General features: G+C 74.1%; 50 protein-coding genes. 27 read left to right on the top strand and 23 right to left on the bottom strand.

Translation table 11 applies throughout. The features are described 5' to 3' along the window. Positions 1–63 precede the first annotated feature (63 nt). From ACSNN9_RS11750 to ACSNN9_RS11740, 3 genes are all read right to left on the bottom strand, one after another. Positions 64–786: an AIM24 family protein gene (locus ACSNN9_RS11750; RefSeq protein WP_101413386.1), complete on the bottom strand. Its 723-nt coding sequence runs from the start codon at positions 784–786 to the stop codon at positions 64–66. A gap of 186 nt (positions 787–972) precedes the next feature. Beyond that, a complete protein-coding gene (locus ACSNN9_RS11745; protein ID WP_436673066.1) occupies positions 973–1,317 on the bottom strand; it encodes a metallopeptidase family protein in 345 nt (114 codons plus the stop codon). 121 nt (positions 1,318–1,438) lie between these two features. Next, on the bottom strand, positions 1,439–1,870 hold the full coding sequence (locus tag ACSNN9_RS11740) for an OsmC family protein (protein WP_357877449.1): 432 nt from the start codon (positions 1,868–1,870) through the stop codon (positions 1,439–1,441). A gap of 112 nt (positions 1,871–1,982) precedes the next feature. Between ACSNN9_RS11740 and ACSNN9_RS11735 the strand changes: the two genes are divergently transcribed. Beyond that, positions 1,983–2,714, top strand: coding sequence for a hypothetical protein (locus ACSNN9_RS11735; RefSeq protein WP_436673061.1), 732 nt, complete (start codon positions 1,983–1,985; stop codon positions 2,712–2,714). 99 nt (positions 2,715–2,813) lie between these two features. On the opposite strand, the gene ACSNN9_RS11730 is transcribed toward ACSNN9_RS11735, so the two are convergent. After that, positions 2,814–3,335 carry a GNAT family N-acetyltransferase gene (locus ACSNN9_RS11730; protein WP_436673060.1) on the bottom strand — a complete coding sequence of 174 codons (522 nt, stop codon included), beginning with the start codon at positions 3,333–3,335 and terminating at the stop codon, positions 2,814–2,816. A 194-nt stretch (positions 3,336–3,529) separates the two neighbouring features. Here ACSNN9_RS11730 and ACSNN9_RS11725 point away from each other — a divergent pair, with 194 nt between their 5' ends. Both ACSNN9_RS11725 and ACSNN9_RS11720 read left to right on the top strand, forming a co-directional pair. Next, positions 3,530–4,351, top strand: a complete 822-nt coding sequence (locus tag ACSNN9_RS11725; RefSeq protein WP_436673059.1) for an HAD family hydrolase — start codon at positions 3,530–3,532, stop codon at positions 4,349–4,351. After that, positions 4,351–5,163, top strand: a complete 813-nt coding sequence (locus ACSNN9_RS11720) for an HAD family hydrolase (protein ID WP_436673058.1) — start codon at positions 4,351–4,353, stop codon at positions 5,161–5,163. Before ACSNN9_RS11725 ends, ACSNN9_RS11720 begins: the two co-directional genes overlap by 1 nt. 33 nt (positions 5,164–5,196) lie before the next feature. Here ACSNN9_RS11720 and ACSNN9_RS11715 read toward each other — a convergent pair whose 3' ends face one another. Then, complete coding sequence (locus ACSNN9_RS11715; protein ID WP_436673057.1) at positions 5,197–5,805, bottom strand: bacterial proteasome activator family protein; 609 nt, start codon at positions 5,803–5,805, stop codon at positions 5,197–5,199. An 83-nt stretch (positions 5,806–5,888) separates the two neighbouring features. Between ACSNN9_RS11715 and ACSNN9_RS11710 the strand changes: the two genes are divergently transcribed. Both ACSNN9_RS11710 and ACSNN9_RS11705 read left to right on the top strand, forming a co-directional pair. After that, on the top strand, positions 5,889–6,686 hold the full coding sequence (locus tag ACSNN9_RS11710) for an alpha/beta hydrolase family protein (protein WP_436673056.1): 798 nt from the start codon (positions 5,889–5,891) through the stop codon (positions 6,684–6,686). A 79-nt stretch (positions 6,687–6,765) separates the two neighbouring features. Beyond that, positions 6,766–7,962 carry an ABC transporter substrate-binding protein gene (locus ACSNN9_RS11705; protein WP_436673055.1) on the top strand — a complete coding sequence of 399 codons (1,197 nt, stop codon included), beginning with the start codon at positions 6,766–6,768 and terminating at the stop codon, positions 7,960–7,962. A 66-nt stretch (positions 7,963–8,028) separates the two neighbouring features. Here ACSNN9_RS11705 and ddaH read toward each other — a convergent pair whose 3' ends face one another. Beyond that, entirely contained in the window at positions 8,029–8,862 is an 834-nt protein-coding gene (gene ddaH, locus ACSNN9_RS11700; RefSeq protein WP_436673054.1) for a dimethylargininase, read from the bottom strand. 59 nt (positions 8,863–8,921) lie between these two features. On the opposite strand from ddaH, the gene ACSNN9_RS11695 reads away from it, so the two are divergent. Continuing rightward, positions 8,922–9,380, top strand: coding sequence for an Lrp/AsnC family transcriptional regulator (locus ACSNN9_RS11695; RefSeq protein ID WP_358082277.1), 459 nt, complete (start codon positions 8,922–8,924; stop codon positions 9,378–9,380). 85 nt (positions 9,381–9,465) lie between these two features. Then, positions 9,466–11,340: a beta-propeller domain-containing protein gene (locus ACSNN9_RS11690; RefSeq protein WP_436673053.1), complete on the top strand. Its 1,875-nt coding sequence runs from the start codon at positions 9,466–9,468 to the stop codon at positions 11,338–11,340. 73 nt (positions 11,341–11,413) lie between these two features. Here ACSNN9_RS11690 and ACSNN9_RS11685 read toward each other — a convergent pair whose 3' ends face one another. From ACSNN9_RS11685 to mobA, 3 genes are all read right to left on the bottom strand, one after another. After that, a complete protein-coding gene (locus ACSNN9_RS11685; protein ID WP_436673052.1) occupies positions 11,414–12,520 on the bottom strand; it encodes a T3SS (YopN, CesT) and YbjN peptide-binding chaperone 1 in 1,107 nt (368 codons plus the stop codon). Positions 12,521–12,600: 80 nt separating this feature from the next. After that, the gene (locus ACSNN9_RS11680) at positions 12,601–12,867 is read right to left on the bottom strand and encodes a DUF6457 domain-containing protein (RefSeq protein ID WP_436673051.1); all 267 of its coding nucleotides are present in this window, start codon (positions 12,865–12,867) and stop codon (positions 12,601–12,603) included. After that, positions 12,864–13,583, bottom strand: coding sequence for a molybdenum cofactor guanylyltransferase (gene mobA / locus ACSNN9_RS11675; protein WP_436673050.1), 720 nt, complete (start codon positions 13,581–13,583; stop codon positions 12,864–12,866). Before mobA ends, ACSNN9_RS11680 begins: the two co-directional genes overlap by 4 nt. A 50-nt stretch (positions 13,584–13,633) precedes the next feature. Between mobA and fdhD the strand changes: the two genes are divergently transcribed. Beyond that, a complete protein-coding gene (gene fdhD, locus ACSNN9_RS11670) occupies positions 13,634–14,488 on the top strand; it encodes a formate dehydrogenase accessory sulfurtransferase FdhD (protein WP_436673048.1) in 855 nt (284 codons plus the stop codon). 8 nt (positions 14,489–14,496) lie between these two features. Here fdhD and ACSNN9_RS11665 read toward each other — a convergent pair whose 3' ends face one another. The 3 genes from ACSNN9_RS11665 to ACSNN9_RS11655 all read right to left on the bottom strand — a co-directional run bounded on the left by ACSNN9_RS11665 (position 14,497) and on the right by ACSNN9_RS11655 (position 15,915). Beyond that, a complete protein-coding gene (locus ACSNN9_RS11665) occupies positions 14,497–15,192 on the bottom strand; it encodes a GAP family protein (RefSeq protein WP_436673047.1) in 696 nt (231 codons plus the stop codon). 154 nt (positions 15,193–15,346) lie between these two features. Then, positions 15,347–15,592 carry a flavin reductase gene (locus ACSNN9_RS11660; RefSeq protein WP_358082297.1) on the bottom strand — a complete coding sequence of 82 codons (246 nt, stop codon included), beginning with the start codon at positions 15,590–15,592 and terminating at the stop codon, positions 15,347–15,349. After that, entirely contained in the window at positions 15,589–15,915 is a 327-nt protein-coding gene (locus ACSNN9_RS11655) for a hypothetical protein (RefSeq protein ID WP_436673045.1), read from the bottom strand. The genes ACSNN9_RS11660 and ACSNN9_RS11655 overlap by 4 nt, the downstream gene beginning before the upstream one ends. 209 nt (positions 15,916–16,124) lie before the next feature. Between ACSNN9_RS11655 and ACSNN9_RS11650 the strand changes: the two genes are divergently transcribed. The 4 genes from ACSNN9_RS11650 to ACSNN9_RS11635 all read left to right on the top strand — a co-directional run bounded on the left by ACSNN9_RS11650 (position 16,125) and on the right by ACSNN9_RS11635 (position 18,654). Further along, a complete protein-coding gene (locus ACSNN9_RS11650) occupies positions 16,125–16,871 on the top strand; it encodes a Scr1 family TA system antitoxin-like transcriptional regulator (RefSeq protein ID WP_436673043.1) in 747 nt (248 codons plus the stop codon). Then, positions 16,859–17,053, top strand: a complete 195-nt coding sequence (locus ACSNN9_RS11645; RefSeq protein ID WP_436673041.1) for a DUF397 domain-containing protein — start codon at positions 16,859–16,861, stop codon at positions 17,051–17,053. The genes ACSNN9_RS11650 and ACSNN9_RS11645 overlap by 13 nt, the downstream gene beginning before the upstream one ends. A 259-nt stretch (positions 17,054–17,312) precedes the next feature. Then, a complete protein-coding gene (locus tag ACSNN9_RS11640) occupies positions 17,313–18,029 on the top strand; it encodes a hypothetical protein (protein ID WP_436673039.1) in 717 nt (238 codons plus the stop codon). A 178-nt stretch (positions 18,030–18,207) separates the two neighbouring features. After that, complete coding sequence (locus ACSNN9_RS11635) at positions 18,208–18,654, top strand: hypothetical protein (protein ID WP_436673038.1); 447 nt, start codon at positions 18,208–18,210, stop codon at positions 18,652–18,654. A gap of 131 nt (positions 18,655–18,785) precedes the next feature. Here ACSNN9_RS11635 and ACSNN9_RS11630 read toward each other — a convergent pair whose 3' ends face one another. After that, positions 18,786–19,430, bottom strand: coding sequence for a class I SAM-dependent methyltransferase (locus ACSNN9_RS11630; protein ID WP_436673037.1), 645 nt, complete (start codon positions 19,428–19,430; stop codon positions 18,786–18,788). A gap of 164 nt (positions 19,431–19,594) precedes the next feature. Then, the gene (locus tag ACSNN9_RS11625; RefSeq protein WP_436673036.1) at positions 19,595–19,960 is read right to left on the bottom strand and encodes a winged helix-turn-helix transcriptional regulator; all 366 of its coding nucleotides are present in this window, start codon (positions 19,958–19,960) and stop codon (positions 19,595–19,597) included. A 74-nt stretch (positions 19,961–20,034) separates the two neighbouring features. Between ACSNN9_RS11625 and ACSNN9_RS11620 the strand changes: the two genes are divergently transcribed. Then, a complete protein-coding gene (locus ACSNN9_RS11620; RefSeq protein WP_436673035.1) occupies positions 20,035–20,715 on the top strand; it encodes an NADPH-dependent F420 reductase in 681 nt (226 codons plus the stop codon). Positions 20,716–20,745: 30 nt separating this feature from the next. On the opposite strand, the gene ACSNN9_RS11615 is transcribed toward ACSNN9_RS11620, so the two are convergent. Beyond that, positions 20,746–21,360: an HD domain-containing protein gene (locus ACSNN9_RS11615; RefSeq protein WP_436673034.1), complete on the bottom strand. Its 615-nt coding sequence runs from the start codon at positions 21,358–21,360 to the stop codon at positions 20,746–20,748. A gap of 115 nt (positions 21,361–21,475) precedes the next feature. Beyond that, on the bottom strand, positions 21,476–22,516 hold the full coding sequence (locus ACSNN9_RS11610; RefSeq protein ID WP_436673033.1) for a DUF4192 domain-containing protein: 1,041 nt from the start codon (positions 22,514–22,516) through the stop codon (positions 21,476–21,478). A gap of 188 nt (positions 22,517–22,704) precedes the next feature. Here ACSNN9_RS11610 and ACSNN9_RS11605 point away from each other — a divergent pair, with 188 nt between their 5' ends. The 5 genes from ACSNN9_RS11605 (at position 22,705) to ACSNN9_RS11585 (ending at position 29,556) form a co-directional block, all read left to right on the top strand. After that, the gene (locus ACSNN9_RS11605) at positions 22,705–23,619 is read left to right on the top strand and encodes a fructosamine kinase family protein (protein ID WP_436673032.1); all 915 of its coding nucleotides are present in this window, start codon (positions 22,705–22,707) and stop codon (positions 23,617–23,619) included. Beyond that, positions 23,616–24,629, top strand: coding sequence for a GTP 3',8-cyclase MoaA (moaA, locus tag ACSNN9_RS11600; protein WP_436673031.1), 1,014 nt, complete (start codon positions 23,616–23,618; stop codon positions 24,627–24,629). Before ACSNN9_RS11605 ends, moaA begins: the two co-directional genes overlap by 4 nt. A 134-nt stretch (positions 24,630–24,763) precedes the next feature. Beyond that, entirely contained in the window at positions 24,764–25,003 is a 240-nt protein-coding gene (locus ACSNN9_RS11595; protein WP_436673065.1) for a MoaD/ThiS family protein, read from the top strand. 13 nt (positions 25,004–25,016) lie between these two features. Further along, positions 25,017–26,261, top strand: a complete 1,245-nt coding sequence (locus ACSNN9_RS11590; RefSeq protein WP_436673030.1) for a metallophosphoesterase — start codon at positions 25,017–25,019, stop codon at positions 26,259–26,261. A 100-nt stretch (positions 26,262–26,361) separates the two neighbouring features. Beyond that, positions 26,362–29,556 carry a UvrD-helicase domain-containing protein gene (locus ACSNN9_RS11585; protein WP_436673029.1) on the top strand — a complete coding sequence of 1,065 codons (3,195 nt, stop codon included), beginning with the start codon at positions 26,362–26,364 and terminating at the stop codon, positions 29,554–29,556. A 20-nt stretch (positions 29,557–29,576) separates the two neighbouring features. Here the strand turns inward: ACSNN9_RS11585 and ACSNN9_RS11580 are convergent, their stop codons facing one another. After that, on the bottom strand, positions 29,577–30,200 hold the full coding sequence (locus ACSNN9_RS11580; protein WP_436673028.1) for a prepilin peptidase: 624 nt from the start codon (positions 30,198–30,200) through the stop codon (positions 29,577–29,579). A gap of 10 nt (positions 30,201–30,210) precedes the next feature. Beyond that, complete coding sequence (locus ACSNN9_RS11575) at positions 30,211–31,239, bottom strand: EamA family transporter (protein ID WP_436673027.1); 1,029 nt, start codon at positions 31,237–31,239, stop codon at positions 30,211–30,213. Between the two features lie 80 nt (positions 31,240–31,319). On the opposite strand from ACSNN9_RS11575, the gene ACSNN9_RS11570 reads away from it, so the two are divergent. The 3 genes from ACSNN9_RS11570 (at position 31,320) to ACSNN9_RS11560 (ending at position 34,354) form a co-directional block, all read left to right on the top strand. Beyond that, positions 31,320–32,000, top strand: a complete 681-nt coding sequence (locus ACSNN9_RS11570) for an LppU/SCO3897 family protein (RefSeq protein WP_436673026.1) — start codon at positions 31,320–31,322, stop codon at positions 31,998–32,000. A gap of 530 nt (positions 32,001–32,530) precedes the next feature. Continuing rightward, complete coding sequence (locus ACSNN9_RS11565; RefSeq protein WP_357878108.1) at positions 32,531–32,971, top strand: PT domain-containing protein; 441 nt, start codon at positions 32,531–32,533, stop codon at positions 32,969–32,971. Between the two features lie 141 nt (positions 32,972–33,112). Next, on the top strand, positions 33,113–34,354 hold the full coding sequence (locus ACSNN9_RS11560; protein ID WP_436673024.1) for an AAA family ATPase: 1,242 nt from the start codon (positions 33,113–33,115) through the stop codon (positions 34,352–34,354). A 57-nt stretch (positions 34,355–34,411) separates the two neighbouring features. On the opposite strand, the gene ACSNN9_RS11555 is transcribed toward ACSNN9_RS11560, so the two are convergent. Beyond that, positions 34,412–34,966 (bottom strand): GNAT family N-acetyltransferase, encoded by a 555-nt coding sequence (locus ACSNN9_RS11555; RefSeq protein WP_436673064.1) that lies wholly within the window; start codon positions 34,964–34,966, stop codon positions 34,412–34,414. A 125-nt stretch (positions 34,967–35,091) separates the two neighbouring features. Between ACSNN9_RS11555 and ACSNN9_RS11550 the strand changes: the two genes are divergently transcribed. Together ACSNN9_RS11550 and ACSNN9_RS11545 are read left to right on the top strand one after the other, a co-directional pair. Further along, positions 35,092–35,637 carry a DoxX family protein gene (locus ACSNN9_RS11550; protein WP_357878063.1) on the top strand — a complete coding sequence of 182 codons (546 nt, stop codon included), beginning with the start codon at positions 35,092–35,094 and terminating at the stop codon, positions 35,635–35,637. Between the two features lie 215 nt (positions 35,638–35,852). After that, the gene (locus ACSNN9_RS11545) at positions 35,853–37,295 is read left to right on the top strand and encodes a glycosyltransferase 87 family protein (RefSeq protein ID WP_436673022.1); all 1,443 of its coding nucleotides are present in this window, start codon (positions 35,853–35,855) and stop codon (positions 37,293–37,295) included. A gap of 17 nt (positions 37,296–37,312) precedes the next feature. On the opposite strand, the gene ACSNN9_RS11540 is transcribed toward ACSNN9_RS11545, so the two are convergent. The 4 genes from ACSNN9_RS11540 to moaC are packed head-to-tail and all read right to left on the bottom strand — an operon-like array spanning position 37,313 to position 39,993. Then, entirely contained in the window at positions 37,313–37,741 is a 429-nt protein-coding gene (locus tag ACSNN9_RS11540; RefSeq protein WP_436673062.1) for a molybdenum cofactor biosynthesis protein MoaE, read from the bottom strand. Continuing rightward, positions 37,738–38,997, bottom strand: coding sequence for a molybdopterin molybdotransferase MoeA (locus tag ACSNN9_RS11535; protein WP_436673021.1), 1,260 nt, complete (start codon positions 38,995–38,997; stop codon positions 37,738–37,740). Before ACSNN9_RS11535 ends, ACSNN9_RS11540 begins: the two co-directional genes overlap by 4 nt. A gap of 37 nt (positions 38,998–39,034) precedes the next feature. Further along, complete coding sequence (locus ACSNN9_RS11530; protein WP_436673020.1) at positions 39,035–39,505, bottom strand: MogA/MoaB family molybdenum cofactor biosynthesis protein; 471 nt, start codon at positions 39,503–39,505, stop codon at positions 39,035–39,037. Further along, complete coding sequence (gene moaC / locus ACSNN9_RS11525) at positions 39,502–39,993, bottom strand: cyclic pyranopterin monophosphate synthase MoaC (RefSeq protein ID WP_436673019.1); 492 nt, start codon at positions 39,991–39,993, stop codon at positions 39,502–39,504. Before moaC ends, ACSNN9_RS11530 begins: the two co-directional genes overlap by 4 nt. A 921-nt stretch (positions 39,994–40,914) precedes the next feature. Between moaC and ACSNN9_RS11520 the strand changes: the two genes are divergently transcribed. From ACSNN9_RS11520 to ACSNN9_RS11505, 4 genes are all read left to right on the top strand, one after another. Then, on the top strand, positions 40,915–43,434 hold the full coding sequence (locus ACSNN9_RS11520; RefSeq protein ID WP_436673018.1) for a putative bifunctional diguanylate cyclase/phosphodiesterase: 2,520 nt from the start codon (positions 40,915–40,917) through the stop codon (positions 43,432–43,434). Positions 43,435–43,469: 35 nt separating this feature from the next. After that, on the top strand, positions 43,470–44,774 hold the full coding sequence (locus tag ACSNN9_RS11515; protein ID WP_436673017.1) for a glycosyltransferase 87 family protein: 1,305 nt from the start codon (positions 43,470–43,472) through the stop codon (positions 44,772–44,774). A 9-nt stretch (positions 44,775–44,783) separates the two neighbouring features. After that, a complete protein-coding gene (locus tag ACSNN9_RS11510) occupies positions 44,784–45,416 on the top strand; it encodes a phosphoribosyltransferase (RefSeq protein ID WP_436673016.1) in 633 nt (210 codons plus the stop codon). Positions 45,417–45,438: 22 nt separating this feature from the next. After that, positions 45,439–45,749 (top strand): zf-TFIIB domain-containing protein (locus tag ACSNN9_RS11505; protein WP_436673015.1); only part of this gene is annotated, 311 nt, incomplete at its 3' end.

Here is a 45,749-nt window from a genome sequence, read left to right as displayed (position 1 = left end):
GGATTCGGCGGGGCCGGTCGGCGCGGGGCGGGGGCGGGGCGAGGTGGCGCGGGGGACGAAGCCTCAGCTGAGCAGGCCGCCGAGGAGACCGCCCTGCTGCTCCTGGGAGCCGCTGCCCATGATGGGCGGCTCCTCGGAGGGCTGCACGACGACGAAGCCCTGACCGGCGAAGCTCATCGTGAACGACTCTCCGGTGCGGCGGCCGAGCAGCGTGCCGAGGCCGAGCTGCTCGGCGCGGTGGTAGCCGGTCTGGAGGTTGGCCGACCAGCAGACCGCCGCCTGCGGGTCGACGTAGGTGGGGGCGTCGACGCTCAGCACCACCGGGGTGCCCTTGGTGGTGATGGCGATCCGCCCGTGGCCGCTGAAGACGCAGTTGAACAGGCCGGACGACGACGCCATGCCGGCCCCGCCGACCATCCGGATGTCGTACTGGAGGGTGGAGTCGAAGGCCAGCACGCTGGAGCCGTTGATGGAGAGCGCGTCGCCGGGCTCCAGGTCGATGACGTGCACGTCCTTGGCGAAGTCGGCGAGGAAGACGTCACCCCGGCCGGAGACCTTCATCAGCGGGACGCCCTCGCCGGTCAGCTTCTGCTTGAGGAACTTCCCGAGCCCGCCGGAGCCGAGGGCCTGGAACTGCACCTGCCCCTGGTAGGCGACCATCGACCCGACCCGGGCCATCGCCTCGCCGTTCAGTTCGATCTTCAACATCTTGGAGTTCTGCAGCCGCATGCCGGGCTGCGCGGACTCCTTCTCAAGGTTCTCCGCCGAGAACAGCTCGCTGCGCATGGAAGTGCCTCCTGAGTTCGTGGTGCCTGGACCGACGGTAGGCGACCGTGGCAACCGCCAACCACCGGCCGTCCGGCCCGGGGCGACCACCGGTCGTCGCCGGTTCGGGGCGACCACCGGTCGTCGCCGGCCCGCCGTGCCCGTCCCGACCGGCGCGCGGCCCACCCTCGGCGGTGCCGCCGATCCCTAGCCCCAGCCCAGCTCGTGCAGGCGGGTGTCGTCGATGCCGAAGTGGTGGGCGATCTCGTGCACCACCGTGACCGCGACCTCGTCGACGACGTCCTCGTCGTCGTCGCAGATGCGCAGGATGGGGTTGCGGTAGATCAGGATGCGGTCCGGCAGCACGCCGGCGTAGTCCCAGCCCCGGTCGGTGAGGGCGTGGCCCTCGTAGAGGCCGAGCAGGTCCTCGCCCGGGGGCGGGTCGTCCTCGACCAGGATCACGACGTTGCTCATCAGCGCGAGGAGTTCCTCGGGCACCTCGTCGAGCGCGTCGCCGACCAGCTCCTCGAAGCGCTCGCGACTCATCTCCACCGGCACCCGGCCCATTCTGCCCGACGACCCGGCCCGCCCGCGCCGGTCGGAACTGGCGGACCGCCACGGGGAGCGAGTGCGGCTCCCCGTGGCGGTCGACGCCGACGGCGGAACGGTCAGGTCAGGAGGCGAGGCGGGCGGTCAGGCTGATCTGGGCGCCCGGGGCGAGCAGGCGGGAGATCGGGCAGTTCTCCTTGGCGGTCTCCGCGAGCTTGGTGAACTGCGCCTCGTCGATGCCCGGCACCTGGCCGACGGTGTCCAGCTCGATGCGGGTCACCGTCATCCCGGCGTCGGTCTTGTCGAGGTGGACCTTGGCGGTGGTCTCCACGGAGGTGGGCGGCGAGCCCGCCTCGGCGAGCGCCTTGGAGAACGCCATCGAGAAGCAGCCGGCGTGGGCCGCCCCGATCAGCTCCTCGGGGTTGGTGCCCTCACCCTCCTCGAACCGGGACTTGAAGGAGTAGTTCCCCTGCATCCCGCCCTTGCCGGTGCGGATCGTGCCGGACCCCTCGGTGAGGTTGCCCTGCCACTGTGCGGAAGCGGTACGGATAGGCATGCACCCGACGCTAGTCGAACAGGCACCGGCCGGCGACCGTTCACGCTCCGCGTCGCCGGGTGCGTACTGTGTCATGATTCGGGGCAGGCCCGCGAACGCGGAAGGGTGGCCGATGTCCCAGGATTCCCCCATTCCCCGGCAGGAACACCGGTCCGACGGTGCGGCCGTCCTGGAGTGGGGCACGGAGCCGGCCGGGCCGGGCCGGTTCGGCCGTACGTTCTCCGGTCTGGGCCGGGATCGTCGCCTCCCCGTGCTGCTCGCGGCGCTCGGCGCGGTGGCCGCCCTCGCCTCGATGCTCGGCGAGTGGCAGGTGATGACCATCCCCAACGCCGGCCCGCAGGGCAACACGCCGCTGCGGGTGCCGGGCGGGGTGTCCGACATCGGCGGGTTCGGGGTGGGCTACCTGGTCGGACTGTTCGCCCTGGTCTGCGCGGTGGTGCTCGCGCTGCGCGGCACCCTCGCGGTACGCCCGAACGCCCGGCTCGCCGGGCTGGCCCTGGCCGTGGCGCTGCTGGGGCTGCTGGTCGCGACCGCCGCCTCGCTCGACGAGGCCGGCCAACGGGTCTTCTTCTACTCCACCGACGACGGGTTCCGGGTCGAGTACGGCCGCGGCCTGGTGACGGCGTTCCTGGCCTGCGCCCTCCTCGCGGCGGCGTTGAAGCTGGCCCCGACCGACGCGGCCCCGCCCGCCGAGCAGGCGGACGACGGGGGCGGGGCGGAGCCGGTGGGCCAGCGCCGCCGCAGCCGCAGGGCCCGGGACGTGGCGGACGACGGGCTGCCCGCGCCGGCCGACCTCACCGTCGGGCCGGCCATCCCCTTCGCCCGCCCGGAACCCCGGGACTGACCCGGTCGGCCGCCGCACCCCGCGCTGGTGGCCGCCAACCCGCGCGGTGACCCGGCCCGCACCGCAGCCCGAACGGCCTCGCCGGTCCGCCCGCACCCCTCAGGGGGCCACCCAGCGGACCTCGCCCTCCACCCGCTCGTCGGTGGCCCGCAGGCCGAGCCGCTCGGCCACCCGGGCGGAGGCCCGGTGATCGGGGTGCACGTGCGCGACCAGCGACCCGACGCCGTGCTCCGCCAGCCAGCCGACCAGGCCGACGGCGGCCTCACCCGCGTAGCCGCGGCCCTGGTGCGGCGCCAGGACGATCCAGGCCAGCTCGGCAACCGGCCGGTCGCCGTCGAGCCGGACGGTGGCCTGGACGGTGCCGACCGCGTCGCCGGTGTCCCGGTGCCGGACGATCCAGTTGAGCCAGCCCTCCCGGCCGTCCGGGGACCGCCCGGCCACCTGCCGGCCGTAACGCTCCCGAAGTTGCTCGGGGGTGGCCGGACCGCCCCCGATGTACTCGTACAGGGCCGGGTCGTCCAGGAGGGGGGCGAGTTCCTCGGCGTGGTCGACCCGGAGGGGCTCCAGCAGCAGCCGCTCGGTGTCGATGGTCTCCGCCACCGGCCAGTCCCGCTCTCCCACCCGCCCACCGTACGGCCGCGTGGGCGGTCCCGGGCGGGAACACCGGCGGGCCGTCGACCGTTGGCCCGGCATTCGCCGGAACGCCATGGTCGGGGCCCGTTCCGCGAGGTACGTTTGCTGCCCGCCGTCACTCAGGGTCGAGGCACCGAGGACCGAGACGGCTGGCAGCGACGGCGGCGGGCGAAGGAGGAACGATGACCCGCCCGGGCCTGCCCAAGCTGATCGCCACGGATCTCGACGGGACGCTCGTCCGCAGCGACGAGACCGTCTCCGCGTACACCCATGCGGTGCTCGACCGGGTGCGGGCCGCCGGGATCCCGGTGGTCGGCGCGACCGGTCGCGGGCCCCGGCTCGCCGAACTGACCCGCAACGACATCCGCGCCGCGGACTTCCTGGTGATGGCCGGCGGCGGCCGGGTGGTCGACCAGAGCGACCCCTCCGGGCCGGTGGTGCTGCGCGACGAGCGCCTTCCCGCCGAGGTGCTGGCCACGCTGCTGGCCGACCTGGAGGCGGCCGTCGGGCCGCTGACCGTGATGGTCGAGGCGTCGGACGAGCACGACGCCCCGCTCTGGGGCGACTACCACCCGAGCTGGCCCTACCAGGACGCGTTCGAGACGCGCAGCCGCGCCGAGTGCCTCTCCTGCGACGTGATCAAGGCGTTCGTCCGGACCGCCGACCACCACGTCGACGAGTTGCTCGCGGTCGCCCGGCAGATCGTCCCGCCGGAGGTCGCCACGCTCACCCAGGCCGGGCTGGGCTTCGTCGAGATCTGCCCGCCCGGGGTGGACAAGTCCACCGGGCTGACCGTGGTGGCGCAGCGCCTCGGCGTCGACCCGGCCGAGGTGCTGGTCTTCGGCGACATGCCCAACGACCTGCCGATGTTCGAGTGGGCCGGCTGGGCGCGGGTCGCGGTCTCCAACGCCCACCCGACGGTGCGCGCCCTCGCGGACGAGGTGACCCTGCGCAACGACGACGACGGGGTGGCGGTGTACCTCGATCGGCTACTGTCCCGCTGATGGGAGAGGCACCACGGCTGATCGCCACCGACATCGACGGCACCCTGCTCCGGGACGACCGCACGCTCAGCCCGCACACCGCCGAGGTGCTGGCCCGGCTCTCCGCGCGGGACACGCCGGTCGTGCTGGTCACCGGCCGTCCGATCCGCTGGCTGAAGATGGTGTACGAGCAGCTCGCCGAGCCGCTACCGGCGATCTGCGCCAACGGCGCGGTGGTCTACGACCCGGTCACGGACGAGGTGCTACGGGCCGACCCGCTCGCCCCGCAACTGCTCGCCGAGGTGGCCCGGCGGCTGCGCGCCGAGGTGCCCGAGGTCAGCTTCGCGGTGGAGATCGTCGACAGCCGGCAGATGCGGCACGAGGCGCACTACCCGCTGCGCTGGGACGCCGACCACGACGCGATCCGGGCGGTCGAGACCCCCGAGGAGCTGCTGGCGGCGCCGGCGGTGAAGCTGCTCGCCCGGTCCGCCGAGCATGATCCCGACGCGTTCGTCGCGCTGGTGGCGGCGGCCCTGGAAGGGCTGGCGGAGGCGACGCACTCGTCGTACTCGGGGCTGGTGGAGATCTCCGCCGCCGGCGTGACCAAGGCGGCCGGGCTGGCGTGGTACTGCGCGCGGCTGGGCATCGACGCCCGGGACGTGCTCGCCTTCGGCGACATGCCCAACGACGTGCCGATGCTGACCTGGGCCGGCCGGGGGGTGGCGGTGGCGAACGCGCACCCCGCCGTCCTGGAGATCGCCGACGAGGTCACGGCGGCAAACTCGGCGGACGGCGTGGCGGCGTACCTCGAGAAGGTCTTCGGGGTGGGGTGAGCGGCCGGCCGGCGGCCCCGGCCGGCCGCAAGGTCAGAGGTACTGGCCGGTGCTGTGCCCCTCGCCGCCCTGCGGCGGCTGGCCCATCCCCGGCATGCCCGGCAGCATGCCGCCGCCCGGGCCGCTCGGCAGCGCCTGCCGGCCGGAGCGCATCTGCTCCAGCTGCACGCGGGCGGCCATCTGCTGCGCGACCAGGGCCGCCTGGATGCCGTGGAACAGTCCCTCCAGCCAGCCGACGAGCTGGGCGTGCGCGATGCGCAGCTCGCCCTCGCTGGGCGCCTTCTCCTCGGTGAAGGGCAGCGAGATGCGCTCCAGCTCCTCGCGCAGCTCGGGGGCGAGCCCATCCTTCAGCTCGACGATCGACCGCTCGTGGATCTCCCGCATCCGGTGCCGGCTGGCGTCGTCGAGCGGGGCGGCCTTGACCTCCTCCAGCAGCTGCTTGATCATGCTGCCGATCCGCATCACCTTGGCCGGCTGCTCGACCAGTCGGGTCGGGTCCTCGCCGTGTGCCTCGTCGGTCTGCACGGTGCCGACGGGCCGCCCGTCCGGGCCGACCACCACCACCGTTCCGGAGTGACCGGTGCCATCCTGGCCCGGCTCGTCGTTCTGTCCAGCGGAGTGCGCTTCGGTCATGGGAACCATCTTTACCCAGCCGCGAGCGCCCATGCGCCCGGGGACCGGTCCCCGGCCTCGGTTCCGCGCGTGATCCGCGCTACGGTCGCGCCATGCCCGCCGACCCCCGCGACGTGCTCAGCCGGCCCGCTCCGCCCCCCGACGTCACCGTCTCCTACGGCGACCACCCGGACCAGGTCGCCGACCTGCGCGTCCCCGCCGGCCCGGGCCCGGCCCGGCGGCTGGTCGTGGTGGTGCACGGCGGCTTCTGGCGGGCCGGGTACGACCGCCGGCACACCGATCCGCTGGCCGTCGGGCTGGCCGCGCTGGGCCATCCGGTGGCCCAGGTGGAGTACCGCCGGACGGGGCAGCCGGGTGGCGGCTGGCCAGGGACACTGACCGACGTGCTGACCGGCGTGACGGAGCTGCCCCGACTCGCGGCCGGGGCGCTGCCCGGGCGGGTCGCCGCCGGGCCGCCGCTCCTGGTGGGCCACTCGGCGGGGGGACACCTGGCGCTGTACGCGGCGACGACCGCCCCGGCCGCCGTCGGCGGCGTGCTGGCGCTGGCCCCGGTGTCGAACCTCGCGGAGGCGTACCGGCTGGATCTGGACGCGGGGGCGGTGGCCGCGCTGCTCGGCGGCGGCCCGGCGGACCTCCCCGAGCGGTACGCCGCCGTCGATCCGCGATCGTCGGTGCCGACACCGACACGGACAGTAGTCGTGCATGGTGCCCTGGATCAGCAGGTGCCGATCGGGATGAGCCGGGAGTACGTCGCCGCCAGCCGGGCGGCGGGCGGCGACGTACGCCTCGTTGAGCTGCCGGAATGCGAGCATTTCGGGCTCATCGATCCGGAATCCGCGGCCTGGCCGCAGATCACGGCTGCTTTCCGATCTCTCCAGGAAGATCGCTAAGCATTGACGCAGCGTCGCTGAGCCGGTAGAACGCCGAGGGGGCGTGATCCGCCCTGCAACGCTCCCCGGAAGGAACTCGGTGTCGCAGATGAACCGCAGGCGGGCCCTCCAACTGCTGGGCGCTCTCGGTACGGCCGGACTGGTCGCCGGGTGCGGCACCGACGACGCGGACGGCGGAGCGGCCGGCAGGGGCAACCCGATCAAGATCGGCCTCGTGGCGCCGACCAGCGGCGGCCTCAAGGCGATCGGCGACGAGATCACCAACGGTTTCCAGCTCTTCCTCGACCTCAACGACAAGCTGCTGGGCGGGCACCCGACCACCCTGCTCACCGCCGACGAGGGCGAGAGCGTCAAGACCGGCAAGGCCGCCGTCGAGGGGCTGCTGAAGCAGGGCGTGCTCGCCCTCACCGGCGTGGTCGACGCGAACGTCATGTCCGGCATCCGCAACACCGTCGAGGAGGCCCGGGTGCCCCTCATCGGCTCCAACGCCTCGCCGTCCAGCCTCCAGAGCGTCGTCTACATCTGGCGGACGTCGTACGTGCTGGACGAGGCGGGCCGGGCGCTGGGCCGTTACCTGCGGGAACAGCTCGAACCGTCGGCCCGGCTGGCGATCATCGCGCCGGACAGCGTCGGCAGCCAGGACGTGGTGCGGGGCTTCCGGCAGGAGTTCGGCGAGTCCGACCCCCGGATCAAGGACGCGCTGGTCTCGACGGGCGTCTTCACCAACCCGTCGAAGTCCGCGTACCGGGCCGACATCCGCACGGCGCTGAGCCGGAAGCCGTCGGCGGTGTTCTGCTTCTTCGCCGGGCCGGCGGCGGTCGAGTTCATCAAGCAGCTGCGCATCGAGGGGTTCAGCGGCAAGGTCTACGCCCCCGGCTTCCTCACCGAGGGCGCCGTGCTGAGCAACGTGAAGGCCGAGGACGCGCTGGGCATCCAGACGGCGCTCAACTACTCGTCCGACCTGAACAACACGGCCAACCGCCGGTTCGCCTCGGCGTACCGCAAGAAGCACGGCACCTCGCCCACCACCTACGCGATGGCCTCGTACGACGCCGCGCAGGTGCTCGACCAGGCGATCCGGATCGCCGGCGGGTCGCCCAACCCGCAGCAGGTCAACCTGGCCCTCGGCAAGATCGGCCAGATCGACAGCCCGCGCGGGGTGTGGCAGTTCAACCAGCCGCGCACGCCGCAGCAGAAGTGGTACCTGCGCGAGGTCCAGCTCGACGGCCAGGTGTTGTCGAACGTCCTGGTCACCGAGCTGGCCACCCTCGGCTGACCCGCGCCCCGCGTCCCGCGCCGGCGTCTGGGCCGGCGGGAGGCGGGGCGGGGGTGGGAGCGAGGATCAGTGGCGGAGTTCGGCGATGCAGCACTTCACGCTGCCGCCGCCCTTCTTCAGCTCGGCCAGCTCGACCGGGACCGGGTGGTAGCCGGCCGCCTTCAGCTTCCCGGCCAGCCGGGTCGCCTCGCTGTTGAGCACCACGTTGAGCCCGTCGCTGACCAGGTTGAGGCCGAAGGCCAGGGCGTCCTCGGCGTCGGCGACCACCGCGTCGGGGAAGAGCTGGGTGAGCACGCGCTGGCTGGCCGCGGAGAAGGCGCCCGGGTAGTAGACGACGTTCTCGTCGTCGATGGAGGCGAGCGCGACGTCCAGGTGGTAGAAGCGCGGGTCGACCAGGCGCAGCGACACCACGGGCCGGGCGAGCGCCTCCTGCGCCTCGGCGTGCGCCGGCAGTTCGGTGCGGAACCCGTGCCCGGCGAGGATCAGCCCGCCGTGCGCCTCCGGCAGGTACGCGAAGTCGCCCTCGCCCTCGTTGGTCTCGATCGGCGCGATGAACCGCCAGCCCTGCGACTCGTAGAACGCCCGGTGCGCGGCAGCCTCGGCGGCCCGCTGCTCGTGCTTGAACTGCGCGCCGTAGACCGTGCCGTCGACCACGAACGCCCCGTTGGCCGCGTAGACCATGTCGGGCAGGCCCGGCTCGGGGGTCAGCAGGTGCACCTCGTGGCCGAGACCGACCAGGGTCTCCCGCATCCGGTCCCACTGCTTGACCGCAAGCTGCGAGTCGACCGGAGTGGTCACGTCCATCCACGGGTTGATCGCGTACTCGACCGCGAAGTGCTCGGGCGAGCACATGAGATATGTCCGCTTTCGCGGGACTCGCTGCTGGTTCACGGTGACCAAGGGTAGGTACCCTCGAACTTTGGTAACAGCCGCAACCGTTGCTTCTCAGAGGCGGAACATTGCAGATAGATGCCGTAGACCAGCGGATCATTGCGTTGCTCGTCGCGGACGCCCGCGCCTCGTACGCCGACATCGGTCAGCGGGTGTCGCTCTCCGCTCCGGCGGTCAAACGACGGGTGGACCGGCTGCGGGCGGCCGGCGTGATCCGGGGATTCACCGCCGTCGTCGACCCCGCCGCCGTCGGCTGGACCACCGAGGCGTTCGTCGAGCTGTTCTGCGCCGGGCGGACCACCCCGGCGCAGATCGGGGTGGCCACCCGCCGGCACCCCGAGGTGGTCGGCGCGTACACCGTCTCGGGCGAGGCCGACGCGCTCGTACACCTGCGGGCCGCCGACATCGGGCACCTGGAGGCGGCGCTGGAGCGGCTCCGGGCCGAGCCCTTCGTGACCTCGACCCGGAGCACGATCGTGCTCTCCCGGCTCGTCGAGTCCCCCGGCGTCGGCCCCTCCCCCCGCTGAGCCTCGTCGGCCTCGCGACCCGCTGCCGGCGGAAACCGGGCGTGGGGGCCGGAACCAGGCGTCGGCCGGGCGCGTCGAACCGGCCATGACACGGGGAGCCCACATCTTCGCGGTCGGCACGCTGGCCGCACTCACCCTGCTCGGCGGCAGCGCGTTCCCGGCGGCGCGGCCCGACCCACCGGCCCCGAGGGGGCTGACGGCCGCGCCGGTGCTGGTCTCCTACGACTCCTGTGCCCAGGCGCTGGCCGGGCTCCGTGCCGCCGCCGACGCGTCCGTCGGCCCATGGGGCTTCGGCGACGGCTGGCGCACCGGGATCCCCTTCGGCGACGTCCCCAAGGCCGAGTCCGGGTCCCGGGCGTCGGCCCAGCCCGCCCAGGAGCACTCCAGCACCAACGTGCACGAGGCCGGCGCGGACGAGCCCGACCTCGTCAAGACCGACGGGCGGCGGATCGTGACCGTCACCCGGGGCGTGCTGCGGGTGGTCGACCCGGCCGCCCGGCGGGAGACCGGTCGCCTCGACCTCACGCGGGCGACGCCGGAGCTGAGCTGGGGGGAGGAGGCGACCCTGCTGCTGCACGGCGACCGCGCGCTGGTGCTGACCCAGGTGGGCCCGGAACTCCAGCGGGCGACCCGCGACGCGCGGCCCCGCACCGGGTCGCGCCTGGTCCTGGTCGACCTCGCGGGCGCGCCACGGCTGCTCGGCACCTACCGGATGGACGGCAGCGTCGTCGACGCCCGGCAGACGGGGACCACCGCGCGGGTCGTGGTCCGCAGCCGCCCCCAGCTGGTCTTTCCGTACGCCGAACGGGGCACCGACGCGACGCGGACCGCCGCCAACCGGGCGGTGATCGCCAGGGCCGGGGTGGAGGCGTGGTTGCCGGCGTACGAGTGGACGGCCGGGGCGGAACGGCACGTCGGCCGGGTCGGCTGCGACCGGCTGAGCCGGCCGCCCGCCTGGTCCGGGACGTCGATGCTGACGGTGCTGAGCTTCGACCTCACCGGCGACCGGCTCGGTGACGGCGACCCGGTCAGCGTCGCCGCCGACGCCACCACCGTCTACGGCACCGGGAGCAGCCTCTACCTGGCCGGGGAACGGCCGGTGACGGCCCGGCCCGGCTCGCCTCGCGGGGGCCGCTGGCGGCCCGGCCCGCAGGTCACCGAGATCCACCAGTTCGCCACCGGCGCCACCGGGCGTCCCCGCTACGTGGCCTCGGGCGCGGTGCCCGGATCGCTCGTCAACCAGTACGCCCTCTCGGAGTGGCAGGGGCACCTGCGGGTGGCCACGACGACCGGCGACGCCTGGGGCAGCCGTCCCACCTCGGAGTCCGCCGTGTACGTGCTGCGCCCCGACGGGGACACGCTGGCCCGGACGGGCGCGGTCACCGGCCTCGGCCCGGGCGAGCGGATCTGGTCCGTGCGCTTCCTCGGCGGCTCCGCGTACGTGGTCACGTTCCGGCTCACCGACCCGCTCTACGCGGTCGACCTGACCGACCCGGCCGCGCCCCGGGTCACCGGCGAACTGAAGATCACCGGGTATTCGGCGTACCTGCACCCGCTGCCGGAGGGCCGGCTGCTCGGGGTGGGCCAGGAGGCCGACCGGCGGGGACGGGCGCAGGGGCTCCAGGTCTCCCTGTTCGACGTCCGCGACCCGGCCCGCCCGGCCCGGCTCGACCAGTGGCACGTGCCGAGGGCGTACTCGGCGCTGGAGCACGACACGCACGCCTTCCTGCACCACCCGGAGACGGGCCTGGTCGCCCTGCCGGTCGGCGACGACGTACGGCTGCTGCGGGTGTCCGGGACCGACATCGACGAGGTCGGCACGGTCTCCCACACCGGCGCGGCGGCCCCGGTCCTGCGGTCGTTGCTGGTCGGGGACGTGCTCTGGACCGTCTCCGCCGCCGGCCTGCGGGCCACCGACCCGGCCACCGCGCGGAGCCTCGACTGGCTCCCCGTGACCTGATCCTCCCTCCCCGGCGGGTGGGGCCCGGTTTCTCGGGGTTTCCGGGCTCCACCCGCCACCGACGCGGGGGACTTCAGAGATACATGCCGGTGCGGTGTTCGCCCTGGTCCCGCTTGACCGGCTTGTCCCCCTCGCCGAAGAACCGCTTCCCGCCGAACTCGCCGTGCAGGCGGTCGTCCAGCTCGTCGGCGAGCCCGGTCATCACCTGGACCGCGAGCATGAGGTGGGTGGCCTGGAAGTTGCGGCCGAAGACGGGGATGGACGCCCACACGGTGTCGTCGGCGCAGTAGAGCCGGCCGATCGGCATCCGGTTGGTCAGCTCGGAGAGCTTGACGTAGAGCCGCTCGGTCGGCTCGACCTCGGTCAGCACCGGGGAGAAGACGTCCACCAGCGGCGGGTTGTCGCGGACCCGGACGAAGACCATCGCCGAGCCGGCGCGGATGTTGATGTCGCCGTCGGAGTCGACCTGCAACCGGTCCGGCTCCGACTTGAGCATGGTCGAGACGACGGTGCGGACCTTCTCGGCGAGCGCGGCCACGCCCTGCTCGGGCGCCTGGGCGGCGGCGGCCGCCGCGAGCGCCTCGTCCAGGTCGGCTTCCACGTCGCGGTCGGGGCCGAACTCGCTGCGCGCGGTGCCCAGCGGCTCCACCGGCAGCGGCTCGCCCTCGGCGTCGTGGATGAGATAGACGAGGAAGGCGGGGTGCGGGGCGCCGTAGACGTCGCGCAGCGTGCGGGTGAGCAGGGCCGCCAGTCGGGTCGCCTCGGCGGTGCCGCCGTCCAGCCCGAAGTGCCCGCCGGAGCCCTCCACCACGCCGGGCGGCGACCAGCCGAGCGCGATCATGTCCGCCACGGCGGCCCGGTCCAGCCGGTAGCCCTCCGGCAGGGTGGCGTTGCCGACCGCCCGGGCGGCCAGCCGACCCTCCTCGCCGACGTCGATGCTCACCGAGTAGACCGCGTCGCCGGTGCCGGAGGCGGTCGGGTCGAGGGTCAGCTCGACGTGCGTGCCCGTGGGCAGCGCCGCCAACCGCTCGGCCAGCGCCCGCGCGAACTCGTGCCAGGCCTGGGTGACCTTGGCCCGCAGGTCGGCCGTGCTGGGCTCGTCGAGCAGGATCGGCTCGTGGTGCGCCGGCAGGGTGCCGGGCGAGTCACCGCCCGGCGCCGAGGGGTGGTCTGCCGTCATGATCGCCTCCGTCCGTCACGGTCACCCTACCCACGGAACCGGGGGGACGAATCAGCCCGACCGCGATCGGACAGCGGAGGTCAGGCGGGTGTCCCGCCCGGGCGTTCGGCGCCCAGCTCGACCGGCCAGGAGGCGGCCAGCGCGCTGAGCCGGGCCGCGGCGCCGGCCGGGTCCGCGCCGCGGCCGACCGCCAACCCCAGGAGGTACGCGGTGACGGGCGCGCCCGGCCGCAGCACCTGGTGCGCCACGTCCTTGGCCAGGTCGAGCACGGCCGGCACCGGCACCTCGGCGGGATCCAGGTCGAGTTCGGCACAGGCCGCCGTCACCCAGTCGTCCATGACCGTCATCGCGTCCACTCCTCCGCCCGGCGTACGTCCTCGTCAGTGTCGCAGTCGAACCAGGGCGGCGGGCCGGCGCCGGACCACGCCACCTCGCGCACCCGCAGCCCGGCGAGCAGCGCCCTGATCGGCGCCCCCGCCAGCGACGCGACGGACCCGTGGGGATGCCCGATGGCGCGCTCGGCGGACCCGCCGGAGTGCCCGGCCGCGCGCTCGGCGGCACCGCCTTGATGCCCGGTGGCGCGCTCGGCGGACCCGCCGGAGTGCCTGGTGACGCGCTCGGCGGCGAGACGGTCCAGGGCGGCGCGCAGCGGGGCCACCCGCCACACGCCGCAGAGGGACTGCCGCCGCCCGTCGCCGTCGACGTAGCAGGCGCCGTCGTGACCGGCGTCGAGCCGGTCGAGCAGCCCGCCGACCGCCGCGCGGGTGAGCAGGGGCAGGTCGGCGGCGAGCAGGGCGACCACCGGCGTACCGGGGTCGAGCAGGGCCAGCCCGGCCGCCGCGGCGGCGACGGGGCCACCGCCCACCGGTTCCTCCCGGGTCACCCGCACCCCGGCGGGCACCGGCCCGGGCGGGCCGACCAGGATGCGCGGCGCGGCGTCGGCGACCGCGGCGAGCACCCGGTCCCGCATGGGCCGGCCGCCGACCGTCCGGGCGGGCTTGTCGACGCCCCCCATCCGGCGCGCCGCGCCCCCCGCCAGCACCACCGCCGCGTACGCGTCCACGCGGCCACCGTAGCCGCGCGGCGGACCGGGCGGGGGTGCAGGATGACGGGATGGGACGGGCGACTGACCGGCGCGGCGTGCTCCGCATCGACCTCGACAATGCGGAGACCGGCCGCACCTCGGTACGCCGGCAGGACAGCCTGGCCGTGGAGGAGCCGCTGGAGATCCGGGTCGGTTCGGCCGGCCCCGGCCGGCGACGGCCGCTCGCGGTGACCATGCGTACGCCGGGCGACGATATCGACCTGGCGATCGGCTTCCTGCTGACCGAGGGGCTGATCCGCTCCGCCGACGACGTGCGCACCGCACAGCTCTGCGCCGGCGCGGAGACTCCCAACACGTACAACGTGGTGGACGTGGTGCTGTCGCCCGGCGTGCCCGAACCGGCCGTCGATCCGGCCCGGAACTTCTACACCACCAGCTCCTGCGGGGTGTGCGGCAAGGCGAGCATCGACGCCGTGCGTACCCGATCGGTCTTCGCGGTGGGCGACGACCCGGTGACCGTGCCGGCGGCGGTCCTGGCCGCGCTGCCGGACCGGCTGCGCGCGGCGCAGCGCGGCTTCGACCGCACGGGCGGCCTGCACGCGGCGGGCCTGTTCACCGCCGGCGGCGACCTGGTGGTGCTGCGCGAGGACGTCGGCCGGCACAACGCCGTCGACAAGGTGGTCGGCTGGGCGGTCCGCGAGCGGCGGCTGCCGCTGACCAGGCACGTTCTGCTGGTTTCCGGGCGGGCGAGCTTCGAGCTGACCCAGAAGGCGTGGATGGCGGGGGTGCCGCTGCTCGCGGCGGTCTCCGCGCCGAGCACCCTGGCGGCGGAGCTGGCCGAGGAGGCCGGGCTGACGCTGGTCGGCTTCCTGCGCGGCAACGCGATGAACGTCTACGCCCGCCCCGAACGGATCACCACCTGATCCGCCCGCTAGCCGAACAGCCCCAGCCGGAACGCGGCGTCGCGGGCGAGCAGGAAGCCGGCGATGCCGAGGATCCAGCCGAGCATGCTGCCGGAGGTCCGCATGATCCAGGCGTTGAGCCGGGCCAGCACCGGCTCGACCAGCCTCGGCCAGGCCACCCGGGCCGCCAGCAGCAGCACCGCCGGCAGGACCATGATCAGGCAGTAGCCGCCCAGCAGCGCCACCATCTCCGCCGCGCCGAGCCCGGAGGTGGTCAGCAGCCCGACCGCACCGAGGTACGGCAGCATCGTCGCCACCTCCGCGAGCGCGGCGAGCAGCGCCAGCCCGACCAGCCACCGCGCCGAGGAGTCGCCGGCGGTGGCCCGGTCCCGCCAGCGCAGCACGCCCCCGCTGCGCGGACGCCGCTTGCCGTCGTAACGGAAGCTGAGCGCGAACAGCCCGACCCCGAGGACGAGCTGAGCCCAGAGCACCGGCCGGTTGTCCATGGCCCCGCCGAGGAGGTCGGCCAGCCGACTGCCGCCGAGGGCGAGCAGCAGCCCGACGGCGAAGTAGAAGGCGGCGATCGTGCCGAGGTAGCCGAGGATCCGGCGGGCGTTGACCGGCCCGGGAGCGAGCAGCAGCCAGACGGGGATGAAGAGCGTGCCGATGCTCGTGCTGTCGACCAGGGCCAGGCCGGCGAGCGACAGCAGCAGTCCGACGCTCATGCGGTGCGTGCGATGGATGGGGGCACGGAACCATTCTGTACCGGCGTCGATCCTGTCGACTCGCCCCACGGAACGAGCGTCCACTACATCTTCCGGCGGAGACCGCCGTGCCGCACCCGCGCCCGCCGGCCCGCCGGCGCCCCGCCGACGACGGTCAGCGCGGCCGGGCCCAGCCGGTGAAACGGTCGGTCAGGTCGGCCGGTGCCGTGGCCTGCTCCAGCGCGGCGAGCTGCTCGCCCGCCTCGACCTGGAGGGCCGCCAGGTGGATCAGCAGGGCCGCCCGGTCCGTCCGGTACTCGGCGAGCAGCCGCAGCTTCGCCGCCGAACACGGCCAGGCGATCCCGCAGGCCGCGCAGCGCCAGGTGGGCCGGGTGGGCAGGTGGGCGCGGCGTCGGGTCATGCCGTGACCCGCAGGCGGGGAGCCGGCCGGCGGCGGGCCGGCGCCCCGGCGGCCGGAGCCGCGGTACGCCAGCGCACCCCCTCGCACCGCACGTAGAGCGAGCGCCGGTCGACGGCATCGCCGTGCGCGCCCAGCTCGTAGACGTCGATCCAGCACCAACCGTGGTACGTGTGCCAGTCGGTCAGGACGCGAATCACGCGCACGGAGATAGGGCGGACGAACTGTGGGCTCGCGGAGCGGGTCAGGTGCAGGACGTCGCCCGAGCTGATCTGCTGCGGCACGGGCTTCGGGTCGGGCTTCGGCGGCGGCTGGCGGTCCGGCAAGGTCTTCCCCCTCGTCCCCTCGGTCTGGATGAGGGGGCCGCCACGGATGCTCGCCCGGCGGCGACCCCCTCGCGGCACGACCGGCGGGCCTCGGGATGCCTCCACCGGCTCGCGCCGTCTACAAAGCACCCTGCCGAGGGTTGCCAGCCGATCACACCGCGTAGCAATCTGTACCGGGGATATTCGGGACGTTCGGTCGAGGAGCGGGGATGAACCGGGCGGTACAGGTAGCGATGGCGAAGGCCGGGGAGACTGCGGAGAGCCTCGCAGCTCAGGTCGGCGTCGATCCGAAGACGGCGGCACGGTGGGTCAGCCAGGGACGAATTCCGCAGACCCGTCACCGTGCCCGGGTCGCCGAAATTCTGAACAAGGACATAGAAGAGCTGTGGCCGGACGCGTTGAAGCGCCGCGAGCCAGCGCGGTTCCAACCATGGACGGACATCGAGCGCGAGGCGGCCGGGCTGCGCTGCTATGAGTCGACGGTCATTCCCGGGCTCCTTCAGACCGAGGAGTATGCCCGCGCGGTGCTCGCTAGCGGTCCCCTCATAGCCGACGCAGACGGTTACGTCGAGACGCGGCTACGACGGCAGGCTGCGGTATTCGAGCGACCTCGTCCGCCCCTGGCGGTCTTCGTAATCGATGAGGCAGCGTTGCGCCGAGGTGCGCCAGCAGTCATGGTGCCGCAACTCGACCACCTGGCAGCTATGGCCGAACGGCCTAACGTCATGGTGCATGTCCTTCCGCTTAACGCGGGCCTCCACCCGGGGCAGGCTGGACCGTTCGTGATCGCCACGACGAGGGACGGCGAGGATGTCGGCTACCTCGATGATCAGGCGACTGGGCGCATCACTAATGACGTTGCTCCGCTGTGGGCCGTGTGGGATAGCGTGAGATCGCTCGCGCTTCCGCGAAACCAATCCATCGACTTCCTAGAGGCAAGATCATGGCTGACCTGACCGGCGCGCAGTGGCGCAAGAGCACCCGCAGCAGTTCGAACGGCGGCAACTGCGTCGAGGTCGCCGACAACCTCCCCGGCGTCGTCGCCGTCCGCGACTCGAAGGACCCGACCGGCCCGGCGCTCACCTTCTCGCCCGTGGCGTGGCGCGCGTTCGTCGCCGAGGTGACCGAGCGGGCTTGAACACCCGGGACGCAGCCCCGCCCTTCCTCAGACCGGTTGACGCGGGGGACGCGAACCTTCCTCCCGCCCCTCGCCCAACCCCCGAGCTCTTCCACTGGTGGCGGGAAAGCAACTGGGCCGCGATCGGCTTCTCGGCCTGCCGCAACGTCAGTGACGCCTACGGACCGCCAATCTCGTGGGGACCGAAGTAGGCGAGGCCGCGCCGACGATGCTCGCCCGGCAGTCCTCCGTCGGATGGCGTGTCCGCTACACATGGTGTGTGGACCACCTTTACCGGCACCTCGGCACATGCGCAAGCGGAGCCATGGCCGAGGGGATGCACACCCGACAGGCTGGCCTGACGACGGATGCCATACGTGAGGGCCTTGGCAACGTGTTCTGGATCGGCGGTGGACCCGCGAGCGGTAAGTCGACGATCGCGCGTCGGCTCGCCAACCGGTACGGCTTGCATCTGTACGCCACCGACGATGTCATGGGTGACCACGCCGGCCGTGTCACCGCCGAAGAAGCGCCTTGCCTAGACCGGTTCAAGGCGATGGACATGGACGAGCGCTGGCTCACCCGCTCCCCGGAGATCATGCTGGACACGTTCCACTGGTTCCACGGCGAGGCGTTCCACCTGATCGTGGACGACCTGCTGAGCCTGCCGGCAGGCACTCGCGTGGTGGCCGAGGGCTTCCGGCTCCTCCCACACCTGGTCAAGCCGCTGCTCGCCGAGGTCGATCGCGCGGTGTGGCTGCTGCCGACGGCGGACTTCCGCGACGCCGCCCTCGCCCAGCGAGGCTCGACCTGGCAGATCCCGGCGAAGACCAGCGACCCGGAACGGGCGAGGCAGAATCTGAGCGAACGCGACCGGTTGTTCACCGAGCGCATGATCGTCGAGACCGATCGGCTCGGTGTGCGGGCGATACGGTTGGTCCCCGGGATGTGCGAGGACGAGGTCGCCGACCAGGTGGCCCAGCAGTTCGCCCTCTGATCCTGGCCAGCGGAACGTGAAGATGCGGTCGTCGGCATCGCGCAGAACGCTCCCGCCCGTCCCACCGGTCAGGCCGGCGTACACCGAGCCGGAAAGCGCCCTGCCCGGTGCTTGCCGCGGTGAAGCCGTTGGCGGCGAGCTGGGCCCGAAGTCGACGGCGAGCGTGTACGTTGCGCCGATGAGTCGAAAGGATCAGGCCTCGGCCGCCTCATTCGGCGGGCGATTGGTGGTATCGGCGCAATTGCTGTTGCTGGCGGCGTGCCTGATCGGCAGCTTCGGTGTACTGCTCGTGGCCGCGCTGTACACCGACGATCTCCCGGCTGTGCTGGACCCGGGGCTGGAACGGTTGGGCGACCCGTCGGACTCGCTTCCGCCAGCCGGCCCGGACTCGGTGTGGAACCCGCTGGTGTGGGTGTTCGAGCTCAGTCGGGTGGTGGCGATGTTCGTCTACCCGGTCGCGATCGTGGCCTTGGTTCTCGGGGTGCCATCCCTTGTCCGCACCTGGCGGATCGGCGACCGGAAGGGGTTCGGCTGGCTCGTGATCGGCACGGGGGTGTGGTCCGCGCTGGCGGTGCTCGCCCTGACTCCGTACGGCACGCAGCTACACGGCTGGTTGCTCGACTGAGCCTGCCAGCCCTCCGGCATCGGATCGGAGCATCGCTCGCCCTCAATCGTGCGTCGGCACGAGCGGGCGCACGGCCGGCGGCTGTTGAGGACGACTGGCGCGATGCGTAGGCAGAGTGAGCTCGGGCTAGGTTAAGGGCGCCGGCGCGCGAAGAGGATTCCGCCCAGGCTGCTCTCGGGCGAGATGACGACCGTTTCCGCCTCTACGGTGAACCCGGTTGCGCTCAGCCAGGCCGACATCCGGGCGGGTCGACGGCGGTGGACGTGGACCTTCATGGGGTGGCCGCCGTAGCCCTCGGTCTTCAACCGTGACTCGTCGCCGACGTGGAAGCCGAGCAGCAGCAGGCCCCCTGGGCGCAGCACCCGCCGGAAGTGCGCGAAGACCAGGCCAACCTCCTCGTCTGGGACGTGGATGAGCGAGTACCAGGCGACCAGGCCCGTGACCGAGGCGTCGGCGAGCGCGAGGTCGGTCATCGAGCCCACCTCGAAGCGCAGGTGGGGGTGGTCTCGCCGAGCTATCCCGATCATCGCCGGGGAGAGGTCGATGCCGAAGGCGTCGAGGCCGTGCTGGTGCAGATGGGCGGTGACGCGTCCCGGTCCGCAGCCGATGTCGGCGACCGGTCCTCCGCCGGCAGCCAGCACCAGTTCGGCGAACAACGCCAGGGCGGCCCGCTCGTGGGGCGCGTCGGCCAGGAGGTCGCGCACCAGTTCCGCGTAGCTGGCGGCAACGGTGTCGTAGGAGTCCCTGGTGTCCGCCAACCAGCCTGCACTCTTCATGGCGACACGTTAGGTCTTCCAGGCGACGCTCGCGTCGCCCCGTGTCAGCCCGCTTGGTTCTGCTGCTTGGCCCATTCGGCGACCCGTCGCACTCTCCTCCCCCGGAAACGCCAGAAAGTGACGAAGTGCCGGCCGGCGCAGTTGTGGCCGCTGGGCATCGTGGGTCAAGGCGTCGTCGACGACTCGATCAGTTCCGCCTGGTTCGCCGCGGCCCACTGCGCCAGTTGCGCGAGTGGGCCGTTGGCGAACGACTCGCCCAGGGGCGACAGCTGATACACGGCGCCGCGACCTGCCGGCGCTCGCCCGTCGTCGCCCTGTCGGACGACCAGGCCCCGCGCTCGTAGGCGCTGTAGCGCCTGCGTCAGCACCTTGTCGCTGACGCCTGCGATCCGTCGCAACAGGTCGTTGCGTCTCGTCGGTCCGGCGCGCAGCGCCGACAGCACCACCGGATCCCAGGTGTGGTTGATGAGTTCGACTGCCGCGCGGACGTGACAGTCCGACACGAACGTCTGGCAGGTGCCGTCGATCATCCCTCCAGTGTCCGCAGGATCTCCCACCAAGCAGTAGGAACCGGCCTCCTAGCGTTCTTCAGGTCTTCCCACAGATGAAGGAGATCGCGGTGAACGTAGGAATCCTGGGAACGGGCAACCTCGCCACGACGCTTGGCCGGGCCTGGGCGGGAACCGGCCATGCGGTCGTGGTGACGGGGCGCAATCCGGAGCACGCCAGCCGGGCCGCCAGCCAGATCGGCGGCGGAGCCCAGGCTGTCGAACCCGCCGACTTCGCAGCACGGGTCGAGGTGGTCGTGGTCGCGGTCGCCTGGGAGGGCCTGGAGGAGGCACTCGCTCTCGTCGGTGGTGCCGATGGCTCTCTGAGCGGCACGACGGTGATCGACTGCACCAACGCCGTCGACTACGCCACTGGGCGGCTGAAGCCGACGTCGGGCTCGGCGGCGGAGCTTGTCGCTCGCGTAGCGCGGGGCGCTCACGTGGTGAAGGCACTCCACCTGTTCGCCGGAGCGTCCTGGCCCTACGCGGGACCGCGCGACTCGGCCCCGGTCGTGGCGATCTGCGGCGACCAGCCCGAGGCGCTCGAACGCGTCGACACGCTGATCGAGGATCTCGGCGCGCGGGCTGCGGTGGTCGGTGGACTGACCAGTGCCCGCCAGTTGGAGGAGGCCGCGGGGTTCGTCATGCGTGTCGTGGGGGCAGGGTGGAACCCCAGGCTCGCCGTTCCGGACGTGGATCCGGCGTTGCTGAACGCGGGATCGGCCACCGCCAGCTGACGACCGGGCACTCGCTCGGAGCAGCCGGTCTCAGATCAGCGGCTGCCGGTAGCGGCGGGACAGGGGTAGCAGGTCCGGTTCGCCGAGCTTCTCCACCAGCGCCGCGAACCGGGCCACCTTGTCCGCACCGAACCGCCGCACGCCGGCGGCGTAGGACGCCGTGGTCACGAACGTGGGCGGCGTCGTCTTGCTGTGGAACTTGTCCGCGTACATGACGAGCTGCTCCTCCACGGTGTCGGCCGTGTAGTCGTCCACCGGCAGTGGCAGGCGCTGCCGCTGCACGTCCTCACGGGTGAGCCCGACCCCGGTGTGGTGGGAGCAGAATCTGCCGACCAGCTCAGGGAACCCGAGATCGCGTAGCAGCGCGTGGCCGAGCATCCCGTGGCGGATGTAGTTCTCCTGATCGAGTCGCCCCGTCGCGTCGTACAGGCGGTAGACGCCGATGTCGTGCAGGAGGCATCCCGCACGCACCAGGGCGACGTCCAGGGCCGAGCGGTGTCTGTCGAGCAGTTGCTCCGCCACGGCACAGACGATCTGGCAGTGGGTGTAGACGAGCAGGAAGGCTTCCTCGGTGGGCGCGTACCGCTCGTGCAGCGCCCGGATCTGCTCGTCGGTCGGGACGGCTGTCGTCTGATCGATCGTCACGGGCCTACACCTGCTTCGAAACCTCTCCCAACGGATCTGGGACGTGCGACCACCCCATCAGATCCGGCCGACACCCGCCACCCGGGGCGCCACGCACCGGCCCGACGCTGGGGGATCATCGGGGGTCGCTCCGCCTGCGCCTGCGGCGCAGCACGCCGGGCGCTCCCACCGCCGGCCAGCCGTCCAGTCGGGACGGTGGCACGCCCCGGCGCAGCAGGTCGTCGAGGAGCAGCGCCATCGAGTGGCCGGGATGCTCGGCCAGGGCTCGCTCCAGGGCCACCGCCGCCAGCGCCCCCTGCCCCGCCCGCCACGCCGCGAACGCCAGCAGCGCGGCCGGGGCGGCGATCAGCTCCGGCTCGGCCCGGCGCAGCACGTCGGTCCAGAGCGCGATGTCCGCGTCCCGCCCGTCGGTGCGCTCCCAGGCGTGGTCACGCACGGGTACGCGGGTCAGCAGCACGCTCAGCCAGGCCACCTCGTCGTCGGTGAGTCGCTCCCCCCGCCGGTGCCGGCGCAGCGCGGTGCGTACGGCCGCCGCCCCCGCCGAGCGGACCGCCCGCCCGCCGCCCGGGTCGCCCGCGGGCGCCCGGTCGAGCAGGGCCGCCAGGCGTCGCTCGGCGCGGACGGTGGCCCGGCGTACGGCTGACCGGGCCGGCCCGGCCACCGGGGCGACCTGCGCGACGAGGGCGGCCCGGTCCGGCAGGGCGACCTGGCCGGCGAAGACGGCCGCCGCGCTGACCTCGCTGGCACCGACGTCGTAGAGGGTGCCGTCGGGTGGGCAGCAGGTTGGCTCGGTGCAGAGGTACGACCAGTAGCGGCCGTCGGTGACGCGCAGGGCGTCGAGCACGGCCAGCCCGGCGGCGGTCAGCGCGGCGCGCACGGCGTCGACCGCCGGGGTGACCAGCGGCGCCGGGCCGTAGCCCAGGACCGTGGCGGTCTCGGCGTGCTGCCGGGCGACGACCCCGGCGAGGTGGCCGGCGGGGTCGCGCGGGTCGGCGAGGTCGGGCAGGTCGGCGCGGGCGGCGAAGGTGATCCGGCGGCCCCGCATCGCCACGACGACGACGCTGTCGGCCGGGTGGAAGCCGAGCAGGTAGGGCACGGCGGCGATGAGGTCGGCGGGGGAACGGACGGCGAGCCGGGGGCGGTCGGTCGGGGTCATGGCTGGCAGCCTGCGGCGCGGGCGGGGCGGCCGGCGGGGCCCTGTGGACGACACGCCGCTCATCCACAGACACGGAGAGTATTTACGCAGCTCGAGCCAATCCCCGACCGGGACCGGACGGCAGGCGGGACCGGACGGCAGGCCGTCTCCGGCGGGACTGAACGGCATCCGGGGGTTACCTTGCCGTCATGGATCTGGCGTACCTGCGGGCGCACCCGGAGCACCTGCCGACCTTCCTGACCCACCAGCGGATCCGGGAGACTCCGGTCGCCGGCGGCGACATCTGCGCCGCGTCGAGGCTGACGCTGGACGACGGGCACTCCGTCTTCGCCAAGACCTGGCCGGAGACCGCCGGCAGGCCCGTGCCGGAGGGCTTCTTCGCCGCCGAGGCTGCCGGCCTGCGCTGGCTGCGTGAGGCCGGGACGGTCGCCGTACCGGAGGTGGTCGTGGCGCTGCCCGGGCTGCTCGCGTTGGAGTGGGTCGAGCCCGGCGAGCCGACGCCCGGAGCGGCCGAGCGGTTCGGTCGCGAGCTGGCGACCCTGCACCGGGCCGGCGCGCCGGCCTTCGGGGCGGACTGGGCCGGCTTCGTCGGGGCCCTGCCTCAGGACAACCGGCCGGATGACGGCCCCTGGTCGCGGTGGTTCGCCCGACGCCGGCTCCTGCCCCACCTGCGCCGCGCACTGGACGGCGGCGGGCTCACCGACGTCGAGGCCGTGCTGGTCGAGCAGGTCGTCGAGCGGATCGGCGAGTTCGGCGGGGACGAGCCGCCGGCGCGGATCCACGGGGACCTCTGGCCGGGCAACGCGCTCTGGGGCGCGGACGAGCGGGTCTGGCTGGTCGACCCGGCGGCGCACGGCGGGCACCGCGAGACCGACCTGGCGCAGCTGGCGCTCTTCGGGGGCGCGCCGCACCTGGACCGGATCCTCGCCGCGTACGCGGAGGAGTGGCCGCTGGCCGACGGGTGGCGGGAGCGGGTGCCGCTGCACCAGCTCCACCTGATGCTGGTGCACGCCGCCCTGTTCGGCGGCGCGTACCGCGATGCGGTCGCCCGCACCGCCCGGTCGGCCCTGGCCGGGCTCGGGCGCGCTACGGTCGACGGGTGACCCCCGCCCCGCCGGCCGACGGCGTCCTCGCCGACCGGTACGGCCGCGTCGCCCGGGACCTGCGGGTCTCCCTGACCGACAAGTGCAACCTGCGCTGCACCTACTGCATGCCGGCCGAGGGGCTGGCCTGGCTGCCCGGCCCGCAACTGCTCGGCGACGACGAGATCGTCCGGCTGGTCGGGGTCGCGGTGCGTCTACTCGGCGTGACCGAGGTGCGGTTCACCGGCGGTGAGCCGCTGATCCGGCCCGGCCTGGTCGACATCGTGGCCGCCGTGGCGGCGCTGGAGCCGCGCCCCCGGATCTCGCTGACCACCAACGGCATCGGGCTGGACCGGGTCGCCCCCGCGCTGCGCGCCGCCGGGCTGGACCGGGTGAACGTGTCGCTGGACACGCTGGATCCGGAACGGTTCGCCCGGCTGACCCGGCGGCCGCGCCTGGCCGACGTGCTGGCCGGGCTGGCCGGGGCCGCCGCCGCCGGGCTCACCCCCGTCAAGATCAATTCGGTGCTGATGCGCGGCGTCAACGACGACGAGGCGCCACAGTTGCTCCGCTTCGCCCTCGCCCACGGCTACGAGCTGCGGTTCATCGAGCAGATGCCGCTGGACGCCCAGCACGGCTGGGACCGGGACACCATGGTCACCGCCGACGAGATCCTCGCCTCCCTGCGCGGGGAGTTCGACCTGACCCCCGACCCGACGGAGCGCGGCGCGGCGCCGGCCGAGACCTGGCTGGTCGGCGGCGGTCCGGCCCGGGTCGGCGTGATCGCCAGCGTCACCCGGCCGTTCTGCGGCGACTGCGACCGCACCCGGCTCACCGCCGACGGGCAGATCCGCGCCTGCCTCTTCGCCACCGAGGAGTCCGACCTGCGCGGCGCCCTGCGGGCCGGGGCGGACGACGACGAGCTCGCCCGGCGCTGGCGGGTCGCGACGTGGGGCAAGCGGGCCGGGCACGGCATCGACGACCCGACCTTCCTCCAGCCCGCCCGGCCGATGTCCGCGATCGGAGGCTGACCGTGGCAGAACCGACGCGCCCGGCCGCCACCTGGCCACCGGCCCAGGCACACCCCACGCACACCGGGCCACCGGCCCAGGCACGCCCGGCACCCGTCGAGGCGTCGGCCCCGGCGGCCGACGCCGGGTCGCCGCTGACCGTGCGCTACTTCGCTGGGGCGCGGGCCGCCGCCGGCCGGACCGAGGAGACCGCATCCGCCGGGCGGTCCCTGGACGAACTCCTCGTGGAGCTGACCGACCGGCACGGTGAGCGGCTGGCCGCCGTCCTGAAGGCGGCGAGTTTCCTGGTCGACGGCGTGACCTGTCATGATCGGCGGGCACCGCTACCGGCCGGGGCCACGATCGACGTCCTGCCGCCCTTCGCGGGCGGCTGAGGGAGGCGCACACATGCTGGCGGCACTGGCGTTCGTCGCCACCATGGCGCTGATCACCGGACTCATCCACCTCTACCTGTGGAAGCGCCTGGTGCGGGACACCACCGCCCCGGGGCGCTGGCGGCGGGTCGGCGGGATCACCGCCGGAGTGCTCGCGCTGCTCGTACCGGCGACCATGGCCGGCACCCAGGCGGGCCTCTACTGGCTCGCGTGGCCGGGCTACCTCTGGCTCGCCGTCATGTTCTACCTGCTGGTCCTGCTCGTGGCGCTGGAAGTGCCGATGGCGGTGACCAGGCTCGTGCTGCGTCGCCGGGTCGCCGCCGCGGAGCCCACCGCCGCCGCGCCCGAGCCCGCCATGGTGGGCGCGGCGGGCCCGGCCGACCCGCCGGCCGCCGACGCCGTCGCGCAGCCCGACCACGACCCGGCCCGCCGGCTGCTGCTCGCCCGTGGGGCGGCGATCTTCGCCGGGCTCACCGCCACCGGCCTCACCGGGTACGGCATCCGCACCGCCCTCGGCCCGCCGCAGCTCGACCGGGTGCAGATCCCGCTGGCCAAGCTCCCCCGCAGCATGGACGGCCTGCGGATCGCCACGGTCTCCGACATCCACCTCGGTCCGCTGCGCGGGCGGGCGCACACCGAGCGGATCGTCGCCGCGATCAACCGCCTGGACGCCGACATCGTCGCTGTCGTCGGCGACCTGGTCGACGGCTCGGTCGCCGAGCTGGGCGAGGCGGCCGAGCCGCTGCGGGGCCTGCGCTCCCGGCACGGCAGCTACTTCGTCACCGGCAACCACGAGTACTACTCCGGGGTCGAGGAGTGGGTCCAGGAGCTGGACCGGCTCGGCCTGCGGGTCATGCAGAACGAGCGGACGGAGATCCAGGCCCGGGGCGGCGTGCTCGACCTGGCCGGGGTGAACGACGTCACCGCGGCCGGCACCGGGCTGGCCGCCCCGGCGGACTACGCGGCGGCGCTCGGGGGCCGCGACCCGAACCGCCCGGTGGTGCTGCTCGCCCACCAGCCGGTCGCCGCGGTGGAGGCGGCGAAGTTCGGCGTCGACCTCCAGCTCTCCGGGCACACCCACGGCGGCCAGATGGTCCCGTTCAACCTGCTGGTCAAGCTCCAGCAGCCGGTGGTCTCCGGCCTCGGCGAGGTCGACGGCACCCAGGTCTACGTCACCAACGGCGCCGGATTCTGGGGGCCGCCGGTCCGCGTCGGCGCCGAGCCGCAGATCACCCTGGTGGAGCTCCGCTCCCGCTGACCCATAGCGCGGGGCGACGGCGTTGTCCAGCACCGGATGCTCAGGTCACGGGTGTGCGTGGCGACGGGTGGGTAATGGCGCGGGCGTGACAGGATGCGGCGTGCCTCCGTTCAGTCCCGCACCCCCCGGCGGCCCTTCGCCGTTCGTCGCGGATCTGCACATCCACTCGAAGTACTCGCGCGCGTGCAGCCGCGACCTCACCCTGCCCAACCTCGGCTGGTGGGCGCGGCGCAAGGGCATCGGGGTGCTCGGCACCGGCGACTTCACCCACCCCGCCTGGTACGACCACCTCCGCGAGACGCTGCACCCGGCCGAGCCCGGCCTGCACCGGCTCAGCCCGGAGGCGGAGCGGGACATCGCCCGCCGGCTGCCGCCCCGGCTGGCGAGCGAGGCGGAGGCGGACCCGGTCCGGTTCATGCTCAGCGTGGAGATCTCCACGATCTACAAGCGGGACGACCGCACCCGCAAGGTGCACCACCTGATCTACCTGCCCGACCTGGACGCCGTGGCCCGGTTCAACACCGCGCTCGGACGGATCGGCAACCTCGGCTCGGACGGCCGGCCCATCCTCGGCCTGGACTCCCGGGACCTGCTGGAGATCACCCTGGAGGCCAGCGCCGACGGCTACCTCGTGCCGGCGCACATCTGGACCCCGTGGTTCTCCGCGCTGGGCTCGAAGTCGGGCTTCGACGCGATCGCCGACTGCTACGCCGACCTCGCCGAGCACATCTTCGCCGTCGAGACCGGCCTCTCCTCCGATCCCGGGATGAACTGGCGCGTCGGCAGCCTGGACCGCTACCGGCTGGTGTCCAACTCGGACGCGCACTCGCCGCCGGCGCTGGCCCGGGAGGCCACCGTCTTCGCCACCGCCCGGGACTACTTCGGCATCCGGGACGCCCTGCGCACCGGCGACGGGCTCGCCGGGACCATCGAGTTCTTCCCCGAGGAGGGCAAGTACCACGCGGACGGGCACCGGCTCTGCGGCGTCAACTGGTCGCCCGAGAGGACCCGCGCCGCCGGTGGCCGCTGCCCGGAGTGCGGAAAGCCGCTGACCGTCGGCGTGCTCAGCCGGGTCGAGGAGCTGGCCGACCGGCCGTCGGGGCACCGCCCCGCGCACGCCCGCGACGTCACCCACCTGGTGCCGCTGGCCGAGGTGCTCGGCGAGATCAACAAGGTGGGCGCCCGGTCCAAGAAGGTCGAGGGGAAGCTCCACGAGCTGATCGCCGCGCTCGGCCCGGAGCTGGAGATCCTCACCACCACGCCGCTCGACGAGGTCGGCCGGGCCGGCGGGGAACTGCTCGCCGAGGGCATCGGCCGGCTGCGCCGGGGCGACGTGCGCCGGGTCCCCGGCTACGACGGTGAGTACGGCGTCATCACCCTCTTCGACCCGGCCGAGCTGGGCGGTGCCGCCGGTGGGGCCCAGGAGACCCTCTTCGACGTACCCGTGCCGGCGCAGCGCACCCCCGTGGAGCCGGCGCCGAAGCCCCGGGCCAGGCGCCCGGCGGCGGCCAAGGCCGAGCCGAAGCGCAAGGCCGCGCCGCCCGCGCCGCCGCCTCCGATCGCGCCGACGCCCTCGCCGCACGAACCGTTCGAGCCGATGCTCGCCGGGATGGAGGAGGTCGGCACCGGCCTGCTGGACCGCCTGGACGCCATGCAGCGGGTGGCCGCCTCCGCGCCGGGCGGTCCGCTGCTCATCGTGGCCGGACCGGGCACCGGCAAGACTCGGACGCTGACCCACCGGATCGCCTACCTCTGCGCGGAGCTGAACGTCTTCCCGGAGCAGTGCCTCGCGATCACGTTCACCCGGCGGGCGGCCGAGGAGCTGCGGCACCGCCTCGACGGCCTGCTCGGGCCGGTCGCCGAGGACGTCACGGTCGGCACCTTCCACTCGCTGGGGCTGACCATCCTCCGGGAGAACGCCGACGCCGTCGGCCTGCCGGCGGACTTCCGGATCGCCGACGACGCCCAGCGGGCGGAGGCCCGCGCCGAGGCCGGCGACGACGAGGCCGGCTACGCGGCGCTGCTGCGCAAGCAGGACCTGGTGGACCTGGACGAGCTGCTGACCCTGCCGGTCGCGCTGCTGAGGGCCGACCGGAAGCTGGTGCAGCGGTACCGGGAGCGCTGGCGGTGGATCTTCGTCGACGAGTACCAGGACGTCGACGAGGTGCAGTACGAGCTGCTGCGCCTGCTCAGCCCCGCCGACGGCAACCTCTGCGCGATCGGCGACCCGGACCAGGCCATCTACTCCTTCCGGGGCGCCGACGTCGGCTACTTCCTGCGCTTCTCGCAGGACTTCACCGACGCCCGGCTGGTCCGGCTGAACCGCAACTACCGTTCCTCGGCACCCATCCTGGCCGCCGCCGTGCAGGCCATCGCGCCGTCGTCGCTGGTGCGCGGGCGCCGGCTCGACCCGGCCCGGCTCGACCTGGAGGCCCCGCTGGTGGGGCGCTACCCGGCGGCCTCCGTCGCCGACGAGGCCGACTTCGTCGTACGCACCGTCGACGAGCTGGTCGGCGGTCTCTCCCACCGGTCGCTCGACTCGGGGCGGATCGACGGCCGCTCGACCTCACTCTCCTTCTCCGACATCGCGGTGCTCTACCGCACCGACGCGCAGGCCGCCCCGATCGTGGACGCGCTGGCCCGGGCGAACATCCCGGTGCAGAAGCGCTCGCACGACCGGCTGCGGGACCGCCCCGGGGTGGCCGCCATCGCCCGCGAGCTGCGCCACGCCGACGGGCTCGACGGCTCGCTGGCCGCCCGGGTGCGGCTGGCCGGGCAGGTGCTGGCGGAGCGCTTCGCCGTGCCGACGCTGGACGGTGCCGGCGCGGTCCGCCCGGAGGACGTCCGCTCGGCCGTCGACCTGCTCACCCCGCTCGCCCGCCGCTGCGGCGACGACCTGCCGCTGTTCCTGTCCCAGCTCGCCACCGGGGCGGAGGTGGACGCGCTCGACCCACGCGCCGAGGCGGTCACCCTGCTCACCCTGCACGCCGCCAAGGGGCTGGAGTTCCCGGTGGTCTTCCTGGTCGGCGCCGAGGACGGGCTGCTCCCGCTGCGCTGGCCCGGCAGCACGCCCGACGAGGACGCGGTCGCCGAGGAGCGGCGGCTCTTCTTCGTCGGGCTGACCCGGGCCCAGGACCGGCTGTACGTCACCCACGCCGCCCGCCGCAGCCGGCACGGCACGGAACGCGAGTGCGCCCCGTCGCCGTTCCTCGACGCCATCGACCCGGGCCTCTTCGAGCGCTTCGGCGAGGCCGAGCCCCGCCGCCCCCGCGAACGCCAGCTCCGTCTCATCTGACCGGCCCCGACGGCGCGTGGTCAGGGGGTCAGGGCGGCCAGCCAGGCGCCGGTGAGGAGGGCCGGGCCCAGCGGGAGCGGGGTGTCACGGCGCACCCTGCCGGCGACCAGCAGGACGAGCACCAGCACGCCGTGGAGCAGATGCGGCAGGAGCAGCCCCAGCGCCAGGGACGACCCGCCGAGCCAGCCGAGCGGCAGGCCCAGGACGGCGGCGAGCTTCACGTCGCCGAAGCCCAGCCGGGAGCCGGGCAGCAACGCCAGCAACACGTGGCAGGCGAAGCAGAGCGCGGCCCCGGCCACCGCGCCGAGCAGGCGCCCGGGGCTCCCGGACGTCAGCGCCGCGCCGGTCAGGCCGACGGCGGCGACCAGCGCGGCGGTGCCGACCAGCGGGTCGGGCAGCCGCAGGCAGGCCAGGTCGGCCAGGGCGAGCACGAGCCCGACGGCGGCCAGCAGGAGGAGGACCGGCAGGACGGGGTCGGCCCCCCGGGCCGCCGCGAGCCCGGCGAAGACGACCGCACCCGCCGCGACCGGTCCGTGCGGCGCGACCGGGGTGGCCCGGGCGGTGAAGTGGCAGGCGGCCCGCGGCGCGACGAGACCGGTCAGGGCGCCGAGCAGCGCCACGCCTGCCAGCAGCCCGGTCGACACCGGGCGGACGCTACCGGCGCGACGGCTCCGGCGCGGTCCCCCGGGCGGGACGTCGCGGTCTCTCGGTGCTCACCACGAGGGCCACCCCGGCCACGATGACCGCGCCGCCGAGCAGCACCTGCGCGGTGATCGACTCGGCGGCGAACAACGCGCCGAGCGCCACCGCCACCACCGGGTTGACGTAGGCGTACGTGGAGACCAGCGAGATCGGCGCGTGGTGCAGCAGCCAGACGTACGCGGTGAAGGCGACCAGCGAGCCGGCCACCATCAGGTACGCGAGCGCGAGCCACGAGCGGGTGGTCACGGTGCCCGGGTCGAACCCGCGCAGCTCGCCACGGCCCACCGCGAGGACGGCCAGCGCCGCCGCCCCGGCGAACATCTCGTAGACGGTGGCGACGAACGGATCGGCGGGCATCCGGATCCGGCCGGAGAGGAAGGAGCCGATCGACCAGCAGGTGGCCGCCACTACCACGGTCAGCGCCCCGGTGAGCGGCACGGCGCCCGCTCCGCCGGTCGGCAGCACCAGCAGCACCAGGCCGACGAAGCCCACCGTCACCCCGGCCAGCGTCCACGACCGGGGTCGGTCGCCGGTGACCGTACGCAGCAGCACCACCAGCAGCGGAACGGTCGCCACCAGCAGCGCGGCGATCCCGGAGGGCACCGCGACCCCCGCCGGACCGGACTCGGCGAGCACCACCAGCCCGTTGCCGCACGCCAGCAGGAGCACGCCGACCAGCGCGGCCGAGCCGAGCTGCCGCCGGTCGACCCGCAGCGCGCCCCGTCCCCGCCGCACCCGCAGCACGATCGCCAGCACCAGGCCGGCGACGGCGAACCGGGCGGCCGCCGAGCCGAGCGGCGGCATGGACTCCACCGCGATCCGGATGCCCAGGTAGGTGGAGCCCCAGAGGACGTAGACCAGCAGCAGGGCGGTCCAGATCAGGGCCGGCGTGGCGGCAGCCGTACGGCCCGTACCGGCGCCCGGGCCGGTCCGGGTACCCGCGTCGGCGGGCGGCGGTGCACTCGGTGGAGGTGGGCTCATCGGTGGACACGCTACGGTGGCGTGGGCGTCGGCGTCCCTCGTTGGTGGCCGGCCTCTCACCACTCGCGCGGGAGGCGTGCATGGCGAACTACGGAGCACCGGGTCGAGGGGACCCGGACCCGTGGCAGGGGCGGCGCCCCGAGGAGTCGTACGGTCCGCCGGCCGGCCGGGGCGGCTGGGAGGACCCGTACGGCTCGACCCCACCGGAGTACGGCGCGCAGCCGTACGCCTACCCGGACGGCGGCCCTCCCGTCCCCTCCCCGTACGCGGGAACTCCCGCCCCACCGCGGCGGCGTCGGCGCGGGCGGGCGGCCTTGCTGGTCGCGGTGCTGGCCACGGTGGCGTTGCTCGTCCTGGCCGGCGGGGCCGCGGTGCTCCACCTGCTCGACCAGGACGACGAGACGCCCGTCGCCACGCCGAGCGAGCCCGCGCCCGCGGCGAAGACCGACCCGCCGGCCACCCCCGCGAGCGCGACGGTCGCCGCGCCGACCACACCCGCCCCCGAGTCCTCAACCGACCCGCGCTTCGTCAAGGCCGGCCAGTGCGTCCGCAACGACGGGCCGGCCGGCGGCAAGCCCAAGCTGCTGATCACCGACTGCGCCCCGCAGACGTACGAGGTGCTGCGCCGGATCGACGGGGCGACCAGCGGCGAGAAGGACGCCGCGGCGAAGTGCGCCAAGGTTGACGGCTACACCAACTGGTACTTCTTCGACAGCGAGCTGGACACCCTCGACTTCGTGCTCTGCCTGAAGCAGCGCTGAGCCACCGCACCCCTGAGGAAGAGATGACGACCTACGGATCACCCGCACAGCCGGACGACCCCTACCAGCGCCCGCCCGGCACCCCGGGCGGCCCGCCTCCCATCGACCCGACACTGCCGGAGTGGGGGCAGCCGCCGGCCGCCGCGCAGTGGGGCCAGCCGCAGCCCGGGGGTGAACCGCAGTGGGGCCAGCCGCCGTACGGGGGTGAACCGCCGGCCACCCCGCAGTGGGGTCAGCCGGATCCGGCGTGGAACCAGCCCGCCCAGCCGCCGACCCCGGAACCGGGCTACCCCCCGCCGCCCACCTCCGGGGCGGGCTATCCGCCGCCCACCTCCGGGGCGGGCTATCCGCCCCCGCCCGGGGTCCAGCCACCGGCGGACCAGGGGGGCTACCCGCCCGCCGGGCCGTATCCGCCGGCGGGTCCGGCGCCCGCGCCCGGCAACCAGTGGGGCGCCCCGGCGCCGGGGCCCGGCGGGTACGCGATGCCGCCGGCCGCGCCGCCGGCGAAGAAGAGCGGTGGCAAGGTCGCGCTGGTCATCGGCCTGGTGGTGGTGCTCCTGCTCTGCCCGTGCCTCGGTCTCGCCGGCTGGGCGTTCTGGCAGGCCGGCGAGGACGAGGACCCGATCGCGACCCCGACGATGAGCGCTCCCGCCGACCCGACGGGCCAGCCGACGGGTCAGCCGACGGACGAGCCGACGGACGAGCCCAGCGCGGCACCGACCACCGCCAAGCCGAGCCCCAGCCGCAAGGAGTTCGCGAAGGGCGACTGCGTGGTCAACGACGGGACGGCCACGGACGCCGAACTGCGCAAGGTGCCCTGCGGCCCCAACACGTACGAGGTGCTGCTGCGGATCCCGGGCACGGCGGACGGCGACCGGTGCAAGACCCGGGCCCCGGAGGCGACCGCCAACTACGTGCACGACAACTCGCTGGACTTCCTCGACTACGTGCTCTGCCTGAAGAAGCGCTGATTACCAAAACTAGGGCTGTCTAGCGTGGACGCTAGACAGCCCTAGTTTTGTGTCGAGACGATCCCGGCGACCCCGACACGCCGGTTGCCCCATCTACGGATGTCTAGTCCCGCAGCTAGACGGCCCGATACTGTGCGATGCGTGGATCCGGTCCGCAACCCGTACGCCCCGGGCGCCGGCCAGCGTCCCCCCGAGCTCGCCGGGCGGGGGCGCGAGCTGGACGTCTTCGACGTCGTGCTGGAGCGCATCGCGCGGGGCCGGCCGGAACGCAGCCTGATGCTCACCGGCCTGCGCGGGGTCGGCAAGACGGTGCTGCTCAACACCCTCCGCTCCCAGGCGATCAACCACCTCTGGGGCAGCGGCAAGATCGAGGCCCGACCGGACCAGTCGCTGCGCCGCCCGATCGCCGCCGCGCTGCACATGGCCGTCCGCGAGCTGGCGCCCCGGCACCGCGCCCCCGACCGGATCGACGCCTTCCTCGGCGTGCTCAAGGCGTTCGCCCAGCGGACCGCGCCGACCGGTCGCGGCACCACCGCCCCGAAGCTGCGCGACCGGTGGCAACCCGGCATCGACGTGCCCGCCGCCAGCGGCCGCGCCGACTCCGGCGACATCGAGATCGACCTGGTGGAGCTGCTCACCGACGCCGCGGCGGTGGCCGCCGACGTCGGCACCGGCATCGCGGTCTTCATCGACGAGATGCAGGACCTCGGCCCGGAGGACGTCTCCGCGCTCTGCGCCGCCTGCCACGAGCTGTCCCAGCTCGGCGCGCCGCTGATCGTGGTCGGCGCCGGGCTGCCGCACCTGCCGGCCGTGCTCAGCGCGGCCAAGTCGTACTCCGAGCGGCTCTTCCGCTACCAGCGCATCGACCGGCTCGACCGGATCGCCGCCGACCAGGCGCTCTGCGCGCCGGCCGAGCGCGAGGAGGTGGAGTACGAGCCGAAGGCCCTCGACCTGCTCTACGAGAAGTCCGGCGGCTACCCGTACTTCGTCCAGGCGTACGGGAAGGCGACCTGGGACCATGCGCCCCGCTCGCCGGTCACCGCCGCCGACGTACGGGTCGCCGCGCCCGAGGCCGAGGCGGAGCTGGCCGTGGGCTTCTTCGGCTCCCGCTTCGAACGGGCCACCCCGGCCGAGCGCGAGTACATGCGGGCCATGGCGACGCTGTCCCTGGTGGAGGGCGAGGTCGACGGCGGGGGCCGCGACGACATGGACGCCGCCGTGCCGACGGCGGAGATCGCCCGGGCCCTGGGCCGCAAGCCGGCCAGCCTCTCCCCGGCCCGGGACGCGCTGATCAAGAAGGGCCTGATCTACTCCGGCGAGCGCGGCACGGTCGCCTTCACCGTCCCCCACTTCGGCCGCTACCTGCGTACCCAACCGGCCTGACCGGTCTGGGCGATCGGCGCGGCGCGCCGCCACGCCCGGCCCGACGCGGGCAGGGCGTCAGACCTTGGACCAGGGCGACGGAAACAGCACCTCGCCGCGCGGCGGCGGACCCTCGCCGCTCGTGGCCGGCGGCAGCACCAGCGCCTGCCAGGGGTCGCCGAGGCCCGACCAGGGGCTGGTCAGGCCCATCCGGTCGGCCCGGCCGAAGCCGAACCGGTGGTAGTAGGCAGGGTCGCCGAGCACCACCACCAGCCGCTCACCCAGCTCGGTGGCCGCCTCGATGGCCGCCTGCACCACCGCCGTGCCGATCCCGAGCCGCCGCCGGTGCGGCGCGACCGCCACCGGGCCCAGCGCCAGCGCCGGCGCGGTGTGGTCGTCGGACTTCACCCGGACCCGGGTGAGCAGGGCGTAGCCGACGACCTCGCCGCCGTACTCGGCGACCATCGCCAGCTCCGGCACCCAGGCGTCGGTGTCGCGCAACTCCTCGACCAGCCGCACCTCGGGCGGCGTGGACACCTCGGGACGGGCGAACGCGGCGGCCAGCACCCGCCGGACCGCGCCGGTGTCGGCCGGGTCCTCGGGTCGCAACCGCAGCGTCGTCACGCGGGGCACGTTACCCCTCACAGCCGGTCCATCAGCGACGGTCGCTCGAATCGGCGTGGCGCGACGTCCACGCCGGCCGATCCGGATCGGCGGTTGCGGGGGTAGTCGGGCCGGCGACGGGGTATGACTGACCCATGAAACCCGTACGCTCCCTCGCCCGCGCCATGTTGAGCGGCATCTTCGTGGTCAGCGGGTTCCACAACCTCCGGAACCCGGGGCGGCTGGTCGCGGCCGCGAAGCCCGTGACGGACCGGGTGACCCCGCTGCTGGAGAGGGCCGATCCCCGCATCCCCACGGACACCGAGACGCTGATCCGGGTCAACGCGGCGGTGCAGGTCGGTGCCGGGCTGATGCTCGCCAGGGGCCGGTTCGCCCGGCCGGCGGCGCTGGTCCTCGCCGGCACGCTGGTCCCGGTGACCCTCGCCGGGCATCCCTTCTGGAACAACGACGACCCGGCGGCGCGGAACAACAACCAGATCCACTTCCTGAAGAACCTCGGCCTCCTGGGCGGGCTGCTGCTCGCCGCCGCGGACACCGGCGGCGAGCCCGGGCTGCGGTGGCGGGCCGGTCACCGGATCGGCCACTCCCGACGTTCCGTGCAGCGAGCCGTCCGTACCGCCCGCAGGGAGGCCCGGATCGCCGTACGATCAGCAGCGACGGCCCGACGACTACCCGGCTGACCTGCGTCGATACCTCCTCCCGGCCGCCCCCTCACGTGCCAACACCGCGAATCACCTGAACCACCCGACAGGCGTTAACGCGGTGGAAATGTCAAAAACATGTGTGGGATCGGACACGGTCGCATAACGCGGGAGGCATTAACGTGAGGCGCCGTTCTAGGCTCCGTGCAGGACCTGGACGGGTAGGACGACCTTGGTACGGGGGTGGCCACGCCATGCCGGCGACCGTCGGAAGACGGGTGGACCGCCTCGCCCCAGTCCGTCGCGTAACGCGTGGGATCGATCGTAGGACAGTCGTACGGACCGGCATCGTGGCCGCCGTCGCCTATGCCGCATGGCTCGCCATCGGTGCTTTCGGGCGGCCGTACAACTTCTTCGACATGAAGATCTACCACGGCGCGGTGGTGTGGTGGGCGAGCGGTCACGAGCTCTACGAGTTCATCGCACCCGGCACCACCTTGGGCTTCACCTACCCGCCGTTCGGCGGTCTGGTGATGCTGCCGATGGCGCACCTGCCGGTCGGGATGGCCGGGATGGTCAACGCGCTCGCCAGCATCGCCGCCCTGGCCATCGTGCTGGCCGGGCTGCTCCGCCCGATCGTCGACCGGCTCGGCTGGCCCCTCTGGTTCACCGTGGGGATCGCGACGCCGCTGGCGGTCGCCGTCGAGCCGGCCCGGGAGACCCTCGGCTACGGCCAGGTGAACCTGCTCCTCTTCGCACTGATCATGGCCGACCTGATCGGCCTGCGCTGGCGGTCCCGGCGGGGCACCCACCTCGCCCCGACCGACGGCCCGCTGCTGCGCTTCGTCTACAGCGGCGCCTGGGCCGGCGTGGGCATCGGGCTGGCCACCGCGGTCAAGCTGACCCCCGCGCTCTTCATCGCCTACCTGATGATCACGCGGCAGTGGCGTGCCGCGGCCACCGCGATCGGCACGGTGATCGCCGTGACCGTCGGTTCCTTCGCGATCGTCGGCACGGAGTCCCGGGCCTACTTCGGCGGCGTGCTCTGGCAGACCGAGCGCGTCGGGGCCGCCGACATGACGCCCAACCAGTCGCTGGCGGGGCTGCTGGCCCGGCTGTACGACTCGATCGAGACGCCCGGCCTGCTCTGGCTGTCGTTCTCGGTGCTGATGCTGGCGGTCGGCCTCTCCCGGGCCGTCAACGCCCGCGCCGACGGCGACGAACTGACCGCGTTCACGCTGGTCGGTCTCACCGCCAACGTGATCAGCCCGATCTCCTGGACGCACCACCTGGTCTGGGTGATCCCGGCGATCATCGTGCTGGCCGACGCCGCCGTACGCCGGCGGGACGCCAGCCGCGGGCTGGCCCAGCGGACCGGCCAGGGCGGGTACGGCGGGCCGCCGGGGGTGACCGGGCTGCGCTCGCCGATCTGGTACCCGACGCTGACCGGGCTCCGGCACGGCGCCGCCGCGCTCGGGCTCTACCTGCTCTTCCTGACCTCCCCGATCTGGCCGTACGAGCACCAACTCCCCGAGGTGTCCCACTACCAGGACGGCCTCTTCGGCGCCCTGATGGAGAACTCGCTGGCGTTGGCCCTGATCCTGCTGGTCGCCGCGCTGCCGTGGCGCCCGGGCGCCGAGCCGGCCTTCTACGCCGACCGGTTCGGCCGCCAGGCCACGCCGAGCCTGCGCCGCTGACGGGGTGGGGCCGCCCCTCAGGGGCAGTTCACCCACTCCTCGGTGCCGTCGGCGAAGACCTGCCGCTTCCAGATGGGCAGCCGCGCCTTGACCTCGTCGACCAGCCGGGCGCAGGCCGCGAACGCGGCGGCCCGGTGTGCGGTGCTGACGGCCGCCACCAGGGCCGCGTCGCCGATGGCGAGCGGGCCGACCCGGTGCGACACCGCGACCGCGTACACGTCCGGGTCGGCGGCGATCTCGGCCGCCACCTCGCGCAGGATCCGCTCGGCGCTGGGGTGGCCCTCGTACTCCAGGCTGGTCACCACGCGGCCGTGGTCGTGGTCGCGGACCACCCCCTGGAACGAGACCACCGCGCCGGCCCGGCGGTCCGCGACCGCCGCCTCGTGCGCGGCGAGGTCGAGCGGCCGGTCGGTGACCTCGCCGAACGTCGTGGCCGGCGCGGTCACCACGCACGCTCCCCGGGCAGCAGCGGCAGCGGCACCACCGGCACCCGGTCCCCCGGCTCGCCGGAGGTGCCGGGACGGATGACGGCGAACCCGTCGGCGCCGGCCAGCCCGCGCAGCATCGCCGAGCCGACGTGCCGGACCGGGTGCGCGGTGCCGGCGGTCCGGTCCAACCGGACCAGCGCCAGGTGGGTATACGCGCCCCGGCCGCGCACCGGCTCGGCGAGCGCGGCGTGCGGCAGCACCGGCATCGGGCGGCCCGCCAGGCCGGCCAGCAGGGGGGCGACCAACGAGACCAGCGCGACGATGGCGGACTGCGGGTTGCCGGGCAGCCCGGCGACGAACCGGACCCGACCGTCGGCGTCGGCCAGCCGGGCCAGCAGCATCGGGAACCCGGGCCGCACCGCCACCGTGTTGACCACGTAGTCGGCGCCGAGCGCCTCCAGCGCGGGATGCAGGTGGTCGACCGGCCCGTGCATCGTGCCGCCGGTGGTGCACACGAGGTCGGCGGTGGTCAGCGCGGCGCGCAGCGCCGCCACGTGCGCGGGGAGCGTGTCCGCCACCGGTCCCACCACGTCCGATGGGCGGACCAGGCAGCCGTACCGGCGCAGCCAGGCCGGCACCGCCGGCCCGAGCGCGTCCCGCACCCGGCCGGCGCCGGGCGGGCCGGCGGTCAGCAGCTCGTCGCCGAAGACCAGCAGCGCGGCGCGGGGTTGCCGCCGCACCAGCAGGCTGTCGTGCCCGCAGGAGGCGGCCAGGCCGATCAGCGCCGGGTCCACCGGGGCGCCGGCGGGGACCAGTTCCTCCCCGGCGTACGCCTCCTCGCCCGGCTCGCGCCACTCCGGCGCCGGCCGCGGCGTGCCGTCGACCAGCCCCTCCGGCGTACGACGGGACTCCTCCACCCGCAGCACGGCCGTGGTGCCCTCCGGCACCATCGCGCCGGTCGCGATCTCGACGGTGGTCCCGTCGTCGGTCAGCGGGGCCGGGGTGCCGCCCGCCAGCACCCGCCCGACCGGCCGCCACGGCCCGGTGCCGCGCACGGCCCAGCCGTCGACGCTGGAGGTGGGAAAGGCGGGCAGGTCCGTACGGGTGGTCAGCGGCTCGGCGAGGGTATGTCCGTCGACCTCGGCGAGCGGCCGGCTGACGGCCGGGAGCGCGGCGGCCAGGCCGACGGCGTACACCCGGGACCGGGCCTCCTCCCAGCCGGCCGGCGGGGGCGCGGTGACCGGCTCGGCGGCCGGTGCGGTTTCCGTGCTCACCGGCCGAGCCTAACGGTGGACCACCCCGGTCGCGCGGTCAGTGGTCGCCGCCGCGGAGCTGGTCGACGGCGTGGGTGAGGATCGGCCCGAGCACGGCGAGGCCGTCTTTCGCCCCGCCGGTCGAGCCGGGCAAATTGACCACCAGCATCCGGCCGATGACGCCGGCGAGCCCCCGGGAGAGCGCGGCGGCGGGGACCTTGTCGCGGCTGTGCGCCCGGATCGCCTCGGCGATGCCGGGGACCTCGTGGTCGAGCAGCGCCCGGGTCACCTCGGGGGTGCGGTCGGAGGGGTTGATCCCCGTGCCGCCGCTGGTCAGCACGACGTCGATCCCGTCGGCCAGGGCGGCCCGCAGCGCCTCGCCCACGGGCTCGCCGTCGGGCACCACCACCGGCCCGTCCACCTCGCAGCCCAGGTCGCGCAGACCGGCCACGAGCAGGGGACCGCTGGTGTCCGCGTACACCCCCGCCGCCGCCCGGTTGGACGCCACCACCACCCGCGCCCGGATCACGGCCGCTCCTCCGGGCGGACCCACAGGCCGGTCTTGCCGCCCTCCTTGCGCAGCACCCGGACCGCGTCGACGCTGGCCGCCGGGTCGACCGCCTTGACCATGTCGACCAGCGCCAGCCCGGCGACCGCCACCGCCGTCAGCGCCTCCATCTCCACGCCGGTGCGGTCCGCCGTCCGCGCGGTGGCGGTGATCTCGACGGTGTCGCCGGTGAGCGTCAGGTCGACCGTGACGCCGTGCAGGGCGATGGGGTGGCAGAGCGGGATCAGGTCGGGGGTGCGTTTCGCGCCCATGATGCCGGCGAGGCGGCCGACCGCCAGCGCGTCACCCTTGGGCAGCCCGTCGCGGCGCAGCAGCTCGACGACCTCGGGCGTGGTGCGGAGCCGGCCGGCGGCGACGGCCAGGCGGCCGGTGACCGCCTTCGCGGAGACGTCGACCATGCGGGCCGCGCCCGCCGCGTCGACGTGGGTGAGCTGCGCGGGATCGGTCACGGTCGCGAGCCTATCTTCCGGTAGGAGGGGGCGGGACCACCGGCGCGGACACGCGGCGCCGGCGCCGGGCGCCGCCAGACCGCCCGCGGCCCGCCTCGACGTACTGAGGTCCCCCTCCGATCACGCAAGGGCCCGACCCGGTCGAGCGGCAGCACGCCTGTCGCGAATTGGCCGGGAGAGGGAACGCGTTCCCGGCACGTTGTCCGACGACCGTTTCCACCCCGCTTCCTGCACCGGCCCGATAGCCATCCTTCGCAGTGTCACGGTGGAGCCGGGGATGCCGCCAGGAACGGATGTGGTGTCATTGCCTCTCCGGCGCGGCGGGAAACGATCATCGCGATCGGGAGAATTGCCCGGGCTGCCCGCCAGTCGGGATCGGACGGCAACGGGCAACGTACGGAGTGCAACTTGCCTGGGTCACTGCGTGGCGCGGCGAGGGCGAGCCTGCGCCCGTTGTCGCTGACAGAACTGCCGGACGGACAGAGCGTACCGGCACGGAAGCGGCCGACCCGACTACCCAACGTGCCCGGGGCGCGCCTCCCGGAACCGGTGCCGGACTGCCGACCGCTGCAAACTGCACCGCTGTGTCCGATGCCGTCAGCCCCTCCACCAGTTCATTATCTAGCGTTAACCGGAGGTGGATAGAAACTCAGCGGTGAGTTCCCGGACAGAAGCAGAAAGTTACGCCACGAGGCACGGTTCTCATCCATTGCCCATAGTCACATTTATCCCTCCATAAATGGCCGAACCGCACTTAGGCTGTCGACGTCACGGACCACAGCCAAGCAAGGCAGGGGCCATGTCGAATGGGGGAGGGATGGCAATGTCGGCACACGAATGGCAGTGACGATTGTGGTCGACGAGTGACCGTAGGTAGCCTTGGCCCGCGCCCATCAGAGGCGGGTGACAGTCGGGGATGCGGTGACACGACCGAGCGCGGGCAAGACGGAGGCCGAGCGGCGCCTGGCGCTGCACGTCGGCCTCGTCTGCATTGCGGCGATCGCGGCGACGTTCGTTTCCGTACGCGGACTGGTGCTACTGGGTCCGTCCGGCCAGGATCTCGCGGTCTCACTCGCCCTGATCCTCATGGCTGCTCTCGGCGTGACGATCAAGTGGCGGATCCGGATCCGGGCGACCGTCCACGCCATCTCCTGGAGCGAAACGGCGATCATCCTGAGCCTGGCGGTGGCGCCGACGCCCCTGGTCATCCTGACCACCGGGACCGGAGTGGCGATCGCCCTGCTGATCATCCGTCTGCCGCCGCTGAAGGCCGCCTTCGGAATTGCCAAGAGCATGCTGCTGGCGGCGGGTGCGGGGGCAACCCTGCACGCCCTCGGATGGTCACCGACGCTCGCCGACCTCTGGCCGGCCCTCGGCCCGATCGGGATCGCCTACGCCGTCACGGTGGTCCTCGACGAACTGCTGACCCTCCCGGTCATCGCACTCGCCACCGGCACCCGGCTCGGGCAACTCTTCCGCGAGGACCTCGGGCTGCGCGTGACGAGCGCGTTGGCGCGCTTCGTCCTCATCGTCACCACGCTGTTCATCCTCCATGCGGATCCCCGGCTCCTGCTGGCGGTGCCGCCCCTCGTACTCAGCCTCCACCTGCTCTACTCCAACCGGGTCAAGGCCCGCACCGAGCAGCAGGCGTGGCAGCGGCTGGCCCGCACCACCGACGCGCTCAACGTGGTCGACCTCGACAAGGTCCTCACCACCGCGGTCACCCAGGCCGCCGAGCTCTTCTCCGCCGACGAGGTGGAGATCGAGCTGCGCGACGGCGGCCGGACCGTCCGCGGTGGCGCGGTCGCCATCACGTACGACGGGCCCGCCGGCGAGCCGACCTCGGTGGACGGCACCGTCGTCCCCGCCGCGCTGGAGGGGCACGACCGGACGGTCGACGTGGGCGTGCTGCGGCTGCGGTTCCGCGGGCCCGTGCAGCTCTCCGAGCGGGAGCAGTACACGCTGCGCACCTTCGCCTCGGCCCTGTGCACGGCCGTGCGCAACGCCCAGGCGTACGCGGAGCTGGCCCGCGTCGCCGACGAGCACGCGTACGCCGCCACCCACGACGCGCTGACCGGGCTGGCCAACCGCCGCCAGCTGCTCGACCGGGGCAGCGAACACCTCGACACCCGGCACGCCGACGGAGTGACCGCGCTGGTGCTGATCGACCTCAACCACTTCAAGGAGGTCAACGACACCCTCGGGCACGCCGCCGGGGACCAGGTCCTGGTGCAGGTCGCCGAGCGGCTGCGCGACGCCGCCCAGGACGGCGACCTGGTGGCCCGGCTCGGCGGCGACGAGTTCGCCGTACTCCTGCGGGGTCTGCCGGCCCCGGCGGTGGCCGCGCACCGCGCGGAGACCCTGCTCGCCGCGCTGCACGAGCCGTTCGACCTGGACGGCATGCGGATCAGCGTCGAGGCCAGCGGCGGAATCGCCGCCGCACCCGCCACCGGCGGGATGCCCGAGCTGCTGCGCCGCGCGGACGTGGCGATGTACCAGGCGAAACGGGCCGGCCAGCGGACCTCGACGTACGCCCCGACCCGGGACACCGCCGACCTCGGCCGGCTCACCCTCGGCGGCGAGCTGCCGCGCGCCGTCGCCGACCACGAGTTCACCGTCAACTTCCAGCCCATCGTCGACCTCGGCACCGGCCGGGTCACCGGCGCGGAGGCCCTCGCCCGCTGGCACCACCCCACCCACGGGATGATCGACCCGCTGCGCTTCCTGGAGGCGGTGGAACGCTCGGGCCTGCTCCCCGCCTTCGCCGAGGCGATCCTCGACCAGGCGCTGATCGCGGCGGGCAGCTGGCGGGACGCCGGCTTCGACGTGCCGGTGGCCGTCAACGTGTCGCCGCGCAGCCTGCTCGACGCCCGCTTCCCGGGCTCCGTGCTGGCCCGGCTACGGGCCCACGACCTGCCTCCCGACCGGCTGGTGCTGGAGCTGACCGAGACGCTCACGCTCAGCCAGCTCGACGTGGTCGACCGGGTGCTCAGCCGGCTGCGGGACGAGGGGGTCCGGCTGGCGCTCGACGACTTCGGCACCGGCTACTCCTCCCTGTCGCTGCTCTCCCGCATCCCGGTGCACGAGCTGAAGATCGACCGCAGCTTCGTGACCGCCATGGAGAGCTCGGCCGAGGCCGCCGCCGTCATCCGCTCCACCCTCGACCTGGGCCGCAGCCTCGGCCTCGACGTGGTGGCCGAGGGCGTGGAGAGCGAGCCGCAGCGCCGGGCCCTCTGGGAGCTGGGTTGCACGGCGGGCCAGGGGCACCTCTTCGCCCGCCCGATGCCCGCCGGCACGCTCCTGGCGGCGTTCCGGCGCGGCTCCGGGGGCAGCCCCGGCACGCTCGCGCCTCCGCTGCACGACGCGGGAGCCGTGATCCGGCTCGCCCCGGGGCGCCGGCAGGGCGGGCGCGGCCGCACGGACCGCCACCTGCCCGCCTGACGCGACGACGCGCACCTGCTGCCAGACTGGCCCGCGTGACCGCCGCCCCGACCGCCCGCCGCCGTGGCTGGCAGGCCCTCGACTGCGCCGCCGGCGGCCTCGCCCTCGACCTCGGCCTGTACGCCGCGTCGGCGGCGTTCGCCGCGATCACCGCCGCCACGTCCACCCTGCTCCCGCACCGGGCCTGGGGCGCCGTCGCCGCCGTCGGATACCTCCTCGCCGCCCTCGCGGCGACCGGCCAACTCCTGCTGCGCCGGCGCGACCCCGGCTCGCCGCTGGCCGGGGTGCCGGCCCGCTGGGCGGTCACCGGGTTCGCCTGGTTCGCCACCGCCCTGCTCCCGCTGGCCTGGCAGGGCATCCAACGGGCCGGCGGGCGCACCGACCGGGCGCAGGAGGAGGTGCTGGTCGTCGAGGAGTCCGGCCGGCGGTTGGTCGACACCGGCACGCCCTACCTCGGCCACGACGCGATCGCCGCCCTGCCACCCGGCGAGCAGTTGCTCGGCTACACCCCGTACCAGCCGGGAATGGCACTGTTCGGCCTGCCCCGGGCGGCCGTCGACGCCTGGTGGACCGACGCCCGCGTCTGGTTCGCCGTCGGCACCGCGCTGGCGCTCGCCCTGGCGGTCCGCGCCCTCACCCGGGGTGTCCACCGGGCCCCGGCCGACCCCACCGGGGCCGCCGTCCTCCGGGGCGTACAGGCCGCCACCGTCCTGCCGGTCTGCGCGCTCACCCTGGCCACCGGCGGCGACGACCTGCCCGTACTCGCGCTCTGCCTGCTCGCCCTCGCCCTCGCCGCCACCGGCCGGCCGGGCCGGGCCGGCCTCGCGGTCGGCCTGGCCGGGGCGCTGAAGCTCTTCGCCTGGCCGGTCGCCCTCGTGCTGATCATCTGGGGCCTGACCCGGCGCGCCGGCCTGCGGGTCGCCGCGGGCGCGATCGGCCTGCCCGCCGCCGCGCTGCTGCCGGCCCTGCTCGTCGACCGCGACGCGCTGGTCGAGAACGTGCTCCGCTTCCCGCTCGGGCACGGCCTGGTGACCAGCCCCGCGCAGTCCCCGTTCCCCGGCCACCTGATCGCCACCGCGCTGCCCGCCGGCCGCGCCGTCGCCGCCGCCCTGCTGCTCGCCGCCGGGCTGGCCATCGCCGTCCGGCTCGCCCGCCGCCCGCCGCGCACCGCCGTCACCGCCGCCCTGATCTGCGGGTACGGCCTGCTCGCCGCGATCCTGCTGATGCCCTCGACCCGCTTCGGCTACCTGCTCTACCCGCTCGCCCTCCTGGCGTGGGCTCCCGCCCTGCACCCCCCGGTTTCCGCGAACTGGCGGGCGGAGGCCGGCGACACGGCGTAGACCTGAGGCATGACCACCTACCGCGACCGCGAAGAGGCGGGCCGGGCGCTCGCCGACCGGCTCACCGCCCTCATCGGTGAACCGGACGTCATCGTGCTCGGGCTGGTACGCGGCGGCGTGCCCGTGGCCCGGGTGGTCGCCGAGCGTCTCGGCGCGCCCCTGGACGTGCTCGTCGTGCGCAAACTCGGCATGCCGTTGGCGCCCGAGGTGGCCTTCGGCGCGCTCGGCCCCGGCGGCGTGCAGGTGCTCAACGACGCGGTGGCCGGCCGGCTCGGCGCGGACGACGTCGCCGAGGTGCGCCGCCGGGAACAGGCCGAGCTGGAACGGCGGGAGCAGCTCTACCGCGCCGGCCGGCCCCCGCTCGACCTGACCGGGCGCACCGCCGTGATCGTCGACGACGGCCTGGCCACCGGGGCCACCGCCCGCGCCGCCGTCCAGGTCGCCCGCCACCTCGGCGCCCGCCGGGTCGTGGTCGCCGTCCCGGTCGGCTCGCAGGAGGCATACGAGATGCTGGCAGCCGAGGCCGACCAGGTCGTCTGCGCCCAGCACCCGCCGGAGTTCATGGCGGTCAGCGCCTACTACGAGGACTTCCACGAGGTCGCCGACGCCGAAGTCACGGAAGCGCTGACAGCGACCGCGTGACCCGACCGGGTACGGTCGGAGAATGAGCCTGACCTGTCCCAAGTGTCACGGAGAAATGCGCCAGTACGAGCGCAGCGGCGTCGTCATCGACCAGTGCGGCGAGTGCCGGGGAATCTTCCTCGACCGCGGCGAGCTGGAGAAGCTGTTCGAGGCGGAGGCCAACTGGAACCGCCAGCAGGGTGGGACGGCCCCGGGGCAGCCCGCCCAGCAGCAGGGCGGCTACGCCGGCCAGCCGAGCCACCAGCAGGGCGGCTACCCGCCCCCGCCGCCGTACGCGCCGCGAGCGCGGCCGATCCCGACGGCCACGTCACCACCCAGGGGCACGTGCTGCGG

Source organism: Micromonospora sp. URMC 107, from assembly GCF_051386315.1.
In the GTDB taxonomy this organism is placed as follows: domain Bacteria; phylum Actinomycetota; class Actinomycetes; order Mycobacteriales; family Micromonosporaceae; genus Micromonospora.
This window is presented reverse-complemented; position numbering and strand designations above follow the sequence as displayed.

What these genes read in the sequence shown, in the direction of transcription:
- ACSNN9_RS11750 (WP_101413386.1), bottom strand. Translation starts at nt 786, where the DNA reads ATGCGCAGCGAGCTGTTCTCGGCGGAGAACCTTGAGAAGGAGTCCGCG.
- ACSNN9_RS11740 (WP_357877449.1), bottom strand. Translation starts at nt 1,870, where the DNA reads ATGCCTATCCGTACCGCTTCCGCACAGTGGCAGGGCAACCTCACCGAG.
- ACSNN9_RS11735 (WP_436673061.1), top strand. Translation starts at nt 1,983, where the DNA reads ATGTCCCAGGATTCCCCCATTCCCCGGCAGGAACACCGGTCCGACGGT.
- ACSNN9_RS11725 (WP_436673059.1), top strand. Translation starts at nt 3,530, where the DNA reads ATGACCCGCCCGGGCCTGCCCAAGCTGATCGCCACGGATCTCGACGGG.
- ACSNN9_RS11720 (WP_436673058.1), top strand. Translation starts at nt 4,351, where the DNA reads ATGGGAGAGGCACCACGGCTGATCGCCACCGACATCGACGGCACCCTG.
- ACSNN9_RS11715 (WP_436673057.1), bottom strand. Translation starts at nt 5,805, where the DNA reads ATGGTTCCCATGACCGAAGCGCACTCCGCTGGACAGAACGACGAGCCG.
- ACSNN9_RS11710 (WP_436673056.1), top strand. Translation starts at nt 5,889, where the DNA reads ATGCCCGCCGACCCCCGCGACGTGCTCAGCCGGCCCGCTCCGCCCCCC.
- ACSNN9_RS11690 (WP_436673053.1), top strand. Translation starts at nt 9,466, where the DNA reads ATGACACGGGGAGCCCACATCTTCGCGGTCGGCACGCTGGCCGCACTC.
- ACSNN9_RS11685 (WP_436673052.1), bottom strand. Translation starts at nt 12,520, where the DNA reads ATGACGGCAGACCACCCCTCGGCGCCGGGCGGTGACTCGCCCGGCACC.
- ACSNN9_RS11680 (WP_436673051.1), bottom strand. Translation starts at nt 12,867, where the DNA reads ATGACGGTCATGGACGACTGGGTGACGGCGGCCTGTGCCGAACTCGAC.
- fdhD (WP_436673048.1), top strand. Translation starts at nt 13,634, where the DNA reads ATGGGACGGGCGACTGACCGGCGCGGCGTGCTCCGCATCGACCTCGAC.
- ACSNN9_RS11665 (WP_436673047.1), bottom strand. Translation starts at nt 15,192, where the DNA reads ATGAGCGTCGGACTGCTGCTGTCGCTCGCCGGCCTGGCCCTGGTCGAC.
- ACSNN9_RS11660 (WP_358082297.1), bottom strand. Translation starts at nt 15,592, where the DNA reads ATGACCCGACGCCGCGCCCACCTGCCCACCCGGCCCACCTGGCGCTGC.
- ACSNN9_RS11650 (WP_436673043.1), top strand. Translation starts at nt 16,125, where the DNA reads ATGAACCGGGCGGTACAGGTAGCGATGGCGAAGGCCGGGGAGACTGCG.
- ACSNN9_RS11645 (WP_436673041.1), top strand. Translation starts at nt 16,859, where the DNA reads ATGGCTGACCTGACCGGCGCGCAGTGGCGCAAGAGCACCCGCAGCAGT.
- ACSNN9_RS11635 (WP_436673038.1), top strand. Translation starts at nt 18,208, where the DNA reads ATGAGTCGAAAGGATCAGGCCTCGGCCGCCTCATTCGGCGGGCGATTG.
- ACSNN9_RS11630 (WP_436673037.1), bottom strand. Translation starts at nt 19,430, where the DNA reads ATGAAGAGTGCAGGCTGGTTGGCGGACACCAGGGACTCCTACGACACC.
- ACSNN9_RS11625 (WP_436673036.1), bottom strand. Translation starts at nt 19,960, where the DNA reads ATGATCGACGGCACCTGCCAGACGTTCGTGTCGGACTGTCACGTCCGC.
- ACSNN9_RS11620 (WP_436673035.1), top strand. Translation starts at nt 20,035, where the DNA reads ATGAAGGAGATCGCGGTGAACGTAGGAATCCTGGGAACGGGCAACCTC.
- ACSNN9_RS11610 (WP_436673033.1), bottom strand. Translation starts at nt 22,516, where the DNA reads ATGACCCCGACCGACCGCCCCCGGCTCGCCGTCCGTTCCCCCGCCGAC.
- ACSNN9_RS11605 (WP_436673032.1), top strand. Translation starts at nt 22,705, where the DNA reads ATGGATCTGGCGTACCTGCGGGCGCACCCGGAGCACCTGCCGACCTTC.
- ACSNN9_RS11590 (WP_436673030.1), top strand. Translation starts at nt 25,017, where the DNA reads ATGCTGGCGGCACTGGCGTTCGTCGCCACCATGGCGCTGATCACCGGA.
- ACSNN9_RS11575 (WP_436673027.1), bottom strand. Translation starts at nt 31,239, where the DNA reads ATGAGCCCACCTCCACCGAGTGCACCGCCGCCCGCCGACGCGGGTACC.
- ACSNN9_RS11570 (WP_436673026.1), top strand. Translation starts at nt 31,320, where the DNA reads ATGGCGAACTACGGAGCACCGGGTCGAGGGGACCCGGACCCGTGGCAG.
- ACSNN9_RS11550 (WP_357878063.1), top strand. Translation starts at nt 35,092, where the DNA reads ATGAAACCCGTACGCTCCCTCGCCCGCGCCATGTTGAGCGGCATCTTC.
- ACSNN9_RS11545 (WP_436673022.1), top strand. Translation starts at nt 35,853, where the DNA reads ATGCCGGCGACCGTCGGAAGACGGGTGGACCGCCTCGCCCCAGTCCGT.
- ACSNN9_RS11510 (WP_436673016.1), top strand. Translation starts at nt 44,784, where the DNA reads ATGACCACCTACCGCGACCGCGAAGAGGCGGGCCGGGCGCTCGCCGAC.